Annotated in this window: 51 protein-coding genes (2 of these 51 only partly in view); 21 read left to right on the forward strand and 30 right to left on the reverse strand. The window is 64.3% G+C overall.

All coding sequences use genetic code 11. The features are described 5' to 3' along the window. Both AV929_RS09435 and AV929_RS09440 read left to right on the forward strand, forming a co-directional pair. On the forward strand, window positions 1-32 hold the 3' end of the coding sequence (locus AV929_RS09435) for a polysaccharide deacetylase family protein (protein ID WP_064288079.1). 826 nt of this gene lie to the left of the window's left edge; only the last 32 of its 858 coding nucleotides appear in the window; the start codon falls outside the window, past its left edge; it ends in the stop codon at window positions 30-32. Further along, complete coding sequence (locus AV929_RS09440; RefSeq protein WP_064288080.1) at window positions 29-1051, forward strand: lysylphosphatidylglycerol synthase transmembrane domain-containing protein; 1023 nt, start codon at window positions 29-31, stop codon at window positions 1049-1051. Before AV929_RS09435 ends, AV929_RS09440 begins: the two co-directional genes overlap by 4 nt. 36 nt (window positions 1052-1087) lie before the next feature. Here AV929_RS09440 and AV929_RS09445 read toward each other — a convergent pair whose 3' ends face one another. From AV929_RS09445 to AV929_RS09455, 3 genes are all read right to left on the reverse strand, one after another. Next, on the reverse strand, window positions 1088-2875 hold the full coding sequence (locus AV929_RS09445) for a glycosyltransferase family 39 protein (RefSeq protein WP_064288081.1): 1788 nt from the start codon (window positions 2873-2875) through the stop codon (window positions 1088-1090). Between the two features lie 42 nt (window positions 2876-2917). Continuing rightward, on the reverse strand, window positions 2918-3604 hold the full coding sequence (locus AV929_RS09450; RefSeq protein WP_050038087.1) for a glycosyltransferase: 687 nt from the start codon (window positions 3602-3604) through the stop codon (window positions 2918-2920). A 70-nt stretch (window positions 3605-3674) separates the two neighbouring features. Beyond that, a complete protein-coding gene (locus AV929_RS09455) occupies window positions 3675-5024 on the reverse strand; it encodes an MFS transporter (RefSeq protein WP_050038088.1) in 1350 nt (449 codons plus the stop codon). Window positions 5025-5098: 74 nt separating this feature from the next. Between AV929_RS09455 and AV929_RS09460 the strand changes: the two genes are divergently transcribed. After that, window positions 5099-5326, forward strand: coding sequence for a ribbon-helix-helix domain-containing protein (locus tag AV929_RS09460; RefSeq protein ID WP_004518043.1), 228 nt, complete (start codon window positions 5099-5101; stop codon window positions 5324-5326). Here AV929_RS09460 and AV929_RS09465 read toward each other — a convergent pair. Continuing rightward, the gene (locus AV929_RS09465; RefSeq protein WP_014040402.1) at window positions 5323-5658 is read right to left on the reverse strand and encodes a hypothetical protein; all 336 of its coding nucleotides are present in this window, start codon (window positions 5656-5658) and stop codon (window positions 5323-5325) included. The genes AV929_RS09460 and AV929_RS09465 overlap by 4 nt on opposite strands. 40 nt (window positions 5659-5698) lie before the next feature. Continuing rightward, window positions 5699-6244 carry a hypothetical protein gene (locus AV929_RS09470; protein WP_014040403.1) on the reverse strand — a complete coding sequence of 182 codons (546 nt, stop codon included), beginning with the start codon at window positions 6242-6244 and terminating at the stop codon, window positions 5699-5701. Between the two features lie 216 nt (window positions 6245-6460). On the opposite strand from AV929_RS09470, the gene AV929_RS09475 reads away from it, so the two are divergent. The 7 genes from AV929_RS09475 to AV929_RS09505 all read left to right on the forward strand — a co-directional run bounded on the left by AV929_RS09475 (window position 6461) and on the right by AV929_RS09505 (window position 16916). Next, window positions 6461-8701: a DUF4129 domain-containing protein gene (locus AV929_RS09475; RefSeq protein WP_064288082.1), complete on the forward strand. Its 2241-nt coding sequence runs from the start codon at window positions 6461-6463 to the stop codon at window positions 8699-8701. Then, window positions 8698-9636, forward strand: coding sequence for a hypothetical protein (locus AV929_RS09480; RefSeq protein WP_064288083.1), 939 nt, complete (start codon window positions 8698-8700; stop codon window positions 9634-9636). Before AV929_RS09475 ends, AV929_RS09480 begins: the two co-directional genes overlap by 4 nt. Continuing rightward, window positions 9636-10967: a DUF58 domain-containing protein gene (locus AV929_RS09485; protein ID WP_044951839.1), complete on the forward strand. Its 1332-nt coding sequence runs from the start codon at window positions 9636-9638 to the stop codon at window positions 10965-10967. The genes AV929_RS09480 and AV929_RS09485 overlap by 1 nt, the downstream gene beginning before the upstream one ends. Beyond that, the gene (locus AV929_RS09490) at window positions 10968-12395 is read left to right on the forward strand and encodes a hypothetical protein (RefSeq protein WP_014040407.1); all 1428 of its coding nucleotides are present in this window, start codon (window positions 10968-10970) and stop codon (window positions 12393-12395) included. A 108-nt stretch (window positions 12396-12503) separates the two neighbouring features. After that, entirely contained in the window at window positions 12504-13712 is a 1209-nt protein-coding gene (locus tag AV929_RS09495; protein ID WP_064288084.1) for a MoxR family ATPase, read from the forward strand. Window positions 13713-13763: 51 nt separating this feature from the next. After that, complete coding sequence (locus tag AV929_RS09500; protein WP_014040409.1) at window positions 13764-14159, forward strand: DUF2237 family protein; 396 nt, start codon at window positions 13764-13766, stop codon at window positions 14157-14159. 69 nt (window positions 14160-14228) lie between these two features. Beyond that, window positions 14229-16916, forward strand: a complete 2688-nt coding sequence (locus AV929_RS09505; RefSeq protein WP_064288085.1) for an AAA domain-containing protein — start codon at window positions 14229-14231, stop codon at window positions 16914-16916. On the opposite strand, the gene AV929_RS09510 is transcribed toward AV929_RS09505, so the two are convergent. Then, window positions 16917-18602, reverse strand: coding sequence for a PH domain-containing protein (locus AV929_RS09510; protein WP_064288086.1), 1686 nt, complete (start codon window positions 18600-18602; stop codon window positions 16917-16919). Then, window positions 18599-19060, reverse strand: coding sequence for a PH domain-containing protein (locus AV929_RS09515; RefSeq protein ID WP_004961231.1), 462 nt, complete (start codon window positions 19058-19060; stop codon window positions 18599-18601). Before AV929_RS09515 ends, AV929_RS09510 begins: the two co-directional genes overlap by 4 nt. 149 nt (window positions 19061-19209) lie before the next feature. On the opposite strand from AV929_RS09515, the gene AV929_RS09520 reads away from it, so the two are divergent. Next, complete coding sequence (locus AV929_RS09520) at window positions 19210-19536, forward strand: hypothetical protein (RefSeq protein WP_064288087.1); 327 nt, start codon at window positions 19210-19212, stop codon at window positions 19534-19536. Between the two features lie 63 nt (window positions 19537-19599). Here the strand turns inward: AV929_RS09520 and AV929_RS09525 are convergent, their stop codons facing one another. Then, a complete protein-coding gene (locus AV929_RS09525; RefSeq protein ID WP_064288088.1) occupies window positions 19600-22350 on the reverse strand; it encodes an ATP-dependent helicase in 2751 nt (916 codons plus the stop codon). Window positions 22351-22447: 97 nt separating this feature from the next. Between AV929_RS09525 and AV929_RS09530 the strand changes: the two genes are divergently transcribed. Continuing rightward, window positions 22448-23320: a dihydrodipicolinate synthase family protein gene (locus AV929_RS09530; RefSeq protein WP_064288089.1), complete on the forward strand. Its 873-nt coding sequence runs from the start codon at window positions 22448-22450 to the stop codon at window positions 23318-23320. Window positions 23321-23466: 146 nt separating this feature from the next. Then, window positions 23467-24291: a winged helix-turn-helix domain-containing protein gene (locus AV929_RS09535; protein WP_064288090.1), complete on the forward strand. Its 825-nt coding sequence runs from the start codon at window positions 23467-23469 to the stop codon at window positions 24289-24291. Window positions 24292-24314: 23 nt separating this feature from the next. Here AV929_RS09535 and AV929_RS09540 read toward each other — a convergent pair whose 3' ends face one another. Continuing rightward, entirely contained in the window at window positions 24315-24929 is a 615-nt protein-coding gene (locus tag AV929_RS09540; RefSeq protein WP_050038100.1) for a class I SAM-dependent methyltransferase, read from the reverse strand. A gap of 273 nt (window positions 24930-25202) precedes the next feature. Here AV929_RS09540 and AV929_RS09545 point away from each other — a divergent pair, with 273 nt between their 5' ends. After that, on the forward strand, window positions 25203-25961 hold the full coding sequence (locus tag AV929_RS09545; RefSeq protein ID WP_023843268.1) for an MBL fold metallo-hydrolase: 759 nt from the start codon (window positions 25203-25205) through the stop codon (window positions 25959-25961). Here AV929_RS09545 and AV929_RS09550 read toward each other — a convergent pair. The 9 genes from AV929_RS09550 to AV929_RS09590 all read right to left on the reverse strand — a co-directional run bounded on the left by AV929_RS09550 (window position 25958) and on the right by AV929_RS09590 (window position 40677). After that, the gene (locus tag AV929_RS09550) at window positions 25958-27115 is read right to left on the reverse strand and encodes an ATP-binding protein (RefSeq protein WP_064288091.1); all 1158 of its coding nucleotides are present in this window, start codon (window positions 27113-27115) and stop codon (window positions 25958-25960) included. The two genes, AV929_RS09545 and AV929_RS09550, sit on opposite strands and share 4 nt — an antisense overlap. Window positions 27116-27234: 119 nt before the next feature. Continuing rightward, window positions 27235-28302: an mRNA surveillance protein pelota gene (locus AV929_RS09555; protein WP_014040421.1), complete on the reverse strand. Its 1068-nt coding sequence runs from the start codon at window positions 28300-28302 to the stop codon at window positions 27235-27237. A 76-nt stretch (window positions 28303-28378) separates the two neighbouring features. After that, entirely contained in the window at window positions 28379-29077 is a 699-nt protein-coding gene (locus AV929_RS09560; RefSeq protein ID WP_064288092.1) for a DUF4013 domain-containing protein, read from the reverse strand. Between the two features lie 149 nt (window positions 29078-29226). Further along, window positions 29227-30258: an AIR synthase family protein gene (locus tag AV929_RS09565; RefSeq protein ID WP_064288093.1), complete on the reverse strand. Its 1032-nt coding sequence runs from the start codon at window positions 30256-30258 to the stop codon at window positions 29227-29229. Between the two features lie 45 nt (window positions 30259-30303). Beyond that, entirely contained in the window at window positions 30304-32451 is a 2148-nt protein-coding gene (gene rqcH, locus AV929_RS09570; RefSeq protein ID WP_064288094.1) for a ribosome rescue protein RqcH, read from the reverse strand. A gap of 36 nt (window positions 32452-32487) precedes the next feature. After that, the gene (locus AV929_RS09575) at window positions 32488-33522 is read right to left on the reverse strand and encodes an NAD(P)/FAD-dependent oxidoreductase (protein ID WP_064288095.1); all 1035 of its coding nucleotides are present in this window, start codon (window positions 33520-33522) and stop codon (window positions 32488-32490) included. Between the two features lie 71 nt (window positions 33523-33593). Continuing rightward, the gene (locus AV929_RS09580; RefSeq protein ID WP_064288096.1) at window positions 33594-35036 is read right to left on the reverse strand and encodes a hypothetical protein; all 1443 of its coding nucleotides are present in this window, start codon (window positions 35034-35036) and stop codon (window positions 33594-33596) included. A 114-nt stretch (window positions 35037-35150) separates the two neighbouring features. Further along, window positions 35151-38675, reverse strand: coding sequence for a CARDB domain-containing protein (locus tag AV929_RS09585; RefSeq protein ID WP_230458871.1), 3525 nt, complete (start codon window positions 38673-38675; stop codon window positions 35151-35153). Between the two features lie 346 nt (window positions 38676-39021). After that, window positions 39022-40677 carry a tRNA uridine(34) 5-carboxymethylaminomethyl modification radical SAM/GNAT enzyme Elp3 gene (locus AV929_RS09590; RefSeq protein ID WP_014040428.1) on the reverse strand — a complete coding sequence of 552 codons (1656 nt, stop codon included), beginning with the start codon at window positions 40675-40677 and terminating at the stop codon, window positions 39022-39024. A 107-nt stretch (window positions 40678-40784) separates the two neighbouring features. On the opposite strand from AV929_RS09590, the gene AV929_RS22795 reads away from it, so the two are divergent. Next, window positions 40785-40919, forward strand: coding sequence for a hypothetical protein (locus AV929_RS22795; RefSeq protein ID WP_014040429.1), 135 nt, complete (start codon window positions 40785-40787; stop codon window positions 40917-40919). A gap of 148 nt (window positions 40920-41067) precedes the next feature. Then, window positions 41068-42960, forward strand: a complete 1893-nt coding sequence (locus AV929_RS09595; RefSeq protein WP_064288098.1) for a methyl-accepting chemotaxis protein — start codon at window positions 41068-41070, stop codon at window positions 42958-42960. A 4-nt stretch (window positions 42961-42964) separates the two neighbouring features. Here the strand turns inward: AV929_RS09595 and AV929_RS09600 are convergent, their stop codons facing one another. The 7 genes from AV929_RS09600 to glmS form a co-directional block, all read right to left on the reverse strand. Beyond that, the gene (locus tag AV929_RS09600) at window positions 42965-43453 is read right to left on the reverse strand and encodes a cupin domain-containing protein (RefSeq protein ID WP_064288100.1); all 489 of its coding nucleotides are present in this window, start codon (window positions 43451-43453) and stop codon (window positions 42965-42967) included. A gap of 40 nt (window positions 43454-43493) precedes the next feature. Beyond that, complete coding sequence (locus AV929_RS09605; RefSeq protein WP_064288101.1) at window positions 43494-45692, reverse strand: DHH family phosphoesterase; 2199 nt, start codon at window positions 45690-45692, stop codon at window positions 43494-43496. A gap of 64 nt (window positions 45693-45756) precedes the next feature. Beyond that, entirely contained in the window at window positions 45757-46020 is a 264-nt protein-coding gene (locus tag AV929_RS09610) for a hypothetical protein (RefSeq protein ID WP_004592637.1), read from the reverse strand. 26 nt (window positions 46021-46046) lie between these two features. After that, window positions 46047-46694 carry a YIP1 family protein gene (locus AV929_RS09615; RefSeq protein ID WP_050038110.1) on the reverse strand — a complete coding sequence of 216 codons (648 nt, stop codon included), beginning with the start codon at window positions 46692-46694 and terminating at the stop codon, window positions 46047-46049. A gap of 149 nt (window positions 46695-46843) precedes the next feature. Continuing rightward, a complete protein-coding gene (locus tag AV929_RS09620) occupies window positions 46844-47422 on the reverse strand; it encodes an NADPH-dependent FMN reductase (RefSeq protein ID WP_050038111.1) in 579 nt (192 codons plus the stop codon). 109 nt (window positions 47423-47531) lie between these two features. Beyond that, window positions 47532-47693, reverse strand: a complete 162-nt coding sequence (locus tag AV929_RS22310; protein WP_162470422.1) for a hypothetical protein — start codon at window positions 47691-47693, stop codon at window positions 47532-47534. A 134-nt stretch (window positions 47694-47827) separates the two neighbouring features. Continuing rightward, a complete protein-coding gene (glmS, locus tag AV929_RS09625; protein ID WP_014040435.1) occupies window positions 47828-48274 on the reverse strand; it encodes a methylaspartate mutase subunit S in 447 nt (148 codons plus the stop codon). 248 nt (window positions 48275-48522) lie between these two features. Between glmS and AV929_RS09630 the strand changes: the two genes are divergently transcribed. Then, complete coding sequence (locus tag AV929_RS09630; protein WP_064288103.1) at window positions 48523-49062, forward strand: GNAT family N-acetyltransferase; 540 nt, start codon at window positions 48523-48525, stop codon at window positions 49060-49062. Between the two features lie 73 nt (window positions 49063-49135). Here the strand turns inward: AV929_RS09630 and AV929_RS09635 are convergent, their stop codons facing one another. The 3 genes from AV929_RS09635 to AV929_RS09645 all read right to left on the reverse strand — a co-directional run bounded on the left by AV929_RS09635 (window position 49136) and on the right by AV929_RS09645 (window position 53118). Continuing rightward, window positions 49136-50143: a sodium:calcium antiporter gene (locus AV929_RS09635; protein WP_050007614.1), complete on the reverse strand. Its 1008-nt coding sequence runs from the start codon at window positions 50141-50143 to the stop codon at window positions 49136-49138. A 47-nt stretch (window positions 50144-50190) separates the two neighbouring features. Next, on the reverse strand, window positions 50191-51126 hold the full coding sequence (locus AV929_RS09640) for an A/G-specific adenine glycosylase (protein ID WP_064288204.1): 936 nt from the start codon (window positions 51124-51126) through the stop codon (window positions 50191-50193). A 126-nt stretch (window positions 51127-51252) separates the two neighbouring features. After that, complete coding sequence (locus tag AV929_RS09645) at window positions 51253-53118, reverse strand: ATP-binding protein (protein WP_064288105.1); 1866 nt, start codon at window positions 53116-53118, stop codon at window positions 51253-51255. Window positions 53119-53276: 158 nt separating this feature from the next. Between AV929_RS09645 and AV929_RS09650 the strand changes: the two genes are divergently transcribed. Both AV929_RS09650 and AV929_RS09655 read left to right on the forward strand, forming a co-directional pair. Continuing rightward, entirely contained in the window at window positions 53277-53603 is a 327-nt protein-coding gene (locus AV929_RS09650; RefSeq protein ID WP_050007613.1) for a hypothetical protein, read from the forward strand. A 570-nt stretch (window positions 53604-54173) separates the two neighbouring features. Continuing rightward, window positions 54174-56228, forward strand: coding sequence for a histidine kinase N-terminal 7TM domain-containing protein (locus AV929_RS09655; RefSeq protein ID WP_064288107.1), 2055 nt, complete (start codon window positions 54174-54176; stop codon window positions 56226-56228). Between the two features lie 119 nt (window positions 56229-56347). On the opposite strand, the gene AV929_RS09660 is transcribed toward AV929_RS09655, so the two are convergent. Beyond that, window positions 56348-56623, reverse strand: a complete 276-nt coding sequence (locus tag AV929_RS09660; protein WP_004518082.1) for a PadR family transcriptional regulator — start codon at window positions 56621-56623, stop codon at window positions 56348-56350. A 209-nt stretch (window positions 56624-56832) separates the two neighbouring features. Here AV929_RS09660 and AV929_RS21395 point away from each other — a divergent pair, with 209 nt between their 5' ends. Then, complete coding sequence (locus AV929_RS21395) at window positions 56833-57036, forward strand: amphi-Trp domain-containing protein (RefSeq protein WP_080510071.1); 204 nt, start codon at window positions 56833-56835, stop codon at window positions 57034-57036. Between the two features lie 314 nt (window positions 57037-57350). Here the strand turns inward: AV929_RS21395 and AV929_RS22315 are convergent, their stop codons facing one another. Continuing rightward, window positions 57351-57497 carry a hypothetical protein gene (locus AV929_RS22315; protein WP_004961170.1) on the reverse strand — a complete coding sequence of 49 codons (147 nt, stop codon included), beginning with the start codon at window positions 57495-57497 and terminating at the stop codon, window positions 57351-57353. A gap of 59 nt (window positions 57498-57556) precedes the next feature. Here AV929_RS22315 and AV929_RS09665 point away from each other — a divergent pair, with 59 nt between their 5' ends. Beyond that, a protein-coding gene (locus AV929_RS09665; protein WP_064288109.1) for a hypothetical protein crosses the window boundary here: on the forward strand, window positions 57557-57671 show its 5' portion. The gene runs 605 nt beyond the window's last position; only the first 115 of its 720 coding nucleotides appear in the window; it begins with the start codon at window positions 57557-57559; its stop codon lies beyond the right edge, outside the window.

Consider the following 57671-nt stretch of genomic DNA (forward strand, 5'->3'; position numbering starts at 1 on the left):
CGACACGGCTACACAGGGGCGAGACGCCGTGACGAGCCGGGCTCGTGATCTGGGGATCACGGTCGCCCAGTACGGTCTCGCCGTCGTTGCGCTGGCATGGCTACTCACGCAGTTCGACATCGCCAGCGCTGTCGACCTGCTCGCCGGCGTCAAGATTCAGACGGTGCTCGCTATCGTCGCCGTCAGCACGCTCGGCATCTGTGGCCGGGTCTACTCGTGGTACGCGGTAATCACCCCGCTCGCACCGGTCCAGTTCCGGACCGCCGCCGGGACGACGCTCATCGTGAACTTCGTCAATCAGTTGCTCCCCTCGCGGCTCTCGGGACGGCTGGCCGCGCCGTTCGTCCTCCGGAGTCAGACCGGGATGGCTTACAGCGACGCCGCGGCCGCGTCAGCGCTTCACACCGGTATCTTCGCGCTATACTACGGCGTGGCGGCGACTGCAGGGCTCGTTCTGGCGATCCCACTGCTCCGGCTCGAACTTATTCTGCTGCTAGCGCTCGCGACGAGCCTGTACTTCGCGGCCGGACTCGCCATCCTGTTTGGAGGCCTCAATCTCTCGTATCTGGACCGGCTCATCGGCTGGCTGTCCGGGGTCGCGGTCCGGGTTCCACGCTTCGGTGAGGGACTCGCGGCACGGCTCGACGGCCTGCTTGAGTTCACCGACAGTTCGACAACGACGTTTCGGTCGCTCGCGAGCGAGCCGGCAGTGTGGCTCCGCTACGCGGTCGGCTGGGCCGTCGACCTCGTGCTCGCACCCGGTGTCCGCGTCGGCCTGCTGCTGGGGAGTTTCGGCGTCGCGTTCGAACCACTGGTCGCGTTGCCGCTGTATCTCTTGGTCGCGTACACCGTGACGCTTCTGCCGCTGACGCCCGGCGGCATCGGCATCACCGAGGCCACGGCGACGGCGGTGTTCGTCGCGCTGGGTATCCCAGCGGAGGTCATCATCCCTATCATCTTCGTCGACCGGTTCCTCAGTATTTACCTGCCCTCGCTCGCGGGCTGGTATCCCTCCGTTCGGCTCGACGTCACGTCATTGACGACGGAGTAGTCGGCGGAAAACGGAGCGGGAAGTCGAGAAAACGGCTCAGAACGGCGGATGCCGGCTCGTGTCGCACTCGCCGTCCCGTTCCAGAATGAGGGTGTACTGGTTCGCCGCGAGTTCTTGCTCGTCGGCGAACTGGTCCGTGTGCGGGACGACACCGAGCCGCAGCAGGTCGGTGAACGACCCGGGGGTCGGTCGCTGGGGAACGAAGTTCGGCGGCCGCTCCCCGAACTCGGCGACGATTCTGTAGTTGTACTCCTCGTTCAGGAGATTCCGGAGGTAGGTCGCCTGTGCATCGCCGTTCCGGTAGTAGGTGTCCTCCTTGAGATACAGCAGATCCCGATACCCGACCTGGATGTACCGCGGGCAGGCCATCGCCTCCTCCGCCTCCGAGTCCTGACCGGCGACGTGTCGGGCAGTCATCGAATGCGGGACGGCGGTGTCCTGGATGTGGACGCGGTAGGTCTCCACCACGTCGCCCTCGTCGCTGTTGTCTTCGAGCCAGGCCGTCGCCTCGTCTCGGGGCATGGATGCGAACTGTGCCGTCCCGATACCGGCGTAGACCGCCGTCGTCACCAGCAGAACGGCCAACACCGGGCGAGCGAGACTGGTCGAGCGCTCGCGGAGCTGCACCAGTCGGCCCCCGACGAGTAAGGCGATGAGCGGGAAGGTCGGCAGGAGGTGGTGTACGCGGAAGTCGTGCCACTGGGAGAACATCGCTATGTAGGCCACCAGTCCCGTCAGAACGAGGACGGTGCCGTGGAAGGCAGAGCCGCGGTCACGGATGGTTGCGACGGTCGCCACGACGCTCGCTGCGGCCGCGGCAAACAGCGGTAGCCCCAGCGCGCTGAAGTAGCCCCGGAGGAACCACCACCACATCGGGGCGTCGGGGCCCGTCGGATGGCTCATCCGCGAGGTCGAGCCGCCGAAGACCCGCTCGATGAACGGTTCGGCTCCCGCCACGAGCGCGGTTGGGAACCCGAGGACAATCATGACGAACCCGAGCAGTGCGCCACTCAGCAGTAGTCTCGGCCGGTACAGCGTCTCCGTCAGCGGCGCGTCAGCGGCATGGGCACGCAGCAGGAAGGCGACGCCGATGAGGAGGACGACCGGCGCGGCCGTCAGTTTGAACGCGATTGCGACACCGCCGGCGGCGCTCGCCGCCAGAAACAGCGTTCCGTCGTCCGTCTGGACGTACCTGACCAGCAGGTACAGCGCGAGGAGGACGAACACCAGCGCCGGCATATCTTCGCCGGCCTCCTTCGAGATGGTGAGGAAGCCGAAGGTCAGCGAGAGCACGACGGCCGACAGCCGGCCGGCGTTGCGGCCCTCGATGGCGACGCCGAGGCGGTAGGTGAGGTAGACGGCACAGATTGCAGCAACGACGTTGGTTAGCCGGATGAAGACCAGGCTCCAGGTCCAGATCCACTCTGGCGTGGCGGCCCAGACTTCGTAGTGGCCGAACTCCCAGCTAGGGAAGGCAATCGTGGTGAATGCGCCCAGGTCGCCGGTGATGGCGGCGACGAGCACGACGGGGAGGATAGCCAGCGCATAGAGGTACAGCGTCGCGCCGAAGGGGGCCCGGCCCCACTCGACGCCGGCCTTGAGCCCCTCGAAACTCGGTTCTTCGAGGACCGACCCGTAGACGACCATCGCGTCAAGGAGACGACTGTACTCGTCACGGGTCGCGAAGTTCGGGATGCGGTGCCAGAACCAGAACCCGACCATAACAGTCGACAGCAGGAGCACGTAGCGGAGATAGGGGTCGTCCCGGAAATCCGACCGTACCTGTTCGACAGCACGTCGGGACAGTGACCGCCAGCTACTCATCGTGTCACTGCTCCGGGGTGTGTGTTGAAAAGGCTGCCCTTCTCAGAAATAGTCGGCATCGAACTCCCGGCGGAGGATGTAGTGGTTCGCGTACCCGCGGACGTACTTCGCAAACAGCGAGAGATATCCCTCGTCGGCCTCACGGCGGGCCGACGTAGCGACGCAGGAGTCGGCGTCGTAGACGATTCGGCCGTACTCTTTCATCCGCAAGGAGAGCTCCGTGTCCTCCATGAACGGGATGTCCTCGTCGAAGCCGCCCGCGGCCTCGAAGGCGTCGGCCCGGAAGCTACAGTTGAAGCCCGGTTGCTGGACGAAGCCCAGCGGCCAGGACACCCGATACCAGTAGTCCGACAGCAGTTTGAACAGCACGCGGTGTTTGAGGCTGTCTTCGAGCGGGCGTGCGGGGCCGCCGACCCCCACCACATCGTCGTCGGTGTAGTGCCTGAGATGCAGGCGGACCCAGTCCTCGGGGACGACCGTATCGGCGTCGGTAAACAGCAGTATCGGGGCTTTTGCGGCCGCTGCTCCGTGGTTTCGGGCGATTCCCGCCCCGCCCTCGTCGCACCGGACAACCGTATCGACGAAGGGCGTGTCACGGGCCACCTGTTCCGTACCGTCGTCGCCGCCGACCACGACGACCAGTTCGACGGGCTGTGACTCGAAGGGAGCCAGGCAGCGGGCCAGCGACTCCGCCTCGTTGTAGGCCGGGACGATGACTGCGGCGTCCATCTGAGAGGCAGGTACATCGTACAGACAGAAATAGCAAGCGATGCGACGGCCTGTCCCCGGTCTCAGGCAGTCACGAACGCCGCGCGAGGGCGGTTCCCGCGAGAACGGCGACGAGTGCAATTCCGGCGAGCGTCCCGAACAGCGCCGTCGCGTTCGCAAAGGCCAGAATCGACCCGGCCAGCCCGCCGCCGAGCGCGCCGACGCCGAACACGCCCAGATACGTGTAGCCGTACGAGAGTCCGCGCGTGCCGGCGGGCGTGTACTCCGCAACTGCGGCCTGATACATCGGCTGGACGACGAAGAGGGTGACCCCTAGCAGCGCACCAAGCACCGCTAACGGACCGAAGCCCATCGCCGACACCGGAACGAACAGCACTGCAAGGACGGCAAGCACCAGAAACGAGCCGGCGATACCGTACTCGACGGGAATTCGGTCGCTCAGTTTCCCGCCGGCGTACTGGCCGAAAACGCCGATGAGCAACAGTCCGGCGTAGAAGTAGTCCTGTGGCTTGAGCGTCTGGCCCGTCCCGGCCTCGATACCGAGCGCCGACAGGACGCTGGGAGGCAACAACGTCTCTATCGGGATGGGCTCGAAGCCCGGCAGGTCCCGCAGGAGTTCCGGGAGGAAGGTGAGGACGCCGCGGTAGTACAATCCCGAGCACATGACGACGACGAACACGAGCAGGAAGCTCCCTGTCAGCAGGTGCTTGCTCTCCGTGAGGAACTCCCCGAGCGAGTCGATACCGCTGCTGGCCTTCGACCCGCCGTCGGTTGCAGTCGTCACGGCTGCCGTCTCGTCGAAACTCGCCCGCGAGGCGTAGACGGCGGCGAGCAACGCGGGAACGCCGAGGACGAGCGCGACCGTCCGCCACTCGGCGACCAGCAGGAGAATTGCGGCGACGAGTGGGCCGAGGCCGATACCGAGGTTCCCGGCGACACCGTGGTAGGCCAGCCCGGTTCCGCGCTGTTCGACGCCTTTGCTGATGAGCGAGAGCCCGGCCGGGTGGTAGACGCTGGCCGAGAGTCCCCAGAGGACGAGCGCCAGCGCGATGACGACCATGCTCGGAGCCAGTCCCAGCAGGATGTACGAGCCGCCCATCCCCAGCAGACAGCCGGTGATGAGTCGGCGGGAGCCGATACGGTCGACGACGATACCGCCCGGGAGCGCACCAGCCCCGAACAGGCCGTAGCCCAGCGTCACGATGACGCCGACGGTGGCCGTCGTCACGTCGAACTGGGCGATACCGAGGTTGATGAGGTCAAACTCGGTGAGCCAGATGACGACGAATATCGGGACCGCCATCTCGTAGGTGTGGACCAGCCCGTGTGCGAGCATGACCAGCGCGGTAATCGCTCGGTCGTTCGCGTTCACACTCTGGTTCGTGTCGGCCGCCGGCAAGTGTGTGACGGTTCCGCGGATCTGCGCGTGCGCCTTTTTCACCCCTCCCAAAACCAGGGGTGGGTTTTTATGTCCGAACAGTATAGGCGGCAAGTGTGAGCAAGATCAAGGTGTCACTTCCGGACCAGGTGGACTCGGACATCCAGCGACTCGTCGAACAGGGCGAGTTCCTCAACCGCGACCAGGCCGTCGAAGACCTCCTGAAGCGAGGGATTTCGGCCTACAACACTACGACGGAAGAGACCGAGACACTCGACGAAGAGATTTTCGACCAGACGGCATCCGAACAGCAGGACCCCGCGATGCAGGACGATTTCCTCTAGTCGCGGTTCTGTGAGAGTCGGCCGTCGTCCTCGGATGCCCGCTGTCCGGAGCCGTCGTTTTCCTGCCGCTGTTGTTTCATTTTTGCGCCGGGTTTCGGACCTCTGTCGACTGACTCGTACGGCGTTTCCGCGATGCTCTCCGGGATGATGTACCACGCGAGGCCACCGCCAACGACGGTTCCGCCAACAAACATTCCGGCGACAACCAGCAGTTCCGCACCGCCGTACAACGTCACCAGCCCCATCGAGACGCCGATGAGAAGCGCGAACCCGACCTGCGTGTATCTGAGAAAGCGTCGCCGGTCGGCGTCCGTCATCGAGGGGCCGACCATTAGCGACCCCCGAAACCGGTGGCGCGCGTCGGTTCGGCCATCAGTAGAAGCCCCGCGCTACGTCTTCCTCGATGACGTCCTCGAACTCCGCGTCGAGTAGTTCCTCCGCTTCCTCGAACGTCTCCGTGAGTTCGGTCATCTGGTCGGGCCGGTCGTGGTGGTCGAACTCCATCGGGCCGTAGGCCGGGGAGTCCATCGCGTCCATCATGTCCTCAAGCAGCGCTTGCGGCGACGTGGGTGCGTCCGCGTGGGTTTCGAGTACCGTTTCGAGGTTCTTGGCCTTCTCCTTGGCGTCGTCCTCGTCTTCCGGTCCCTGCTGGACGCCGAAGATGCCCGACCCGTCGTTCGGAAACAGCGGGTCGATGTCGTCGTCGATACGGCGGGCCACCTGTGACCCGACGCCCTGTACCTCGAAGGGGTTCTTCGCGTAGGTCTTGAGCTGGTAGACACCGGCGTCGGGGTGACCGAAGTAGATGTCCTCGCCGATACCGTTCGCGCGGTCGCCCCCGACGGCACGCCAGTCCCCCGGATTGGCATTGCTCTCCATCACGTCTTCGAGAATGTCCTGCCAGTCGCGAACGCGCATTGTCAGTTTCCCGTTCGGCCTGGGCCAGAATGAACCCATCGGTCCTGACCGTCGCCGGGCGGAAGCAGGGAGGTCGTGGATACGGACTGGCCAGCGTGCCCACACGACTGTCGCTGCTGTCGGCGACCATACCGGGGATTGATTATCTTTCACGCAGATATCCATGATAACAGCGTTGGGTGTCGCGGTACGGGCGTAAGTTACGAGGGGCGACAAGTGGGTACAGCATCCGAGACCGGCCATGGCGGCGTCGACTGGCGGCAGCTGGCACTGGTAAGTCTCTGCCTCGTCGGGCTGATCGTCGCCGCGTTTCTGGCCCCGCCACCGATCACTGAGAGCGGGATCAGCAGCGGGGGCGGTGACGGGAGTCACGGCACCGAGCCAGTCACGCAGACGCCAGCCGATACGCGGGAACAACGCCGCGACGGTGGCGGGGGCGGCAGCGTCACCGACACCCAGACACCTGCAGGCACACGGGAACACCGTCGCGACGGAGGTGGGAGCGGCGGCGTCACGGGAGGAACAGAGCCGATTCCGATTCCCGGCGATACCGCCCCGCCCACTGCGGACGGCTGTGGCGTCCTCGTCGAGTCAGAGCCGAAAGCCGGGCATCCCCTCACCGTTCTGGTGTATCAGGACCTCGAACCGGCGGCCGCGACCCGTGTCTGGTTCAACGACCGATACGTCGGCCGGACTGACCAGAACGGCCAGGTGACCGCACAGGTTCCGTACCAGCGCGAGCTGAACGTAACGGTCGAATCGCCGGGAACAGAGCCCTGTCAGTTCTACCGTCGACCGTACGAGGAATCGGATACTGAAACAGCAAGCCTCCTCGTGGAAGGAGATGTGTTGTCGCTTGGCGGGACTACCTCGGTCTCAAACGGGGACGGGTACGCACGAAGTACCCTTGGCGCATTTGGGACGGTTCCTGGCGCATCTGGGATGGTCGATTCGACGGCCCCACGCCAGCAGACCGCGGCCGACAACGACACCGGTCAGTACCGTGTCGGCGGGAGCGTCAACGTGACACTGCTCGGCGAGCCGTACCCCGGGTCGACCGTCCCGCTCGTCGCAACGGTCGACGGCGTGCCAGTCCGAAACGCGACCGTGACCCGCAACGGCGACATCGTCGGTCGAACTGACACCGCCGGCCGGTATCAACTGACAGTCCCCGACAGCGATACCGCCGCAGTAACGGTGTCCCGCGGCGAGTTCGAGGGGTCCGCGCGCGTCGACGTGCTGAACTTACACGTCCGCGTCGTGCCTGCGAAGGCCCTCCCGGTACCAGGTGACAGGGCCGCTGTCAACGCTACGATAAACGGAGACCCGGTCGAGAACGCGACTGTCACGCTCGGCGACCAGCGCCGGGGAAAGACTGGCGCTGACGGCGCTGTTGCCGTCTCGCTCCCAGCAAACCCCTCGCTTCCCGTCACAGCGGCAACAGACAGACAGACAGCGAGAACGACGCTCTGGGGCGCGTACACCGGGACCATCGTGGTAAGTTCGATACTGCTGGTGGCAACCGTCGTGACCGTCGCTATCGCCGCAGTGATGTACTCCCCCAAGGTCGCACGCGGCGTCGGTATTCTCTGGACAATCTTCGATTCGCTGTTTGTCATCGGCGTGCTCTGGGAACGGGACGGGCTGGTCGTCGCGCTCGCAGTCGTGGGCGTCGTCGCGCTGTACCACTATCGGACGGCTGCTTTCTCGGGCGGACAGGCGGTCGCATACGCGGCCAAGAACGGCGGTGAAACGGCGGCTGGCTTCGTCGCCCGCGTCGTTCAGTGGACCCGGCGAACGGCACTCTGGCTCGTCGGCCGTATCGAAGCCACGCTGAACATGGGCCGCCGACTGGCCGCCCGTCTGGCGACGTGGCTCTCATCGCTTCCGCTAACGCTGTCAGGGCTGTGGCGTCGCTTCCAGCGGTGGCTCCGGTCGGCCGGGTATCGAGCGGTCACTGTGGCCAGGGCTGAAAGCACGCCACGCAGGATTGCAACGCTCGGCGGCTCGTGTGTCATCGTGACAGTGAGCTATGTTCGCTGGGGCACGGCCGGTACCGTCGTGGCTGGGGCCGGGGTGGCACTGGGTGCGGTCGGTGTCTACATCGCTGGCCAGGTCGGCGATACGGACCGCCCGACTACGGCGTCTAACCCCGGACCGAGCGGGTCGGTCACTGACTCGTCGGGCGGCGGCGAATCGGCTCTCCCATCGATTCGCGACCTCTGGCGTGCGTTCGCCAAGCATGTCGTCCCCGGGCGCTGGCGGACGCGGACGCCCGGCGAGGTGTCCCGGGCCGCAATCGACAGCGGCCTCCCGAGGGCACCCGTCGAAGCACTGACAGAGGCGTTCCGGGACGTCGAATACGGCGGCCATTCGAGCGACAGCCGGCGCGAGCAGGCCCGTAGCGCGTACGATGCGCTGGTGGGTGCGAGCGACGAGCAGGAGGACGAAGGGTGAATCGCCGTCGCGTCGGGCTGGGAATCGCCGTGTTGTGTGGCCTGCTACTCGTGGCTGCCGGCGCGGTCCTCGGGCTGACAGGGACGCCAGAGCCGGCGGATTCCGGGCCGAGTGCGGCGGGTGTCCTCGTCCTCTTCGTCTGCGTGCTCGTGGCCTCCTGGAAGCTCTTCCGGACGCCCGACGACCCCTCGGTATCACCGTCGCCGTGGACTGCTGACGACAAGTTCACCGAGGGGTTTCTGGAGACGACACCGACAGACGACGCCGTCTCCGGAACCGAACTCGCGGAACGCGTCGAAGCGGCGGCTGCACAGGCCCGCGACGACGGGTCGGTCGCCGAGAGCGTCGGCCCCGTTCGGGAACCACTTCGGGCGGCGCTCACGGAGGCACTGGTCCAGGGCGGCCACGACCCCGACTCGGTGAAAGCACAGTTAGCCGCGGGGACCTGGACGGACGACCCGGTTGCCGCCGCGGTACTGGACGAATCCGTCACGCCACCGGACCGACCGTTTCGCACGCGCCTGTGGGCCTGGCTGTTTCCCGAAAAAGCCGTCCGAAAGCGGTGCGCACGGGCGATGACGGCAGTCAGCGTCGCGGCCGACGACGCGTTGCCGACAGTGGTCGGCCAGCAGGCGCCGCGTCCGGTGCCAGTCGTCGCCCCAGCGGTCGCCGACCTGCAGCGGGCGGCTGACGGGAGCCTCCAGCGGGCCGTCGACGGGTCGATTCCCGAGCGGGAAGCCGTCGGGACCAGCGCAGACGGCGCGTCTGACGGTGCCCACGTCGACGGAGCCGCCACCGAGGACGCAACTGCCGCGGACCGCCCGGCTGACTCCGAGTCTGAAGCTGGCGGGACAACGCCGGTTGACGAGGACGGAACGGATACCACAGCGACCGACGGGGCCGACTGGGGCGATGTGACGGAGGTGCAGGACTGATGGGCCGACGAGCCATGCGGTGGCGCGGCGCAATCGTCGCCGCACTGACACTCGCCGGAGCGGGCATCTGGGAGGGGAGCGGGACACTCCTGCTGGCCGCCACACTCCCGCTCTCGTATCTGGCCTACGGAATCCTGTCGACTGCTGCTGTCCCGGCAGAGCTCGTCGTGTCGCGGGCGGTCGACCCGACTCCAGCGCCGCCGGGGCACCCGGTTGCAGTCCAGTTGACGGTGACAAACAGCGGCCAGCAGACGCTGTCGGACATCCGGGTCGTCGACGGCGTTCCGACTGACCTCACAGTGCTGGAAGGGACGCCACGCGGCGGCGAGACGCTTGCGGCCGGCGAATCAGTCACGCTCGAGTACATGCTCATCGCCCGCCGAGGCGAACACGACTTCGGCGAGCCGCGGCTCCGCGTCCGGGGTACGGGAGCCGGCGAGGTCGCGACTGCGAGACAACAGGCGGAGGGCGATGACAGGCTGGTGTGTCAGCTTGACGCCCAGGCACCGCCGCTGTCCGACCAGGGGACCGACCGCGTGGGCCAACTCACAACCGACGACCCCGGCGATGGCTTCACCTTCCACTCGACGCGGGAGTATCAGCGCGGGGACCCGGCCGGCCGCATCGACTGGCGCGGGTACGCGAAGCGGGGAGCGCTGTCGACGGTCAACTACGAGCAGTGGGTGTCGACGACGGTCGTGTTCGTCGTCGACGCCCGCTCGCCGGCGCGGGTGACCGCCGGCCCCGGTCGCCCGACGGCAGTCGAACTCGGCGCGTACGCGACGACGCACGCAGTGACCTCGCTGCTGGATGCCGGTCACGAAGTCGGGCTGGCAATCGTCGGCATCGACGGCGACGGTCCAGCGGGACTGACGTGGCTCCAGCCGGGCGACGGACCCAACCAGCGGTCGCTGGCTGTCGAACGGCTACGGGCCGCTGCTGATGCTGCCGAGAGCGACCCGGCTGGTGGTCCAGAAGACGAGGGCGACACACAGCGGCAGTTCCGGAAAGTGATGGAGGTAGCCGGACCGCGCTGCCAGCTGGTGCTCGTGTCGCCGTTGCTCGACGACGCGCCGGTCGCCGCGATGGAGTCCTGGGCGGCGTTCGATTGCCAGCGAACCATGCTCTCGACGGACGTAACCGCGGCGAGCACCGTCAGCGGACAGTACGAGCACGTCCGCCGTCGGACCCGTCTGGCGCGGTGTCAGGCGTCTGGGGCCCGGACAATCGACTGGCGGCGTGGGACACCGCTGCCGCTCATCCTCGATTACGCCTTCGCCGTTGCGGCGCACCAGCCGCGTGGCAGTGTGCAGCCGGGAGGCGGAGCGTAAATGATCGGCGGGCCGCGACTCGATACACCATCGGCCGTCGGCGACGAGGGGCGGCCGCGGGCGACCAGCCTAACTATCGTCGCGCTTATCGTCGCTGCGTTCGCCCTGGCGACAGGGGTTCTGTCCGGCGACCCGCGACTGTTCAGCGGTATCGCACTCCTCGCCGGCATTGCCGTGGCGGGGTTGACGCTACTGGACCGGGACGGACTGGGACCGACGGTCATTGGCCACCTCTGTTTCCTGCCGGCAGCGACTGGCGTCGTTGCCTCGGTCGGGCAGGTGTCAGTCGCCCCGCTCATCGCGTTCGGTGTCGCCGTCGCAATGGTCGGCGTCGCGACCGCCTGGACCGACGTGCTCGACAGAGAGACCGTTTCGGAAGCGACAGTGAGCAGCGTCGTTTCGTATCTGTTCGCCGTGGTGGGCCTCGTCGTGGGTACGGTCGTCGTCGCGCTCGCGTGGCTTTGCTGGAAGGTGGTAAGCGCTGTCGCCGGTGGAGCGTCGCCGATAGCCACCACGGTCTGCCTCGGTGTACTCGGCGTCGCCGCGTCGGGCTGCCTGTATTTTGCTGTGACACAGCTCCCGCTCTTGCAGTTGACAGCTCGGAGCCGCCGCGACGCGATGGCGAACAGACTGAAACGGGGTACCCAGTCGCTCAAACTGGTCGCACTCGGTTCGGCAGCGTTCAGTGTAGTCGTTCCGCTGGCGCTTCTGGTAACGCCGTTTGGCCAGCTTGTGGCGTCCCCCCCGTTCAGTCTCGGTATCCGGCTGCTGTCGTCGTGGGTCGTTCTCGCGCCGCTTCTGGCAGTCACAGCCGGCGCGTTGCTTGCTGGTAGCGGTGCGATTGTCATCCGAAAGTTCACGACTGAGTTCGACGCCGCTTCGGTGCGGACTGTCGGGGCCGCCATCGCGGCCGCTGGCTACGTCGTGTTGCTAGCCCCGTTCCTCCTGCGAATCGGTATCTTCGGGTTCGCCTCGCTCCCGGCGGTGTTCTTCGGTGCCCTCCTGCTCCCACTGGTGGTGTATCTGCTTCTCGTTCTCGTCATCGGGGGACTCACGTTTGGCCTGTTGCCGGCGCGTGCCGGCCCCGCGGCACTGACCGCTTCGGGACTCATCTGTGCGAGCACCGGTGCGGCACAGGCCGACCTGTCATCGTTACTGGTGTTTGCTGGCGTCGTCGGCGGCCTCGTTGTCTGGGACGTTGGCACGTTCGGCCTGGGGCTGACAGCGGAACTGGGGCATCGGCCGGAAACGCGCCGGCTGGAGCTGTATCACAGCGTGTTCGCCGTCGGCGTCGGCCTTCTCGGTATCGCCGCCGTCGGTCTCGTCGATACAGCGCGTCACGCCGTCGGTGCCGCCATCGGATCGCCGGAGACAATGGCACTCGCCGCGATCGGTGTGTTACTGCTGCTCGCCCCGCTTCGTGGCTGAGGGACTGCTTCGCTGCTGGCCCGTCCAGAATGTGTCAGTAGCCACTGTGGCTCGACAAACGAGGGCTAATGGTACACATTGATACTTCCCCAGTGTAACGCATGGGGCATGGCCGGGTTAACGGGGGATTTGAGCGTCGAGGCTGCGTCAAACCACTGCCTCGACATTGTGGATCGAGTTGAGGAGGCTGTCGTCGTCGAACGCCGGGTGCTGTTCGAGACACTGGCTGGCGTCATCGCCAGAGGCCACGTTCTGGTTGAGGACGTGCCGGGAACGGGGAAAACAGTTCTGGCGCGGGTGTTGGCGGAGTCACTTGGACTCGAATTCAACCGGGTACAGTTCACGCCGGACCTGCTGCCGGCGGACGTGACCGGGTCGAACGTGTACAACGAACACGAGCGGGAGTTCGAGTTCGCACAGGGGCCGGTGTTCTCGAACGTCGTGCTCGCGGACGAGATCAACCGCGCGCCGCCGAAGACCCAATCTGCGCTGCTGGAATCAATGGAAGAGCGGCAGGTCAGTGTCGACGGGACGACGCATCCGCTCCCGACACCGTTCGTCGTTATCGCGACCCAGAACCCCGTCGAGCAGGAAGGCACATTCCAGCTTCCCGAGGCCCAGCGGGACCGCTTCAGCGTGAAAACGTCGATGGAGTATCCCGATGTCGAAGGGGAGATGGGGCTGCTCGACCGGCGGGCCAACCGGCGAACAATCGCGCCGTCAGTCGAGCCGGTAATGGGCCCAGAGACGGTGCGCGCCCTGCAGGAGTGTGCGGAAGACGTCCGCGTCGACACCAAGGTTCGTCGCTACATCGTCGATCTGGCGCGGGCGACACGCGAAGACGACCGGACAGAAATCGGCGTCTCGCCGCGGGGCGTCCAGCGTGTCTTCGAGGCAGTCCGAGCCAGCGCAGTCATCGCCGGTCGGCGGTATTCCACCCCGGACGACGTGAAGCGGCTGGCGAACGCGACGATGAGTCACCGACTGGTCCTGACGACGGAGGCGACTATCGAAGGGACGGAGAAGGCCGACGTGATTCAGGCCGCTCTGGACGCCGTCGACGTGCCCGCAGTCTCACCGAATGCGCCGGATACGGACGACACGCCCAAACAGACGACAACAGGCGGGTCCGAACGCGCTGACTCACCATCGGAGGCGACACCAGACGGCGATTCTCGCGGGCAGCGCCCCGAACGGAGTGCTGGTGAAGCAGCTGAGAACGAAGCTACGCAACTGGACGGAGATGACGGTCAGCCCACCGACTCGTCAGGTGACAGTCGGGACCGGAGTGATGATGACAGCGGACACGGACAGTGAGCGCAGGCGGGTAGCCGAACGGCTTTACTCCACGGAACAGCCAGACGTGGTATGGAAAGCGAACGCAACGTCCTCGGCGGGGAGCTGGCCCCCTGCTCGATGGACCCGGAGACCGGATTCATGCGCGACGGCTACTGCTACCCGCTCCAGCGCGACCCGGGTCGGCACGAAATCTGTGCCGTGATGACGGCCGAGTTTCTAGAGTACAGCAAGGCCCAGGGCAACGACCTCGTGACGCCGCGGCCGGAGCTGAATTTTCCGGGTCTCGACCCCGGTGACAACTGGTGTGTCTGCGTCCCGCGCTGGATAGAGGCCCACGAGGCCGGGCGCGCACCGCCGGTGAACCTCGACGCGACGAGCGAGGACGTACTCGAAGACGTGTCACTGGAGACGCTGCAGGAGTTCGCTGCCGATGGTGACTCGAATGCTGATGCGACGACTGAATGAGCCGCGGCGCGAACGACTTTTGAGGGGGCGTCCCGTCGCTTGGGTCGTGCAACAGGGGAGGGCCAAACGATGAGCGTCGACCGCGTTCGTGGCGTCGTCGTCGACATCGAGGAGCCGAAGACGGTGAACACCCAGTACGGCGAGAGCGACCTCTGTGAGGTGACTATCCGGCCGGACCGCGGGGCCGGCGAGCCGACGACGGTGACGCTCTGGGGGAAGTGGACCGAGAACGCCGCCGTCATCGAGACGGGGATGGAGGTCGCCGTCTACAACCCCGACGAGCGGGAGTATCAGGGCGAGCAGCAGTACTCCGTCGGCGGCGACGCCACCCTCGTCGTCCAGCCTGATTTTCTCGTCGACGTGACCGACATCCGGGCGTGGGTACAGTGCCCGCGGATGTACTACCTCCGGAAACTCGACGGCGCAGAGCACGCCTACCCGCTGGTGAAAGGGACCGTCGTCCACGAGGTCTTTGGCGACTTACTTCGGGGCCGGGACCTCGATACCGCTATCGAGGAACAGGTCGACGCCGCCGGCCTCGACATCGGACTGCTCGGCCGGGAGGCCGACGAGGTGGCCGGGGACGTGCGCGACCACGCGTCGGCCATCCAGGGGTGGCTCCAGCAGGGGACGCTTACTGAAACTGATGAGTGGCGCTCCGAGATGACGCTCATCTCCGAGCGGTTCGGGATGAAAGGGCGGGCCGACGCCGTCCGGCGGGGGATGCCCGTCGAACTCAAGACCGGCAAGAACACCAAGCGGGAGCCCCGCTTCCAGGACAAGATTCAGGCGACAGCGTACGCGCTGATGCTGGGCGAACGCGCTGCCGGCGCGGGCAGCGCCGTCGACGCCGCGCCGGACACAGGCACGCTTCTCTACACGAAAAACGCCGCCGTCGACCGCAACGAGGAGAGCGGCGACCTCTCGCCGGCCAAGGAGTTCTCTATCGGGAGCGGCCTGCTGAACTACGTCGTCCGGACCCGCAACGCGATTGCGGCGATGGAGTACGATTCGGGCGTGCCGACGGGCTACGAGGCAAACGCGAAGTGCGAGTACTGCTTCGAGCAGGACACCTGTATGGCCGTCTCCGGCCGGCTCGATCAAGAATCCAAGGCCGGAACGGTCGGTCGAGCGGTGCCGGAGGAGGAACTGGACTACTTCGAGCGGTTCTACACGGCAATCGAGGCCGAGCGCCGTGCTGTCCACCGGGAGTACGCAAAGCTCTGGGAGCAAACGCCCGAAGAGCGCGCCGACAACGACCGGGCGCTCATCGGTCTCGAACCGACCGGCCGCCGGGAACTCGACGGCGGCCGCTGGGAACTCCGCGCGACAGGGACCGGTGCCGTCTCGAAGATCCGCGAAGGCAATCTCGTGCTCGCCAGCGACGGCGACCCGGTGACCGGCAACGCCGAACTGGCCCGCGTGGAACGTCTCGGCGAAGAAATCGTCGTCACGGCCGACGAGCCGCTGGACCTCCGCCGACTGGACGTGTATCCCTCCGAACTGACGACCGACCGGCTCCAGAACGCGCTCCACGACGCCGTGCTCCTCCAGTCGCCCGAGCAGAAAGACGTGCTGTTCGGGCGGCGCGAGCCGGATTTCAATCCGGTCGAGGAGACGTTCATCGACAACAACGACGCGCAGAACGAGGCCGTCCAGCTAGCCGTCGGCGCGGCGGACTTCGCGCTCGTCCACGGCCCGCCTGGCACGGGCAAAACGTACACGCTGGCGCGGATGGTTCGGGCCCTCGTTGCTCGCGGTGACCGAGTGCTGCTCTCGGCGTTCACCAACCGCGCCGTCGACAATCTGCTGGAGGCGCTGGAAGAACAGGGCTACACCGATATCGTCCGAGTCGGCACGGAGAGCGGCGTCCGCGATGACATGCAGAAATACCGACTGGAGACCAGCGGCGACCCCGGCGAATGTGCGAGTCGGCTCCAGGGCGCGCAGGTCGTCGCGGCGACGACGGCCACCTGCGGCGGGAGCACGCTCCAGACCCAGGAGTTCGACGTCGCGGTCGTCGACGAGGCCGGCCAGCTGACCGAACCGGGGACGCTCGCGGCGACGACGCTCGCCGACCGATTCGTGCTCGTCGGCGACCACCAGCAGCTCCCGCCAGTGGTCCAGTCCGAGGACGAGACGCTGTCGACCTCGCTGTTCGAGCGGCTCATCGACGCCCACCCGGAAGCCGGCGTAATGTTGGACCGCCAGTACCGGATGGCACAGCACATCCAGGCCTTCGCCTCGCGGGAGTTCTACGACGGGCAGTTGCGGCCGGCGACCGGCGAGGTAGCCGCCCAGCGGCTCGACGACCTCGGCGGCGTCTCAATGGCTGACTTGCCAGAGATACTTCAGGACCGCGTGGCGTTCGTCGCCCCCGACGGAAGCCAGGTCGGCAACACCAACCCGGCTGAGGCCGACCGCATCGCCGAAATCGTCGCGTCGTACCGATCCGCAGGAGTTCCGGCCAACGATATCGGTGTCATCGCGCCGTACCGCGCCCAGGTCGCGGAGATTTCCAAGCGCCTGCCGGACGTGACCGTCGACACGGTCGACCGGTTCCAGGGGTCGAGCAAGGAGGTTATCGTCATCTCCTTCGTCGCCACGGGCACGCTCGACAGCCCCATCTTCGAGGATTACCGGCGCATCAACGTCGCGCTCACGCGAGCGAAGAAGGCGCTCGTCCTCGTCGGCGACGGCGACGCACTGGCGACCGACGAGGTGTACGGCCGAATGGTCGAGTGGGCGCGGGGCTGACTACGCGTCCGCGTCGCTAGCCCTGTCGCCCGTCCGCAGCCCTGCGACGTGTGCGGTGAGGCGCTCCCGAAGCGTGTCTCTGAGTTCTTTTGCGATGTCCTCGTCGATGTCGTACACCCGGGCGATACCACCGAGAAGGCTCGACGAACTCGCCGTGTCGGCCCCCACAGTCGCCAGGTCGCGACGGCGCTGGAACGGGGACCGCGTGACGAACACCGTCTGAAGCCGGTAGTACGGGACGATTCGCGTCGTCCGCCGCCAGAACCCGCTCCGGGTCGCCAGCACGGACTCGTCCAGGTCGTACCCACGGTGTCGCCAGCGAAGGTGGGCTGCCGGCACAACTGTGAGGAAGAGGAGGGCGGCGACCCACCAGTAGCCCGTCTCCAGCACCAGCGAGTCCACGGCGTAGGCGACTGCAGTGAGCCCGGCCGCGGCCAGTGAAAAGCGCGCGAGATACCGTCTGCGGGCGCGCTTCGGCGACCGGTCGAAGTCGAGGTCACCGAACGGCTCTATGTCACGGGCCAGTTCGTACACCTCCTCGCGAGGTGCGAGTGGAACGGCGACGCCCTGACTGGACTGCTGGTTGCCACCGCTGTAGCCGGCCGTCTCGACGGCCAGCGTCGCGTAGCCGAACCGCCGCATCAGGACGTTCTCTCGAATAGTGACCGTCTGGACCTTCTCCAGCGGGATGTTGCCGCTGTAGCGGCGCAACAGCCCCCGCTCGTACCGGAGGTCGCCGTCAGCCTGCGTGAGCTGGAAGCCGTAGTACTCGATGACGGTCAGCGCCACGCTGACGACCAGTGCGAGTAGGAGGAACTGGACGACGGAGAGTACGGCAAAGACGGCGAGCCGCGTGGTTTCCGGTGAGCCGGTCAGCCAGCGAACTACCGGCCCGCTCAGCGATGCGCCAGCAAGGGTCGCATTGAACCGCAGAACCGCCCAGACGACGTCCATCCCAAGCGGGAGTGACGCCAGCGTCAGGACCGGCGCGGCCGGCCGAACGGAGACGAGCGCGTACGTCAGGAGTTCGCGCTGGTCGAACGCGAACAGCAGCGACCCGTCCGGCTCGTCGCGTTCCGCCGTGTCCGATTCGGAAACCGGTTCCCCGAGGTCATTCCTCGCCTGAGTGTCGCCAGCGTGTGTCGGTTTGGGGCCGGTCACGCCGGGCAGATCAGCGTGGGCCGACCGGCCAGGTGTCGCAGCTTCGGACACCGCGTCGGCGGTGGCTGTCTCTGCCGCGGCGGCCTGGTCCCGGTCGTGGGTCCGCACGTAGTTCCGCAGGCGTTTGACCTCGGCCTCGTCGACTGCGTCCAGCGTGGCCTCCGTCGCGCTGCCACCGGCCGTCTCGAAGCGGACGATTGCGAGTCCGAGCAGGCGGTTAAGGATGTTCTGCTCGACGTCTAAGTTCTGGACGCGGCCCAGCGGAATCTGGCGGGACTGCCTGGCGAAGACGCCGGATTCGACAGTAAGCGTGTCGCCGTCGAGTTCGTACTGAAAACGGAAGTACCGTGCCAGCGCGTAGCCGCCAAACGTCAGCGCGCCGAGCAGGCCCAGCAGCGGAACCGCGAACGCTGGCAGTCCAAGCATTCCGGTCCCGACGGACCCGCCGAAGAAGCCGAAGAAGCCGCCTTGTAGCGCCGCTCGGGCGACGCTCAGAACCGCACTTCGCGGGTGGAGCCGGTTCATACCGCGTCCGTGGCCTCGCTCTCGTTCGCGAGGTCACGGAGTTGTTCTCGCAATTCGGTGGCTCGTTCGGGCCGCAGGCCTGGAATCGTGATGTCCGCGCCGCGGGTCCCGGCAGTGTAGACGACGACACTCGCCAGCCCGATAGCTCGCTCTACTGGGCCGCGCGTGGTGTCGACGTGCTGTACACGAACGTACGGGACCGACGTGTCGGTCCGGGTGACGACACCGCGAAGGAGAAAGAGCGCGTCGTCCTGTAGGTCAAAACGCCAAATCCGGTGGGCAGCGATGGCATGGGCAACACCCAGAAGCACCAGCACAACCCAGCCGCCGACGACCACCGTCTGTGGCAGTGAAACCGCGAACCGGTCGACAAGATACGCGATGACACCGAGCACCGACGCCTGGATAACTGTCGACAGAACCCACAGCAGTCTCACTCGCGGGTGAAGCGACTCCATGTCTCACCCGTGGGGCCGGCCGCGGATTAACGGTTTGGCTCAGGGGCGAAATTGGAAGAGTTCCGGTCCACGCACGGACCAAACTATGGGCGGAATCGTCCGAGACTTCGAAAAATCTCTTTGTATAGCCCCGACGCCGGACAAAGCGTATGTCACGAAGCCGACGGACGTTTCTGACGACGCTCGCCGCTGCAAGTGTCACGCTCCCGCTCGCTGGCTGTGCCGGCGGCGACGAGCGATCCGGAGACGAGGGGACGGATACAATGAACGACGAGGCGACTGGTTCGATGGAGGATGAAGGGATGACTGACTCCATGACGGGCGGCGAAGCGAGCGGCTCGGTGGAGCAGGTGAACGAAACGGAGTCGATGGGACCCGGCGCAATGACCGAGTCGATGACGGAGTCCACGGCTGGCGAGTCGATGGGTGACGACGTGACGAACGACACCATGGCCGAAAACGAGACGGCGTCGTGAGTCGCGCGGTGACGACCGCAACAGACTCCGCCGGCCTACACGCGCTCGTTGACCTGGTCGGCCTCAGTCGTCGGTCGCAACGGCGCTGTCTTCGGCGTCTCCATCTTCAATCTCGCTCAGCACCCGCTGGTGGAACTCCTGTAAGACGGCGGACTCGTCCTCGGCGAGGACCACGTCGCTGGCCATCAGCGTCGCGAGGCCGAAGGCGCGCGGTGACGGCGAGTCAACGCGAGTCCGGACCACGCCCACGTCGCCGTCCTGCATCGCACGCAGGACGGTTTCGATACCGTCGACGTTGAGTTTGTCCTCCAGAATCTCGCGGTAGGTCTCCTCGACGACGGCGAAGTCCCCGAGGTCCTCGGCGAACCCCAGCAGCATCTCCGAGGAGACCTGCTGTTCGCTCGCGGACTTCTCGTAGCCCTTGTAGCGTTTGAGTATCATCAGCGACCGTGTGGCGTTGATACGGAAGTACCGCTGGAGCAGGTCTGTCCCGTCGAGGCTAGCCCGAAGGTCCGCGCGGGCCGTGTCCGGGTCTAGGTCGCCCACGATTCGGGCGATATCGACTTTGCGGTTCAGCGGCATCGAGAGCGTGAAGCCGTTGTCGGCGACGGCGACCTGCACGTTCGCGCTGGCCGCCTGGGCGATGTGGTAGGCCAGCAGCCGCGAGAAGCCGTCGTTGAACCGTCGGCCGTAGTTCGAGTGGACGTGGTAGTGACGCTCGTACTCGTCGTGGTCCAGCGTCTCCTCGAGGACGAGTCGGTCGGTCGTGGCCACGCTGTCAGGTCCGGCGTAGGCCACCTGCTCACGGAACATCCGGGCGATAGCGCGAACGCTGTTCTCGTCGATGGGGAACCCCCGGAGCCAGTTGCGGACCTCCGACATCCCGCCGTCGGCCAGCCGGTCCAGTAGTTGGCCCTGGAAGTCCAGTATCTCGCGGCCGAGGTCGTAGGAGAGGGGGAGCCGCTCGGAGAACCACGACGGGACCGTCGGGCGGGCGGCGGTCCGGTCGACGTACACCTTCGACCCGCGGCGGTAGCGGTACTCGAAGTTGTTCCCACCCAGTACGAACACGTCGCCTTTCTCCAGGGTGTCCAGGTACGACTCGTCCAGTTGGCCGACCCAGCTGTCGTCGCTCCGGGTGACCACGTCACACGTAAAGGAGTCCGGAATCGTCCCGATGTTGGTCATGTAGATGACCCGCGCGAGCCGACCCCGTTTGCCGATGAGGTGCTCACCCACGTCGTACTCCTCGTAGTGGTGCTCCCCGTCGGGTGCGTCGTTCGTGTCCCGCCAGATCTTGGCGTAGACGTTCTTGTCTTCCATCCCCGGGTAGTCGGCGGTCATGTACCGCATCAGCTGCTCCCAGTTCTCGTCGTCGTAGTCCCGGTACGGGTAGGCCCGACGGAGGACGTTCTTAAACGTCGCCTCGGGACGGACGTCGTTGATAGCCATGCCGTAGACGTGCTGCGTGGCCACGTCCTGTGCGTTCTCAGGGATGAACACGCGGTCGACGAAGCCCCGCTCGGCCTTTTCGAGCATCACCGCACACTCCACGAGTTCGTCGCGGTCCAGCGCGATGACGCGGCCCTCCACTGTTTCGCCCAACTGGTGGCCCGCGCGGCCGATACGCTGGAGCAACGCGGCCACGGATTTTGGCGAGCCGACCTGCACGACGAGGTCGATATGAGGCATGTCGATGCCCAGTTCCAGGCTCGTCGAGGTCGTCACCACGTCCAGCGTCCCGGCTTTCAGCGATTCCTCGATGTCCCGGCGCTTCTCCTTCGAGAGCGAGCCGTGGTGGCAGCCGGAGTTGGACTCGTCGTAGTCGTCGAACTTCTCGCGGAGGTTGTGCAGGACCCGTTCGGCCCCCGAGCGCGTGTTCGTAAACACGAGCGTGTTGGTGTGGGACTGGACGTGGTCGTGGAGCTGGGTGTAGAACCGCTCGGTGACGATGTCCCGCGGCGTGTTGATGAGGTCGTCGGCCGGACAGGACAGCTCCATGTCGAAATCGCGGGCGAAGCGCGTGTCGACGATCTCGTAGTCCCGAGGGTCGCCGCCGGGTTCTGCGCGGCCGACCAGAAACTCCGCGACGGTGTCCAGCGGCTCGACGGTGGCCGAACAGCCGATTCGCGTGGGCGATTCCTCGACCATCTCCTCTAGCCGCTCCAGCGACACGGAGAGGTGGGTCCCGCGCTTGTTCTCGGCGAGGCTGTGGATCTCGTCGACGATGACGTACTCGATGGTTTCGAGCTTCTTCTTGAACTTCGGCGAGTTCAGCAGGATGGCCAGCGTCTCCGGCGTCGTATTGAGGATATGCGGCGTCGTTTCGAGCATCGCCTGGCGCTCGCTGTCGCTGGTGTCGCCGTGACGGATGGCGTGTCGGATTTCCACGTCTTCGCCGCGCTCCTCAAGCTTGGCCGTGATGCCGTCGAGGGGCTGTCCGAGGTTGCGGTGGATGTCGTTGGCCAGCGACTTCAGCGGCGAGACATAGAGGCAGTAGACGGAGTTCTCAAGCTCGTCTTCGCGGGCCTTCCCGAACAGTTCGTTGATGATACCGGTAAAGGATGCGAGGGTCTTGCCGCTCCCCGTCGGCGCACAGATGAGGGCGTTCTCGCCCTCGTGGATGAGCGGGATGGCCTCCTTCTGTGGCGGCGTGAAGAAGCCGCCGTTGCCGGGAACGAACTCGCTGAACTGCTCAACCCACCACTCCTGGACGACGGGCGCGAGGCGGGAAAGCACCTCGGCGTCGTCGATGTCGACCGCCTCCGGGTCGAAGTCCGGGTCCGTCGCTGCGAGACGCTCGCGTCCTCCCATTGTCGGCTCTTACCGACCAGTAGGACCGCCACGGCAAGTGGGTTCCGCCATATCGACGGGGAAAACGCCTAAGCGACCACCGTGTCTGGCCTGGGGCATGGCCGAATCCTTCGACGTACTGACGCCGCTGGTGACGCCGTTCGACGCCGACGGCGACCTCGATGTGGATGGCCTGAAATCACTGGTCCGGCACGTCGCCACGACCGGCGTCGACGGCATCGTCCCCTGCGGGACGACCGGCGAGTTCGAGACGCTCTCACCCGGGGAGTACCGGACCGTCGTCCGAACCACGACAGAGACAGTGCCCGAGGACTGCCGCGTCATCGTCGGGACAGCCGCCACCGACGTTGCGACCGTCCACGAGCGGATGGCGTTCGCCGCCGAGCAGGGCGCAGACAGCACGCTGGTCGTGCCGTCGTACTACGGCGGCCAGGCCAGCGGGGCAGGCAACGAGGCGTTCTTCGACGCGGTTCTGGCCGACGTGCCGCTGCCCGTCTACCTCTACAACATCCCCGGGGCTGTCGGACAGAAACTGTCCGTCGACACGGTCGCCGCGCTCGCTCAGTCCGACGCCGTCGCGGGGCTCAAGGACTCCTCTGGCGACCTCCCGTACGTCACTGCGGTCCTGAACCAGACGCCCGAGGACTTCACCGTCTATCAGGGCCACGACGGCCTGTTCGTCCCGTCGCTCCTGCTGGGCGGTGACGGCGGCGTCAGCGCGCTCTCCCATCTGCTGCACAGCGAGCTAGAACGATCGGGAACCGCCGTCGCCAACGGCGACGTGGCGGAAGCCAGAACGGTCCAGCGGAAGATCCTCTCACCACTCTCAGAAGCGTGTGCCGAGTTCGGTTTCGCGCCCACCGTGAAGGCGTTGCTTGCCGACCGCGGCATCATCGACCACGCGACGGTGCGGCCGCCCCGGGATTCACTCTCGCCGGACGCAGTAGCGTCCGTGACCGGGCTGTTGTAGTGGCAATCAGAACGCGCTGTCCTGTATATCGAGTCCCGCTGTCGCGGACGGGTGTGTCGTTGTCCATCGATAGCGAGCTCTGAGACTCAAATGGCCCTGTGAGGTTCCACGAGATTCATTACGCTGGGCGGCAGTGAACGCAATATATGTCGTTGCTGCCCTCCCGCGGTCCCGACACGAGCACCTCACAGGACGGGGAGCTACAGGTCGTCGGGGTCGACGAAGACGTCTCAGATGTCCTCGATGCCCTCTCCTCGGAAACGGCCAGAGAGATCCTCAACACCGTCTACGACGAGCCGGGAACACCCTCTGAACTGGCCGACCGGCTCGATATGTCGATACAGAAGGTCTCCTATCACCTAGAAAAGCTGGAAGACGAGGAGCTGATCACCGTCGCCGGGGTCCAGTACTCGGAAAAAGGCCAAGAGATGAAGGTGTACGAGCCCCCGGAGGACCCGCTGGTGTTGTTCGTCGGGACGCAGGAGCGCAAGCAGTCGCTCCGGTCGCTCGTCCGCCGCGTCCTGCCTGTCGTCGGTATCCTCACCGCCGCCAGCGTCATGCTGCAACTCCTGCTCGGGCAGTTCCCGATTCAGTTCGGAAGTTCGGGGGCCGGCGATTCGGGAGCCGCCGGTGACGGTGCCCAGGGCGGCGGGGACGCTGAGAGTCTAGACGCGGCGAACAAGACGGCCGCGACGGACGAACCCACGTCAGCCCCGACGGAGACAGACGACAGCGGGTTCCAGATAGCCGAGGCGACGGAGACGCCGGAAGCTACACCGGCCCCGGAAAGCACCCCGGTTCCGGAAGCCGATACCCCGGTCAGAGCGATGACCGAGGAAGCGCGGCAACTGACGACCGACGCCGCGGCCAGTGGTGGCATCGACCTCGAACCCGGCGTGGCCTTCTTCCTCGGTGGGCTGCTGGTCCTGACGCTGTACGTCTCGTTCTGGGCGTACAGGAACTACCGCTGAGCCGGTTTAGCGGTCCAGTCGCTTCAGTCCGAATCGATCCGTTCGGCGACCAGCACGCCAGCCTGCTCGGTGACCATCTCGACGGCCGTCAGCGCGTAGCCGGCGTCGGTGAAGGCGTCAGCCAGGACACCGACCGTCGCCGGGTCGTCGACTTCGGGGCTGTAAAACGGCGCATCGGGGTCGTCGTCGCCGAACAGCATCACGTCTCCGAGGACGATTCGTCGCGGCCCCAGATCGGCGATGGTGTCGATGGCGTCGCGCTTCTCGTCATCGCCGAGGTGATGCATCGCGAAGTTCGACGTGACGATGTCCACCGGGCCGTCGACGTTCGGAGCGCGGAAACGGCCATCGCCGAAGCTCACGTTCTCGACGCCTCGCTCGTCGGCTTTCTCCCGTGCTTTCTCCAGCATCCCGTCGCTGATGTCGCGGCCGATAACCTCGCCCGCGTCGGGCGCGAGTGCGAACGCAATCGCTCCGGTCCCCGTGCCGAGGTCGAGGACTACGTCGTCGCTTTCGGGGGCCGCGTGCTCGACAGCGAAGTCGACACAGGCGCGATACGCCGCCGAATCCTGGTCCTCGTCGTACGCGTCGGCGTGTTCGGAGAAGCGCTCGGCGTGTTCGTCGAGTGATTTCTTCATACTCGCTTCTCGTCGTGCTCGCACAAGTGTCTCCCGCTCCGTTTCGCGGTTTTGTCGCGGCTCGGGTTCGCTTAAAACGCGTTTTGAGCCACAGGTGGGCTTTTGCTATCCCCGTCCAAAGCATGAACTGCGCCGTCGACGGGTGACCTGCCCCCGAGCCGCCCTGACCCCGTCCCCGCCGACGGCCACCGCCCTCACTCCGCTGACGCTCCCTGGTAGTCTCCCCGCCCCCACACGCCAACGCCTTTGTCCGTTCGCTCGCTGTCGTCCGGTATGCGTCTCACGTTTCTCGGCACCGGAAGCGCCATGCCCACCGGCTCTCGAATGCAGTCCGGCTATCTGCTGGAACGCGACGGAAAACGGCTGCTCGTCGACTGTGGCAGCGGCGTGTTGCACTCGCTGGCCCGAACAGACGCGGGCTACGAAGGCGTCGACACCGTGTTGCTGACCCACCACCATCTAGACCACGTTTCCGACCTCGACGTGCTGATGAAGGCCCGCTGGCTGGCCGGCGAAACAGAGCTCACGATAGCGGGTCCACCGGGCACGTCCGACCTGGTTCGGGACCTCCTCGAAACACACGACTACATGCAGGACCGGCTGGACCTGACGCTCAGGGACCTCGATGGCGGACCGTTCGAACTGGCTGGGTTCAGCGGCGACACCTGCGAGACGCGCCACTCGATGCAGTGTTTCGCCTACCGACTCTCAGTCGATGACGGTCCGGCGATAACGCTTGGCGCAGACTCAGAGGCGTTCACGGACCTCGTCGAGTTCGCCGAAGGGTCGGCAGTGCTCGTCCACGACTGCTCGTTCCCGGATGACGTGGACGTGTCGAACCACCCGACGCCGACGACGCTCGGAGCGACGCTCCGCGATGCCGACGCCGAGGTCGGGCGTGTGTATCTCACCCACTTGTATCCACATACGGAGGGACGACACGAGGAGATGCTGGAGTCGATAGCGGACAGCTACGACGGCGACGTGCAGTTCGCCGAAGACGGCCTGACGATAACCGTCGACAGGACCTAAACGCGTTCGAGCGTGACGCGGAACTCGGCTCCACCGGCGTCGCTTTCTGCCACGCTGACCCTGCCGCCGTAGGACTCGGTCAGCGCCCGAACGAACCCGAGGCCGAAGCCGGTCCCCGAACTCTCCTGCCCCTTCACACCCATTTCGAAAATATTCTCGCGCAGGTCCGGCGAGATACCGTTCCCGTCGTCGTCGAAACAGACGGTGATCTCGTCGGAGCTGGTTTCCACCGGGGCCACTCGCATGTGTACCTCGCCCTCGTTGTGGACCGCCGCGTTGGACATGATGTTCGTGAACACCGAGTCGAGCAAATCGCCGCCGTACACCTGATACTCGAACGCTGACGGCTCGAAATCGACAGTCAGTGACCCGTAGTTGGCTCTGACATCCCGGACTGTGTCCCCGAGAACCGTCGCGAGGTCCTGTGGCTCCGGGTTGTCCTGCGATTCTAGCGTCGAGACGAGGTCGCCGACGCGCTGGATGAGGTCAGCGGCGCTCTCGGCCGCGCGCTGTATCTTGCCGGCGTACTCCTCGGTCTGGCCGTCGACCTGTCCCGCGACGACATCGGCGAACCCGGCGATGACCTGAAGGTCGTTGCCCAGGTCGTGGCGGAGAAGCCGGTCGTACATCTCGATCATCTCCTTTCGCCGTTCCAGGTCCCGGTGTGCCCGTTCTAGCCGTTCGCGGGAACGGATGTTGGAGATGGCCGTCGCGGCGTGGGTCGCGAGGATCTCCATCGGTCTGACGTACTCGTCCCCGAACTCCTCGACGGTTTGTGACCGTGTGACCAACACCGCTGTCACCTCGTCACCCATCCGGGCCGGGACAGCCAGCGCACCCGTCACGTCCGAGTCGGCCGTGACAGCGGCGTCAGCGCCCTGTTCAACGACCGTCTCGCCAGCCTCCTGCGCCCGTCGAGCCAGGTCACTGGGTGGCTCGCCCTGAACGAGATTCGGGTTCGTGCTGTGGACGACCCGGAGGTCGTCGTCACGAACTTCGACGAACGTAGAGTAGGAGAACTCGAACAGCAGCGACATCGCTTCGAGCGTGAGGGAAACGACCTCGTCGACGGACTCACAGCGATTGAGCGCCTGCCCGTACTTGTTCAGGTCGGCGACCTGTCTGGCAAAGTCCTGTTGTTCTTCGAACGACATATCACCCACTCCTCGCAGACATTGGAACTACGTAGCAATAGTGAGCGGGGCAAAAAACGGTTTCGGGAGACTCACCGGCGGAATGAAAGACGGCAGACACGTATCGTGGGTACGCGGTCTCAATCGAGTCGGTACCGAAGTAGCGCGGCGATGCCACCGAGGTTCGAGAGCTGCTGGCCGGGCGCGAACTCCGCGGAGAAGACGGTCACGTCGCCGCCTTTCTGCTCTGTCGTCTCGATGATCTGGTCGACGTCGATGTCCCAGTCGCCCTCGCCGGCCCGCTCCAGTCGGAGCCGCTCGTCGAGCACGAGCAGCGTCTCGATAGCGCCGTAGTCGGCCGCCTTGGCGACTTCCTCCGGGCCGTAGGCCACCTCCGAACCCGACCCGATGCGCTCCATCAGTTCGTCGATGTAATCCGCCTCCTCGGCGATGCGGGTCTGCTGTTGCACGTCCTCGACAGCGCCGCGTTTGAGTACTTCGTGGACGCCTCGGTCGCCGACAGCAGACGTGTCTACGACGGTAATCTGCTCGGCGATATCGGGAATCTCGTCCTGAAAGTGGTCTAGCGCGTCCTGTTTGGTGAAGCCGGGACCCGCGAGGATGTAGGCGTCCACGTCCTGGCGTTTGAGGACTGACGCCAGTTCGTCGAACAGTTCCTTGCGCGGGCGGGCATACTCGCCCTTGCCAGTCGTCGAGGTGATGGTCGCCCGCTCCTCTGTGCCGTACTGGGCGACGGTGTGGACGTGGGCCTCACCCTCTTCGACGGTCGCGATCGCCACATCGGGGTTCTCCGTGGCTTCGACGGCCTCCTCCAGGCGGTCGGCCTGGTCCGGTTTGAGATGCTTTTCGACGGTGAGTTCGGTGTGTTCCTCGACGTTGAGCGTGTGGTGAAAGCCCAGTTGGTCCTCCCGAGAGCAGTCGACGATTTCGCCGCCGACCCGGAGGCGGTTGGCGAACTTCGCGAACTCCACGTCGGTGACCTCGATCTGAATCCACATCGGCTCTCGCTCGCCGCCTTTGTCCCGGAGGTTGTCGTCGTTGCGCTGGATGCGACGGGTCGTGTCGCCGGAGACGAGGTCCCCCGGCTCGATGACGTACGAGAGATGCCAGAGGTCGTCCAGCGTCTCGGGGACCACCTCGATGCGCTCTGCCCCTTCGGCGGTGGTCTCCTGACTCTGTATTTGCATACTGAAGCGTCCGCTTCAGGGACACAAGTGTTCTGCCATTCGACGCGCTGGGACAGGAAAACCGTGACCGAACTAATCAGGCGACCGAGCCTGCAGCGGGCGTCGCGGGTTCAGAGGCGATTTCCGGCATCTCCCTGACAGCGGTCCCGATAGCGTAGGCCCCGGCCACGTAAGCGTAGAACACTACGAAGGGTGTCAGGACGGAACCCACGACGGTGGCGCTCAGGACGCTGACGACGACGCCGGCGAGGAGGCTGATACCGAACGCGACGACCCAGCCAGTAGCGTAGGTGCGGCTGAACAGGAGCGGGCGGAGGTCACTCGGCGAGAACGCCGCGGCGACGCTGTCGGTCCGAACGTAGGCGACGACGGCGGCCGGAACAATGTACACTGCGGCCAGGGAAATCGCGAGCATTCCGAGCGCGGCGACTGTGAGGAGCAATCCCGTGATTACGCCACTGAAGACGGTCTCGCTGGGTCCGAAGGTGGCAACAGTGAGAAACAGTGCTGTCCCTGTGATCACCGTCGGGACCAGCGAGTAAACGAATCCGATAGCGAACGCCTTCAGCCCGTCTATGCCCAGGTCGCCCCATTCGTCGAACTCCGGCGGCGTCGTCTCCCCGTTCATCACGGCCCGGAGTGACCGGACGACGTACCCGAACACGAAGAACAGCGGAACGACGAGGAAACTCAGGAACAGCAACGCACCCCCGATAGCGATGGTTTTCACTGCGCTGTCGCCGTCCTGCGGATACGATATGGCTTCTTTGAACATGATGACGCTCCGTGACAGTAGCCTGGCTGGCGTGGCCGCTGCCACGTCAGTCACGACGATGTGTCACATTGAATTATAATACGTCTTACAAGTACATATAGCAGTAGGTGTTACGTGCTGTCAGTTCGCGTCGGGAGAGTCTCCGTGTCTCACCGCTGGTCTGTGTCGCCCTCGGCAGCCGCCTGCAGGCGTCCAAAGGCCTCCCACGACGGGTCCGCCCCGGGGTGCGATTGTCGGGTACCGTCGACGTAGAGCCCTGAACCGTTGGTCACTTCGCCGACGACGGCGGCTGGCGTCCCGCGGTCCCTGAGCGCGTCGACGACGCTATCAGCGTCTGCAGGGTTGACGGCAGCCAGAAGCGTCCCGCAACTACTGACGTGCCAGGGGTCGATGTCGAGCGCGTCACAGAGCGCGCCGACGCCGTCAGCAACCGGCATCGCCTCGCTATCCACGTCGAATCGTGCCGACGCACCGTCGGCCATTTCGATGAACGCACCGGTGATACCGCCCTCTGTCGCGTCGTGCATCGCCGTCACGTTGCCGGCGTTTGTCGCGGCCATCGCGTCCTCGACGAGCGCGGTGTCGGCCAGTCGCTCCTGTGCGATGGCGGTTCGGTCGGGCGACAGCCCGATCTGTTCCGGAAAGAGATTGGCGAACAGGCCAGTGACTTCGGCCCCGGGGCCGGTGCCGACGACCAGTTTGTCGCCCGCCCGAGCGCCGTCCGGCCGGACGATGTCGTCGTGGGACCCGACGCCGAGCACCGTCGCACCACCGACCCAGGAGTAGTCGACGCCGGCGTAGCGGGCGGTGTGGCCGGTGACGACGCTCACGCCGACTTCCTCGGCCCGCCCGGCAAAGCCGTGCCACATCGCCGCCAGTTCGTCGTCGCTCATCGCCGGTGGGAGGGTGAACGTTACGGAGAGATGCGACGGCGGGAGACCGGAAACGGCAACGTCGGCCAGGACCACGTCAAGCGCGAACCGACCGGCCCGCTCGAACCCCAAATCGGGGAGGACCGACAATGGGTCGGTGGCCGTGACGAGGGCGTCGCCGCCGACGTCGATGACGCCGAAATCGATACCGTGGGTCGGCCCCAGCGTCACGTCCTCTCGGTCCGCGCCCAGTTCCGGGTAGATGACGGTATCGAACAGTTCGCGGTCGATTTTTCCGAGATCACTCATGCAGCCAGCTACCTCCGGCGCGGTGTTCTCTCTGCCCCGGCATCGTCACTCCTCGGTCATCCGACTGCCGCCGGGCGGCAGGAACTCCTGTATCTGGTCCGGGCTGGCGACCTTGCGGACGAACGTCTCGTCGGCGAACCGCTCCTTGAACTCGCGGTAGAGGCGCTTGGCGATATCGTTCTGGGCGTACTGGCCCGGTTCAACGGTGATGCTCGTCGCGGCCTGTCCCTCGATAGCCGCCGGCGGGCCACCGATGACCCGCGTCTCGTCGTCGCAGGTGATACCGACGGCGACGCCGGCCGGCGTGCCCTCGAAGTACGTCCGGTCGCCGCGGACGGCGAAGCCGCCCTTCTCCAGATACTCGCCGCTTTCCGGCGTTTTCGACACCTGGTCGGGGTCGACCATGTACACGTCGCCGGCGAACTTCCCGTCTTTCCAGACCGAGGAGTACGAGACCGCGAACTGGGCGGCCTGGTCCAGTGACGACTGCGGGAACTCAACCTCCTTGGACGGCTCACTGGGACCGGTGGCCTTGAGCACCGTGACCGGGCCGCCGTGGGCCTGCGCGTGGAAGAACTTGTCACCGCCCTCCAGATACTTCTGGACGAGTTCTTCGTTGTCGTCGGCGTCGCGGCCGCCGATGACGAGGAAGCCGTCCGAGGTGTGGAACCAGCGGAACTGCTCGTACCAGCGCTCGGTCGACCGGGTCGGAATGGACTGCATCGAGAGCCAGTCCGTCGGTTCGTCCTCGGCCTCGTCGTTATCGGCTTCGTCCTCGCCGTCGTCGGCCTCCCACTCCTCGCGCCGCTCTTTGACCGCTTCGAGGTCCTCGCGGGTGTTCTCGATGGCAGCGAGCGCGCCCTCCTTCTTCTCCTCGATGCGTTTGGCCTCCTTGTACAGTTCGTCGGCGTTCTTCTCGACGCCGGTGAAGGCGTCCACTGTGACCCGCGTCCCGTCGATGTCGAGGGTCACCGTCCCCTCGCTCCCATCAAGCGAGACAACTGCTTCGGCGGCCGCGATGCCGCGGTCGGCCCCCTCGTCGAACTTCGCCTCGATGTCGTCCCAGGACACGTCGTCCTCGCGGGCGGCCTGAACCGTCGAGAGCACGTCGTCGACGAGGTCGTAGTTCGCGTACAGCAGTTCGGCCTTCTCTCGTTCGACCTCGGCGTCAGCCTCGAAGTCCTCGATGGCCTGCTCCTGCTGCTGGATGATGCGCTGCTGTTTCTCTATCTCGGCCTCGAAGTCCGGGCGCTGTGTTTCGCCGCCCTCGACTTCCTCCTCCCGCTGGAAATTGAAGAAGTAGTCGTCCAGTGCGGGGTTGAACTCGGTGAAGGATTCGCTGTAGAGTTCTTCGTACTCCGCCAGCGGAATCGGCGTCACGTCGACGCGCCGGCGGTCCGGGTCATCGCCGGACCCTCCGTTGTCTGCACAGCCGTCGAGCGTCTCGTAGTACACCCGCGGGTCCACGTTCCCCTCACGTAGGCGCGTCCCCATCTGGTCGACGAGTTCGTACAGCCGCTCGAAATCGGAGTCGTCGAGTTCGTCGACGGCGATATTGTAGTCGATGCCGGCGCGGGTACACAGCTCCTCGCCGTAGAGGCCGCCGAAGTTGAGTTGCGTCGCCAGCGTCCGCACGAGGTCGGCGTCGGATTCCTTGATGCGAGCGACGAACCCGTCGTAATCGACGGTCATCGGGTTGAACCGCGCCGACGGGAACTCGTAGGGCGTCCCGGGTGCGACGGTCCGTGATTTGAGCCTGACCGTCTCCAGACAGTCGATAACCTCGCCGTATTCGTCCAGCACGGCAACGTTCCCGTCACCGAACAGTTCTGCAACAATAGTCGTCGAGGCGTCCTCACGGTCGAACTCCAGTTCGATGATGCGGTCGAACTCGAACTGCTCGACGCGGACGAGGTCAGCCCCGGACAGCCGATTCCGGAGCATCATCGCGAAGTCCGGCGGCCGACCCGGCGCGTCGGGGACGTGGCTCTGGTCGGCAACGTGGGCGCGCTTGACATCACCGACCTCAATGAGGAACTCGACGCGCCCGCGGTCGAAGTCCCGGAGCTTCAGTCTGACGAGGTCGTCCTCGGGGTAGAGGTACGCCTTGTCGAGCTTCGCACCCTCGTAGCCGGCGAGTTCGCCCTCCAGAGCGGCGAGGTCGACGCTCGTCAGTTCCCGCTTGTGGTCCATGTCGGTGGCTGTCGGCGGGCACCCAAAGGCGTTCCGTTACCTGCTGTCGGCGATTGCTTCGCCCGTCTCCAGTCCGTTCCGAAGCGCCGCGTGGAGTCGCCCCTCGCCGGCCACCCAGTCGCCAGCGAAGTGCAGGTCGTGCTCGGCCGCACACGACAGCAGATCGTGGTCGACTTCGCCCTCGGGCTGGGAGTACCGCCAGTGCTGGTGGTCGGTCCAGTCGGGGTCGGCCAGCCGGTCGTCGTCCAGCAATCGGGCCGTCCGCGCTGCGATGTCGTCAATGAGCGTGTCGGGGTGTTCGTCGTAGTTCGCAATCGACCACGGTTCGTTCATCTGCACCAGCAGCAGGGACTCGCCGTCGGGGACGTGGCCGTCCTTGCACTCCTCGCGGCCGACCCAGCCGATGTCGTGGTCCTTGTCGCTGTTGACCGCGGCATACCACGGCACGTCGATTTCGAAGGGATAGTGCAGCACCCCCGCGATGACCGTTCGATAGGGGACCGAAGCGATTTCCTGCCGAAGCGCCCGGCAGTCGTCGTGATCCCACCGCGACTGTCCCAGCAAATCTGCTGTCTGGGGGGCCGGCGGTGTCAGCAGCGCGGCGTCGAAGTGCCCCAGGTCCGCTCCGTCGTCGTCCTCGAGCCGCCAGCCGTCGCGCTGCCGCTCCAGTCGTTCGACCCGGACGCCGTTCTCTACTTCGGCGTCGGTCTCGTCGAACAGTCGCTTTGCAAGCTGTGTAATGCCCGCCTCGTACGTCCATTTGTGTTCGTCAGCGTCCCGTCCAGCGTCGATTTCCCCGGTCCTGTCGAACGCGTGCACCGGTTCCTCGATATCGACGAGTCCCTCGGTCGAGAGCGCCTCCGTGACCAGTTCCGTCACGCGCCCGTCGTCCGCCTTGAGATAGTTCGCCCCGTACTCGTACGTGCAGTCGCCGTGCCGCCGGGTCGCGGCGCGCCCGCAGACGCCGCGGCTCTTCTCGAACACTGTTACGTCGACTTCCGCGTCGTGGAGCGCGTACGTTGCCGCCGCACCGGCACCACCGGCACCGACGACTGCGAGGTTACGAGCCATACGTGCCAGTCGGACGGTGTGAGTAAAAATCCACCACACAACCAGTTCGGACCGCCCGCCAGTGGTCCGGTTCAGCGGTCCCGCTGGCGTCGGAGACCCCGACGCGTCCAGCCGACCACGGCGAGTATCGCGACACCGACGCCCACTTGGCGGAGTGAGAACCCGGGGCCCTGTGCCGCGGTCGTTGCCCTGTCATCGCTGTCAGTGGCCGGAATGGATTGGTTTTCGACTGTGAGTGGGCCCGCCGTCTCGCCGTTGACCCGAACGGGTCCGTTGACCGCCTCGAACTCTGTCTCGACGACCGTCTCCTCACCGGGCTCAAGCGCCACTTCGTCCGTCGTCACCGGTTCGCCGTCGACCGTCACCGTCAGTGTCTCGTTGACTGGCCGCGGACGGGCGTTCTTTACTGTCGTTCGCACGGTCGTATTGAACCCGGCCCGAACCCAGTCAGCCGACAGTGAGGCCTCCCTGATCTGCAAATCGGCGTTCCCCTGACCTTCGGGAGTGGGTTCCCCATCGGTACCCACTTCGGTTCCGAATCCGGCGGTTTCGTTTCCGTCGCCGGTCGTGTTGCCGGCAGGCGCGCCCCCGCCTGTTGTTCCGTTCCGCGCGGTTGCGTTCGTCCCATCGGTCGACGTCCCGTTTTCATTGCCATCCGACCCCGTGATCTCGTCATAGATTCCACCGTCAGACTGGGAGTCATCGTCGTTGTCCGAGCCGTCAGAGTCCTCGGAGCCGCTATTGTCGGAGTCGCCTGAGTCGTTCGAACCGTCTCCACTGGAGTCGGTATCGTCGTCGGAGTTGCCACCTGAGTCGTCAGTGTCGGCAGCGCCGACATCGCTATCCGCCTCAGTTTCCTCCTGTGTACCGTTCTCAGTTCTTTCACTGTCCGTCGGTGCCTCGGTCTCCTCACTGTCCGTTGGTTCTTCAGTTTCCTCACGGTCAGTGGGTTCCTCGGTCTCCTCACTGTCCGTTGGTTCTTCAGTTTCCTCACTGTCCGTTGGTTGCTCAGTCTCTCCATCGTCCGTCGGTTCCTCGGTCTCCTCACTGTCATTCGGCTCTTCAGTCTGGGTCTGTGTCTCGGTATGTTCTCTTTCTGTGGGGTTCTCGGTTTGCGTCGGCTCCTCCGTTTCTTCGTTTTCGGTCGATTCCTCCGTTTCCTCGCTCTCAGTCGGTGTCTCCGGGCTCTCCGTAGGTTCCTCCGTCTGGTCGGTCGGGTCTTCGGTTTCTTCGGAGTCTGTCTGTGGCTGTTCCGTCGGCGTCTGTTGGGCCTCCGCAGTCTGCTCGCCGTCGGTCGGTGCGTCCGTTTCGTTTACCTGCCCGAGCAGTCTCTCAGAGTCGGATTCGATAATAGATTCGACGGCGGCTCCGGGTGTGCTCACTGCGGCGTCCGATACACCGTTCTGGGGGCCGGCGCCGGAGGCACCCACGCTGCCGACAGCGAATACGGACGCGAGCGCAGCGGTGCCGAAAACGATAGTGACAGCAGCAAAGAGTTGTTTGACCTCGCTCATACAGGGAGGTACGCGAGTAAAGGATTAGTTACCCAGCAGCCAAACCCTCGGTAAGGTCGTCCTTCGTACACAGAACCGGTAGTGTGGCCGGAAAATCCGCCGTCCGTACGACCTCTACACCCTACGATGGACTCGGACGAGACCGCCGATTAACGCCAGCACAAGTGTGACTAACTGGACAGTAAATCCGGGCCCGGAGGCCGAGACCGTCTCGGAGGCTGGCTCCGCACCGCCGCCGCTTTCACCAGTCTCGGCAGTCCCGGACCCGCCCGTACTCGGGGCCGAGTTCGAGCCAACGCGGAGGTCACCGGCACTGACGCCGTTGACCGCGACTGCGCCGTCGACAGCCTCGAACTCCATCGTCACAGTAGTTTGTTCGCCGGCGTCGAGTCGAACGGTCCGAGAAGCGACCGGGTCGCCGTCGACAGTGACCGTCAGCGTCTGTTCGACGGTTTCGTTGGTCGGGTTCTCGACGGTCGCTCGCGCTGATGTGTTGAAGCCGGCCCGGACCCAGTCAGCCATCAGGGATGCATCGGCAACAGTGAGTTCTGCGGGCGTCGGCGTCGATGCATTCGTATTCGAGGAGCTGGCTGTCGTCGTCGGGGTGGACGTATTAGCGACCGGGGAGACGACAGCGATGGTCGCGAGGTTGGACGATGACGCCTGGATAGACGTATTCGTCGCGTTGGCGCTACTGGGTAGCTGACTCCAGGACCCGTTGTGGTACTGGAACACCCGGACGGCGTCCATCGATCCGTTGGTCGGCAGCGCCGATTCGTTGAGCCGCAGGGTGTACCTCACCCGGCTGATGGCAGACGCATTTGCGCCGGAAGTGACGGTCACGTACCCACGCACACCGTCTGCCTGAACTTCGGTCATGTTGTTCGGCGTGGCCTGCGGGCCGAGCATCGTCGCGTTGAACCCATCACTGTCGTTGGTCACGTCGAGCGAGAGTGCAGAGAGGGTGAACGCTGGCGCGGTCTCGGACGGCCCGGAGCGGTTCAGCGATTGGGTGACCGTCGAGTTCGCGGCGTCGGCAGTCACTCGGACAGTGACTCCGTTGTCGATCTGGGACTGCGAGATCGCGGGCGCCTCTGCGCCGCCGCCGTCGTCGGTCTCGTCCGACTCGTCGTCGAGATCGAAGCCGCCACCGCCACCGCCTCCGCCGCCTCCGCCGCCACCGCCTCCGCCGCCTCCGCCACCGCCGTCACTACTGCTTTCGGCTTCGACAGCAAGCGTTTCAGTGGCGGCGTTGCCAATAGCGAGCGAGCGGTTGCCCTCGTTGTCGAAGGAGATACTGAACGAGACAGTTACTGTTTCACCGCCGGCAATCGGGCCGATAGTTCTGGACTTGAGCGTCTGGTTGGTCTCTGTAAGCGCCGCGGTGTAGTTCCCACTCTCTGTCCCGACGTTTGCGACAGTCGCTGTCACGTCCACTGACTCGCCGGTTTCGGTGGACGAATTACTCAGTCGGGCGTCGCGAACCTCGAATGTCGCGGGTTGGGTCACTGAGATGTTTCCGCCGGAGTCACCGTTGACCGCCACGTCGTACTCTCCGCCGCTCTCGAAGACGTAGACGAAGGAGACCTCGGTCTGTTGACCGCCCGAGAGCGTGACGTTCGTCGTGTCCACGATGTCGTCGTTGGTCTGGAGGCGCACCGGGGAGGTCCCTGTCTCGTCGCCGTTGTTGACAACCGTGGCAGTCACCTCAATCGGTTCGCCTGTCCGAGCACTCGTCCGGTTCAGGTCGACGCTAGTGGTTTCGAACGTCGCCGCCTCGGAGACTCGAACTGTTCCGACCCGCTCGCCGTCGAGGTCAATAGGGTATGTGCCGACGGCGGTGAACGGCTCCGTGAACGAGACAGTCGTCGATTCTCCAGGGCCTAATTGCAGTTCCGTGGCGTTCACTCGCTCGTCAGCGACTGTAAGCGGGACCTCGTAGGTACCGGTCTGGTCGCCAGTGTTCGTAACCGTCGCGGTCACCGCGACGCTCTCGCCCTCGCCCACCCTCGTCGTGTTCAGCGCCCTTTCGGAGACTTCGAACGTCGCTGGCTGCTCCACCGTGACGGTCTGAGTCTCGCTACCGACCGTGAACTGGTACGTGCCGGGCTCCTCGAACGTGTGCACGTACGTGTCCGTATCGGATGCATCGGGTTCCAGATCGAACGAGACGGCGTCGACGGCTTCGTTCTCCGTTTCGACCCAGAACTCCTGCTTCGCGGTCACGGTCCCATCGTTTCTGGCCGTCACCGTCAGTTCTGCCGCGTCGCCCCGGGTGACCGTTGTTCTGTTCCACTTCGCGTCGGTGACCTGAATATCGGGCTGGCCGACAGTCAGGGTGCCGGCGATGACGCCGTCGACCGTGACCTCGTGGTCGCCCTCGTCAACAGCTCCTTCGAGTCGATAGAGGAGTGTCTCGTTGACTGTCTCTCCAGCCGGGACCGTTACCGACTCCTGGCCAACCTGTGTGCCGCCAACTTCGATAGGCAGCGTAATCGTTCCGGTCTGTCCGCCAGTGTTCTCCACCGTCACCCACAGCTCCGGCTCGCGGGTCCCGATGCCACCCGTGTCCGTGTCAGTATTGACCTGGGTGTCGATGAGCCCGGCGTCCTGAATCTGGAGCGAGCCCTCGTCCGCAACGTCGACAGTCCCGACCGATTCGCCGTTTATCGTCAGGTCGTAAGTACCCTCGCTGTCGAAGCTCGGTGAGAACTCCAGCGTCTCCGTATCGCCGTTTTCGATTTCGACGGTCCGGGTGGCGATTTCGGAGCTGTCAGTCTGCAGAACGACGTCCTCTGTCGCCGACCCGTCCCCGCCTCTGGGGTTTTGCATCCGGACCGTCAGGTCGACGGGCTCGCCGGTGATCGTCGAGTCGTCGCTTAGCTGCGAGTACTCGACGGTGAACTGCCTGGATTCCTCGATGGTGATGGTCGGGTTCGAGCCGGAACCGTCCCGCAGTTCGTACGCCCCGGCAGGCAACTCGTCGAGGGTCCCGGTGTCCAGCGTCCACGAGGTCGTCTCCGTGTCGCCGCCACCGACCTTGACGGCGAGTTCGTTGACCATCCGGGACGCTCCGGTGTCCGTGTTCTCAAGTTTCGGTATGATCGTCAGTTCGCCGGTTTGCCCGCCAGTGTTTTCGAGCGTATGAGTTACCTCGATGGTTTCGCCTCGCGTGACAGTAGCCCGGTCGACTGTCGTCTCGGTGACCGTGATGTTCGGCGGTTCGACGACGGTTACCGTCCCGGCCGGGACTCCATCGACGGCGAGGTCGTACTCGCCGGTGTCGTCGAGGGTGACGGGAACAGTCTCCGTCGTCTGCTGGCCGCCGCCAACCGCAACGTCGGCTTGCTCAATTTCCTCGCCGTCCGCCGTGACGGCTACTTGTTTCGTCCCATCGCTGTCTCCGGTGTTCTCAGCCGTGAGCTCCACCTGGAACTCCATCCCGGAGACGACAGAGAACGGCGCATCGTGTATACCGGAACTGTTGGTCTTTGTCGCAGAGGCGTCGGTCACCTCGATAGCCGCTGTCTCGTGATTGGACGCGGCTGCGACACCCGGCCCGAACACCGGGGCCGTCGACACCGCAACCACAGCCAGTAGCGTCATCGCTGATAGCCACAGGCCCGTAATCTTACCCATGGGAGGGGCGATGACAGTATGGTAATTAGTTAGCGGGAACGAATCGCAGAGTAAGGTACTATTATCGCGTATACCGTCCGCTACCGCCGGTTCTATCCTAATAAGGGCTGAAAGGTGGCATTACAAGTAATGGCTCACTCGGCGCACCCAGCCCACAGGGCTGGCACGTCGGTATACATATAGTACCTCAAACGGCGGCTGTTCTTTCGGTCAGCGCCCGTCACTCGTCGCGCGATGAAAGCATCTCTCGCTGGCGGGATCCACAACAGCGCGGCTGTAATCTATCGATGAGACGCTCAGGGACACACCTGAGGCCGGTAAGAATTAGACTGAGGCTGTGAGGCTATCAGAGACGCTTGCTCACGTATGGGCCGTCCTGCTTGTACCCCAGCTTCTCCCGGTAGTACTGCCGGACGCCGATACCGGAAATAACGGCCAATTTCGGGTAGCCGGCGTCCCGTGCCAGTGTTTCCGCTTTTTCCAGCAGTTTCTTGCCGTAGCCTTTGTGCTGGTGGTCCTCGTCGTCACCCTCTTGACCGACGCCGACGGCGTTGCCGTAGACGTGGAGTTCGCGGACGATTGCGGCGTCCTGTAGCTCCCGGCGTACCGGATCGTTGGGGAATCTGAGCCGACAGAACCCGACGAGCACGTCGTTGTCGAAGTCTTCGAAGGAGATGAAATGCTCCGTGCCGCCACAGGCCTCGTAGGTCATCACGTCGAGTTCGATGTTCTCGGCGGCATCGTCGCTGTGTCCGGCCTCCCGACAGCGGATACAGTCACACGTCCAGTCGTGCTCTTCCATCCGCTGCCAGGCGAGCTGGCGGAGGTTCGACTTCCAGACGCCGCCCTCGATGAAGTCCGCCGGGATGTCCCGCTGGACGCGCTGGAGGCGGGTGTAGCGGGGAATCATGTCCTTGATTTCGGCGACCAGTTCGGCGGCCTCGTCGTTGGAAAGCGGGTCGAACTCGTCGTTGCGCCACCAGTCGTATGTGACGGTTCCCTCGACAATCAGCGTCGGGTATATCTTGAGGTAGTCGGGCCGCCAGTCCGTCTGGTCGAAGATGCGCCGGAAGTCCTCCAGACACATCTCCTTGGACATCCCGGGCTGGCCTGGCATCATGTGAAAGCCCACCTTGAACCCGGAATCGCGCAGGCGGCGGTTCGCGTCGATGGAGGCCTGCACGCCGTGGCCGCGGTGCATCTCGCGGTTGATCCGCTCGAAGGTCGTCTGGACGCCGACCTCGACTTTCGTCCCGCCGAGGTCGAGCATCCGGTCGATCTGTTCCGGATCACACCAGTCCGGCTTCGTCTCGAACGTGGTGGCGACGTTGCGGACGTCAGCGGTCTCGTTTTCCGCGATGACATCTTCCAGATACCGGAACTCGTAGTCGTCCTCGGCGAAGCTCACGTCCTCCGCGGGCGTCGGCTCCGAATCCACGTCGAAGTCGTTCATCGCCTCCAGGGCCCGCTTGACGAACCACTCCTGGTAGTCGTGGCTCCGGGCCGTCATCGTCCCGCCCATCACGATGAGTTCGGCCTTGTCGACAGGATGGCCGATCTCCCGCAGTTGGTTGAGTCGGAGGGTCACCTGGCCGTAGGGGTCGTAGTCGTTCTGTTCGCCGCGTGCGGCCGCGGGCTCGTGGCCGGTGTAGGACTGCGCGGAGGAGAACTCCGAATCCGGGCCGCCCGGACAGTACAGGCACTTCCCGTGAGGACACCGCTCGGGTGAGGTCATGATAGCGATAGGGGAGACACCCGAGGCAGTCCGAACGGGCTTGCGCTGGAGGACCTCCTCCAGCACCTCGCGGTGCTCCTGTGGCGCGTAATCGAGCAGTTCGGAGTTTTTCGGCACTTTCGGCGCGGAATACTCTCGACAGACATCTATCTTGGCCGATTCGACGTCGTCGCGCTCGACCTCGCCTGCGAGAATCCGGTCGACCAGCTCCGCACACACCTGCTGGAAGGTCTCTGTCTCGTCTGGGTCCGGCGTCTCCGTGCTCATCGGCGTTGTGCGAAATCGGCGTCTCGGCCGAATAAGCGTGTCGCTCGGGTATCGTCAGCGACGGGGGTGGCCGTGGGGTTCATTGTGCTGTCACACCAAAGAGAGGTATGAGAAGCGAAACGGACGACACCAGGAGCCCCGACCGACCGACCTTCCGCGGCTGTGTGTTCTGTTACAGCGCGGAGTGGGCGTACTACGGTGCGAAGAAGGCAGCCAGGTCCGTCTCGGCGACTGATACGTAGCGGGACCCGGGTCGCAGTCGGCAGCGAATGAGCCGTCTGAAAACAACTCCAGAGTCGTTGAAGCCTCGTCTCAGGCGCTCTACCCCGTTATTTCGAATGATACTTCCAGGGGAGTCTTTTAGTCATTGCTCTCCTCGACTGTGTATATATGCCAGACACGACCAGTGGGTCTGCACAAACTCGCTCCCGGGAATTGACGCCGACGGAACGGTTCCAAGAGTTCATTGCATACATTCCGAGTGGCGATACAATCCCCGACGAGACATGGCGCGGCCGACACCGTAATATCCTCATTCTGCTGCTTGCGCATGTGCCGTTCCTGCTGGCACTCGGGCTGTATTCGGGAACTGAGTCGCTCGTCACGGGCGCGACGCTTCCCGAGATAGACACGCTCCACGTTCTCGCAGAGGTCGGGGTCGTCGTCGGCCTCGCCGTGTTAGCGAGGTTGCCCTGGTTCGGTCGGCGAACGCGAACCGCGCTGGCGACGATGGGACTCGTCACGACGTCCGGGTTCCTGGTCCACTTCTCCGGCGGGTACATCGAGGCTCACTTCCACTTTTTCGTCGTGATGGCTGTGGTTGCCGTCTACGAAGACTGGCTGCCGTTCTTCCTCGGCATCGGGTACGTCTCCGTCCAGCACGGGATTTTCGGCATGATCGACCCGAGTCGGGTGTACAACCACTCGGCGGCGATCAACAACCCGTGGGTGTGGGCGTTCATCCACGCGGGCTTCGTTCTGATGCTGGCCGCGGCGCTGATGGCGCACTGGTCGTCGACCGAGCGATCCCGTGAAGCGGCGGAACAACAACTCGAACAGGCCAGAGAGAAGACCCAAGAGGTCGAAAACCTGGAGGAGAAGAAAGCCGAGATGGAGCGGACCATCGCCGAGGCCGAAGAGGCGAAAGCCGAGGCCGAGGCCCGACAGCAAGAGGTCGAAGAGTTCAACGAGCACCTCGAAGCCACGGCCGACGCTTACAGCGCGGCGATGTCCCGGGCGGCCGACGGAGACCTCACGGTCCGGATTGACCCCGACAGCGAGAGTGACGCGATGGCACAGATCGCCGAGTCGTTCAACAAGATGATGACGGAGACGGAGTCGGCGATGGCCGAAATACAGACGTTCTCGCAAGAGGTCGCGTCGACGAGCGACCAGGCCACGGCCGGTGCCAACGAGGCAACAGGTGCCAGCGAAGACATGAGCGAATCGATTCAGGGCATCGCCAGCGGGGCGGTCGACCAGCGTGAGATGCTCGAAACCGTCTCAAGCGAGATGACCGACCTGTCAGCCACCGTCGAGGAGGTCGCCGCTTCGGCCGAAACCGTCGCGGAACGGTCCCGCGAGACAGCCAAGATCGCGGACGCCGGCGAGGAGACCGCACAGGAAGCGATAGCGGGCTCCCGAGAGGTCCAGACGGCCATCGATTCGACCGTCGAAAACGTGGAGCGGCTGGACGAGAAGATGGCAGAGATCGGTGAGATCGTCGATCTCATCGGCGACATCGCCGAGCAGACGAACATGCTGGCCCTGAATGCCAACATCGAGGCCGCACGGGCCGGAAACGGGTCGGGCGGCGATGGGTTCGCTGTCGTCGCAGACGAGGTCAAACAGCTGGCGGAGGAGACGCAGGCCTCTGCGACCGAAATCGAACAGCTCATCGCGGAGACCCAGGCCCAGACCGAAACCACGGTCACAGAGGCACGGGGGGCAAAGCAGGATATGCAGGAGAGTACAGAAGCCGTCGAAGAAGTCGTCGACACGTTCACGCAGGTGGCCGAGAACGCCGAGGCGACCGACGACGGGATTCAGGAGATCAGCGACACGACCGACGACCAGGCCGCCACGACCGAGGAAGCGGTGTCGATGGTCGAGGAGGCCGTGGACATCAGCGAGGCGACCGCCGCGGAGACCGAGACCGCCTCCGCGACCGCGCAGGAACAGGCCGCGTCCATGTCGCAGGTCAGTGCCAGCATCGAATCACTCGCCGAGCAGTCCGAACGGCTCCAGACGATGCTGTCGGAGTTCGAAGTCGACAGCCGATAGCGGCTCACTCCTCCCAGTACTCTTTTTCCGCGTTCCTGTCGAGATACGTCGACAACGTCCGGTCCGCCTTCTCGCCGCCCGGCGGTGACCCGGCGTACAGCCCGACCATCTCCCGGTCGGGGTAGACGGTGATATCCGGTTCCTCCATCGTCGAAACCATCAACAGTCGGAGTTCAGACTCGCCGGCTTCGATTTCGTGCGCACTCTCCTCGCCGGCCGGAAGCGCGACGAAATCGCCCGGCTTGAGTGCGTGTTCCTCAGCGTCGGGGCCGAGCCAGAGCGTGCCGGTCCCGGCCTGGACGAATATCGCTTCCTCGTTGCCCTCGTGGTAGTGGCGCACCCAGAGCCGCTTGCCCGGCGGGACGGCGTAGAGGCTCGTACCGAGTTTTTCGCCTCCGGCGGCGTCACCGATCTGCTTGTGCTTGAACGTCCGGTCGCCGTGGTCGTGGTCGGTCCAGTCGAGGTCGGCTTCGTTGACGGGGCTGTCGCTCATGCCCAGTTCAGACTGCCGGCAAGTAGAAAAATCTCCTGCGCTACAGTTCGTCGGCCAGCACGTCGAGCGTGGCGTCGAGGACGGCCGGTCGCTCGCCGGCCAGATAGCGGATAGTCCCCTCGCGGACGCTCCGGGTCGCGACACCGCCTTCAGGAACCCGCTCGCTGACTTCGCTGACTAGCTCGTGTAGGTCCAGGTCGCCGTTGGCACGGACGTACATCGTGTCCGTCGAGATGCCGAGCACGGCGTCGCTCTCGTCGCGAACGTCCCGATGGAGTTCATCGAGCAGGAGCGACTCCGGCGGGAACTCGTACTGGTGGGTAAAGGCGTCCGTATCGAGGACGGCGATGTCGACGTCGCCGACGGTCCGGTGGTCGAGGTTGGCCCGGGCGGTCGACACCTCTTCGTCGACCTTCTCGCGGAACTGCTCGGCGATGTGGCCGGCCAGGCCGCCCACGTCCTCCTCGTCGTCACCGAACACGAGGTCGGTGATGAGTTCGCGCTTGTCCTCGTAGGACTGGTAGTGGGCTTCGAGCGCGACGGCTTCGCGGAGTTCCGATACGGCGGTCTCGTCGTAGCCGGCCTCACTGGCTGCGTCAAGGTACGGTTCGGGGATGTCCTCCCAGAAGCTCACGGCCGGGAGGTGCTGCAGGTCGTCGCGGACGTCCTCGTTGACGTGTGCGGCGACGTTGGCCGCGAGCGCCGTCGAGGTGGTCTCCGAAACGGTGTCAGCCGAGGGGGAGACGACGGCGTCGACCGTATCGACGACCGCGCCGTCGACGTCGATGTCGTCGATGACGACGCTCGGGGCGCCGTAGACGTTCAGCAGGTCGAAGCCGTCGAGGCTCTCGCGCGTGCCGCCGGCGGCGACGAAGACGAACAGCGGGAGCTTCTCCTCGTGACGCTCCCGGTTGTCCAGCATCGTCGTCGTGTCCTTCGTTGCGTCGTCCATGTCGTAGACGCCGCCCTCGATTGGTCGCCGGTCGAAGTAGTGGTACTTCGCGTCGGCGCGGCGGTGCTGCTCGGTGACCAGCGGGAGTGCGGCGCGTTCGAGCGCGCTGCCGGCGAGATAGCCGTCCGCGGTGTTGGCGTGGCGGACGATGACCGGACGGTCCGTCAGCACTGCCTTCCGGATCTGGGTCGCCGCTTCGACCAGATCATCGGAGAGGGCCGCAACCGCCGTATCATCGGCGAGCGGTTCGGCCGTGTCAGGTCGGGCCTCGTCGTCGAGGGCGTCGGCGAGTCGCTGTTCGACTTCCTCGCGCTCCTCGGCTTCGAGGACATCGAGCTCCTCGGTCTCGACCTGCAGTTCACCGCGACGCTCGCGGACTTCGCCCGAGAGTCGGACGTAGTCGTCTTCCTCGACCTCGGGGTAGGCGCGGACGCCTGCCTCGACGAAGGCCGCGCAGTCGACAGTGCCGGTCTCGTCCTGCAGTTCGAACACCGTCGGCCCGGAGGTCTGTCGGATGCCGACGACTTCGCCTTCCAGTCGAACGTCCGCGCCGACATGGTCGTCGAGGTCGCCGATAGCCGCGGCGACCGGTTCGGCCGTGGTCGCCTCGTCCGTCTGCTCCTCGCTTTCGTCGCTCTCTGCGTCGGCTTCCTCGTCGGACTTGGTCATGACGGCGGTGTTCGACCCGCTGTCGTTGCCGCCGACGGCCGCAGTGCCCTCGACGCGGTCGGCGTCGCTGGCCCGGCTGACTGCGCCGGCGTTCGTGGCGCTGCTGTCGTCGGATTCGGTGCCTTCGTCCGCGTCCGATTCGTCGTCGCTTTGTCCCGCTGACTCGTCAGTTGAGGGTCGAGACGCCTCCTCGTCCGAATCGTCGGACTGTGTCTCGTCTTCGTCGTCTTCGTTCTCAAGCAGGACGGAGTGACCGATTTCCGGGTCGTCGACGAGGACGCCGCGGAACTCGCGTTCGGACTGGCGGATCGACCAGCCGAGGTCGACGTTGCCGTTGTCCCGTACGTTCTTGACCTGGACGTAGACGGTGTCGCCCGAGTCCCAGTCGAGGGAATCGAGCCGCTGGTCCAGTTCGCTCCGGTGGAGCAGCCCCGTTACGCTGTCGCCGATGTCGACGAACACGCCGAACTCGGCGAAGCCGTCAACACTGCCGCGGTAGTAGCGGTCGACCGATAGCTGGTCGGCACGCGAGCCACGGAACTCGAACAGGGCGTCCTCCTCGTGGAGGTCACAGATGCGTCCTTCGACAGATTTGCCGCAGATGATACACGAACCCATTACACGGTGCAAGCATGTCGGGCCTAAAACGGTTGTCGAATTCCGGACGAACGAAACAGGTCCGCTATTCGAACATCTCGCTCTCTTCTTCCAGTAGTTCGAGCCCTGAAGCGACCGCTTTCGCCTGTTCAGGGAACAGAGCGACCTCGATTTCGCTTCCCTGTTCGTCTTCGAAGGCAATTTTCACGCGCTTGTCGCCGTACTCGCGAACGTCGACACCCTCCACATCGTACATCTTGATCGTCGCTTCCTTGTTCGACGGGCCGACGCTCTTGAACGCTCCATCTTTGAGTTCCAGCATGAACTGGTCGATGTCGATACTGAGCATCGTGTGGAAACGCACGCCGGCGGACCCTAAAACCCGTAGTCAGCGGCCAGCACCGAGACGGCCTGAAAGCCCCGGAAGCCGTAGCCGAAAATAATTGCGGCGGGGACGGCTCCGACGATTGCGGCCACGGGGAGCCGGATATTGTGGACGACGGCAGTGCCGAGCAGGTACAGGCCCGCGCCCCAGGCGGTGACGAGCACCCGGACTTCTGCGCTGGGCAGCCCCGCCAGCAGACAGGGGGCCATCGCGTAGCACATCACCTGGACGGTTTCGCTCACGCCGCCGCGGTCCGACGCGACGGGGAGCAGTCCGAGGGGAAGCAACAGCAGCGTCTGTAGCGCCGCCGTCAGATGCACCGTCGCCGGCGTGACGAACACGAGAATAGCAAACAGCGCCAGTACCGCGACGCCGGGCGAGAAGCCACCGATAGCGGGGTAGTCGAACGGCCCCGTAGACAGCAGTCCCCGCTGGGCCAGCTTGACGACGGCGTAACGGCTCACCTCCTCGAAGAGGACTACTGTCGCCGCAAACACCAGCCCCGGAGCCTGGTCACCCGGCGCGACGCCGGTCCGGAAGAACCGACGCGGACGGCGGAGTATTTCCACCCACGCACGCACCAGCGCGGCTGGCCCGCGGTCCCGGCCACCGGTCGGATTCTCGACCCACTGAGTCACGCCTGAAACTTGGGCGCGAGCCGGTTTGACCGTTTCCTTCTATCCGTCAGCCCCCTTCGGCTCGGACACGCACAGCGGTCCTCGCGGTTAATCATCTGCTCCTGCGGACCGGACGCTCACGGCTCGGACACGCACAGCGGTCCTCACGGCTAATCGTCCGCTCCGACGTTCTCCGTACTCTCGAAACACGCCGAGTCCGGCTCGATGTTCGCGTACTTGACTGCTTCCTCACCGAGCGACGTCACGCGTTCCTCGATATCGGCGTCGACTATCTGACCGTCAGCGATGTGATTGTGTGCGTTCGGAACCGCGGCCTGATGCGGGATGACCCAGCAGTTCAGCGCCCGGCAGACCGAGCGGAGGTGTTCGAGCGCGGTGATGGGAAAGCCCCCGCCGGCGACCGCTAGCAATCCCACGGTTTTGTGTTCGAACTCGTCGAAGCCACAGTAGTCGAGTGCGTTCTTCAGCACGCCGGAATAGGACCCGTGATACACCGGCGTCCCCAGCAGAATTGAATCAGCCGCGTGAACTCTATCGGCGAACTCGACAGCGTCGCCGACCTCGCGATGGTCGGCATCGAACACCGGTAGGTCGAATTCCTGAAGATCCAGCAGTTCCGTGGTCGCCCCCAACTCCTCGGCGGCGACGAGCGCGCGCTCGATACCGACCCTGGTGTAGCTCTCCTCTCTGAGACTGCCGACGACACCGACGATGTGTGGTTCGGACATGTCGGGTCTATGGAGTGGGGCCGGTATATCGATGGGGGAGACGAGGCGCAGCGCTAGTCCCTTTCCGGCTGTCGGTTTGTCAGGCCATGAAGGTCGCTCTGGCCGACGCTCAGTTGTCGTGGTAGACGTAGAGGAGGTTCGGATACGGGATGTACGCGACACGTTCGAGCCCGCCACTGCCGACCTCCTTCTTCAGATGGACACCGTTCGACCCCTCGACCACGTCGTGAATGTTCTTGATTTCGGTGCCGTCACTCAGCTCAGCTGTCATGTGTGACATTATACTCCATAGGGACCCTGGTCGTAAAGCACCCCGGGCTGTGCGTGGTCGACGACAGCAGTCGATGAGTGGCTGGCGGATTACGCATGTTCGCTACGCTAACGGCTGCAAAAGGAGTCCGTGGCTCAGGAGCCGAGCTGAACCTTCTCGGACGACGCTTCCTCACGGGAGCGGTGGCCGAGGTCGGCTTTCAACGCCTCGATAGCCTCCTCAGGGTCGGTCTCCGAATCGAAGACCCGGTCGAAACCGAGCGCTTTGAACGTCTCGCGCGTCTCCTCGAAGGAGTCCTGCCCGACAGCGAGGTTGCCGCCGATGTAGGTCGTCACGTCCAGACCCGCCTCGTTGATCTGCTGCTGGAACCCCTGACAATCCTGCTCGGCGTGGCCGTACAGCGACGAAACGAGTATCGCTTCGGCGTCGTGTTCATCCGCGGCGTCGATGAACTCCGACTGGGACGACTGGACACCGAGGTTGACTACGTTGAACCCTGCCGCTTCGAACGCTCGTTCCAGAATGGTTATCCCAACGACGTGCGCGTCGGAGCCGATGACACCGAGGATGACTGTCCTCATACAAGACCACCAATGGGTGTCAACTACATAAACCTAATGATAAACCATGATAGATTATGGGAATGGTTCACACACCGGGGAGAGGATATTAGCCATGATAGCCCAAACGAACCGATAGACACAGCATCTATGGTACGCGACACGATTCAGCATCTGGCAGATCCCCGGGTACTGCGCCGCCTATCGCGTCAGTCCACCCACTGTGGCACCCGCTCGGAACAATCTGTCTGTCCGTCGTCGGGACACGCATGACGACCATCCGCCGAGCCTTCGACGCCGACGCCGACGGCATCCGCCGGGTCGCACGGGCGGCGTGGCACGACGCCTACGACTCGCTGGACTCCGACGTCATCGACGAGACGATATCCGACTGGTACGCCGACCCGCTGGGCAGCGCGCTCCACGGGTGGGCCGGCGGCGTCCCCGCCAACGACCTCGACGACATCGAGGCGACGTTACTGGTTGCCGAACAGGACGGCGAAATCATCGGCTTCACCCAGGGCATCACCATGCATACGATGGGGACGATGCTGCGGCTGTACGTCCACCCGGACTACCACGGGGAGGGTGTCGGGACGGCGCTGTACGACCGGCTCGAAGACATCTTTCTGGAACACGGCGTTGAGCAGTTCCGGGCGCTCGACCTGGCCTCGAACGACCGGAGCCGGGAGTTCTTCGAGAACCTCGGCTTCGAGCGGACCAAGACTCGGACACTCACTATCGGCGGCGATCCCTACGACGAGGCCGTGTATTTCCGCGAACTATCGCCCGGAGAAGGCGATGAGTAAGCCCAACAGGGCAGTTTCCCGAGAGCATCGAGGGCGGATGCTGGCTCACCAGTGACGGCACTGTGGACCCGCCTCAGATACCGCTAACCGTCTCAATAAGCCCGACCGATTCGAGGGCCATCCAGCAGACGAACACCACGTACAGCCCAAGCAGGGTGTACGCTTCGCGGTCGGTGAGCTCGAGATCGGTCCGGATAAACACGATGAACACCAGCGTTGCAGCCCCGAGAAAGCCCATCGTCGGGATCGCCACGAGGAAATCGATGGTCGCCCGGCCCGCGAGAAGAACACCGACTGGAATCGCCACTAGCAGATTGAACGTATTGCTTCCCAGGACGTTCGTCAGGCTCGTGACGCTGTCGTCGTCTTTCGCCGCGCGAACGCTGACGAAGGCATCGGGAAGGCTCGTGCCGGCGGCGATAACTGTCAGCCCCCAGAGAAACGTCGGCGTCTCGAAGATGACACCGAGAGAGAGCGCGCCCTGAACCATCCCCTCGACGCCGACCGTGATGACGACGAGTCCGACCCCCAGCATTCCCCACTCCCGTCCCGGACGGACGCTGTGGGTTTCGTCTGCGACGTGCTCGCTGGCGTCCTGCTGGTGCAAGAAGACGTAGATACCGTAGGCCATGAGCGGAACGGCGACGAGCGTCGGGGTCAGGATAGCCGCCCGATTGGTCCCGCCCGGAACGTACGTCGCCCCGAGCGCGAACACGATGAACAGGATGAGGACGCTGATGACGTAGAACTGGGCGTCTTTGTGGACGATGTCACGCGTCGACCGGAGTTCTTCGCTCGACAGCGCCGCGAGGGCCGGAATCACGAGCAGATTGAATATCGCGCTCCCGACGATTGCACCGACGCCCAGCGAGAACTCGTCGTGGACGACGGTGCTGATAACGACCGAACTTATCTCGGGAAAGCTCGACCCGACGGCGACGACGATTGCGCCGTGAACCGCCACCGGTAACCCGTAGTACTTGCTCAGCCGTTCTGCGGCCCGCTCGAAGTACGCGCTCCCTTTCCAGATGACAGCGGTTGCGACGACGATGAGAGCGACCGAACCCAGCAAGCCAGCCATTGTGGACGTATTGACCGCACGGGTTCAAGGGTGTATGCCACTGGCGGTCAGCGCTGGAGGCGCGCGACCGCCTCGCCGTCGCTGTTCTCGACATCGACTAGCCCGTCGTCGGCCAAATCCTCCAGAAGCCCTCGGAGCCATTCGCGGCCGTACTCCCCCTCGGGCGCGTAGTCCACGCGCACACGCGGCCCCAACTGGTCCAGTTGTAGCTCGTCGTACTCCTTGAGCGCCGAGATGACGCGGCCGCGCATCTGTCGACGGCTCCCCTCGAACTCGGGCTGGGTCGGGACGTCCGGCGCGGTGAAATCGCCCGTTTCGTAGGCCGAACACCACTCACGCCACGGGCACTGCGCGCCGTCACAATCCGGCGTCTTTTCGCAGGCAACCCCGCCCAGTTCCATGATGGCGTTGTTCCAGACTCGCGACTGGCCCCCGGGCATGAGTTTGCTTGCAGCCGCTTCAAACTCTGAATCGTCGTCCGGCACGTCGAAGGCGCGGTACAGGACACGCTTGACGTTCGTATCGACGACGGCGTTCCCGTTGTTGAACGCGAAGGAGGCGACGGCGTTGGCGGTGTAGGGACCGACACCCATCAGGTCGCTGAGGCCGTCCGGGTCGCGGGGCCACTCGCCGTCGTAGTCGTCGACCACTTGGCCGGCCGCCTCGTGGAGGTACTTCGCACGATTGTTGTAGCCCAGCGAGTGACTGGTCCAGAAGCCCACGACATCCGAACGGTCGGCCTCAGCCAGGGCCGCCGCAGTCGGCCAGCGGTCCAGAAAGTCTTCCCAAGCGTCGACGACCCGGTCCAGTTGGGTCTGCTGGCTCATCACTTCGGAAACGAGAATCTCGTAGGGGTCAGTCGTCTCCCGCCACGGGTACGAGCGGTGGTCCGCCTCGTACCACTCCACGAGCGCGTCCTGGACAGCCGACGGGTCCGCGGGCACGCCTCCCGGGCGGTCCGTCGCTGTCGACTGGTCAGTCATACCTCCGTTTAGCCCTGTCCCGATTTGTGCGTGGCGGTCGTTGTCGCCCATCCCGTCGGCTGTACGTCTGGAAAGAATCGCCGCCCTGAGATGGCGGATATCTTGCAGTAGTTGCAGCCAACAGTATCAGTCGTCGACTTCGGACCGTCCCCACTCGAACTCGGTCCCGTACCAGTCCGGCTCGTCCTCGCTGAACACGTCCGCGAACACGAACATCGCGCCGTCGGGGTAGGTCGTATCGATATACAGCCGCCAGCCGTGGGCCTCCGCGATGGTCTTGACGATAGAGAGGCCGAGCCCGGTTCCGTCCTCGCTCGTCGTGTGGCCGTACTCGAAGATGTTGTCGACCGCTTCGCTCGGAATCCCCGGACCGTCGTCGGCAACGTAGAACCCGTGGTCCGTCAGCCCGACCGTGACGGTCACCTCCGGGCCGACGTGGTCGATGGCGTTGCGAAACAGGTTTTCGAGGGCTCGCAAGAGCCGCGTCCGGTCGGCGTCGATGGTTCGACTGCCCGCGACCTCGATGCTGGCGTTTTTGTTGTCGATGTTGTCCCACGCGTCAGTGACGACGGCCTCCAGCGGAACCGGAGCGGTCTCCTCGACGCTTGCGCCCTTTCTCGTCAGCGTCAACACGTCGTCGATTATGGACTCGATACGGTCGTGTGCGTCTTCGAGTTTCTCGATGTGGGTCTGGAGGTCGTCCGAGTCCGTCTCCGGGTCCGACAGCCGCGTCGCAAGCAGTTCGACGTGCCCCCGGGCGACCGTGAGCGGGTTTCGAAGGTCGTGGCTCAGCGTCGACGCGAACTCGTCCAGCCGCTCGTTCTGGCGTTCGAGTTCGTGGCTCGACCGCTCGGCCTCCTCACGAGCTGCCTGGGCCTGGCGGATCTGACGCCGGAGCGTGTCCCGCATATTTCCGAAGGCGTCGTACAGCCGCCCGATCTCGTCCTGCCGGGCTGTCGAGATGTCAACGCCGAGGTCACCCTGTTCCATGGCCTGCGTCCGGTTACGGAGCTGTCTCAGGGGCCGAACCGTATGCCGTCCGAAAAGATATCCCGCGATGCCCAGCGAGGCGACTGCCGTCCCGATGACAGCGAGGAAGCCCCAGCGGACGAGCCGACTCGTTCCGTACAGTGTCTCTTGCGTCGCACTCGTCGTGACCACCCACGATGTACCGTTGACGGGCGTGTACGTCGCGACATGGGACCCCGTTTCGATAGTCGTCGTTCGGCCCGCTGTTGCGGCCCGGAGACCGTCCTGACTGATGGGCACGGAACCACCCTGGCCCCCGATAAGCGGGTCTCCGTCCCCAGTGAGCAGTTGCGTCTCGAACCCGTCGCGCCCGTCCTGAAACTGCTCGACCGGGACCCGGGCAACCAGCACTAGTGCTCCATCGCCATCGGAGACGGGAGTCACGAACGCCATCGAGTGGTTGTCACCGTCCGCGTATGCTGTCGAGTGGATCACTGTGCCAGTGTCGGTGGAGCCGTTCATCGTCGCCATCACAGGGGACTCCCACGCGGGTTCGACCGCCCGCGGTGGCCGGCCTTCTGTGTTCGTTCCGGTGCTCGCGACGACTATCTGAGAGTTGTCGACGGTGGAGACGTAGTGAAGCGAACGAATCTGTGACGACTCTGCCGTGGCTGCTGTCGTAAGGTACTGTCTGATATCTGCGGGCGTCCCAGTGACGTACACCCCTGCGGCTGCGATAGCGATGGCCTCCGTCTCGGTGGTCGTCCGCCACTGCCCGATACTGTCGGCGCGATGCGTGGCCGACGTTTCGAGGTCCGTCACCGCGTCGCTGACGACCCGGTCCTGTATCTGCAGGTAGCTGCCGAAGCCGACGGCTGCGAGTACGACGACGATTACCGCCAGCGCGACAGCGAACTTCGCCACGTAGTTACGCGTGTACACGTCCGGGAGGACTGCGTGAAGCCGCTCTAGCAGCCCGTCGGGCTGGCTGGACGCTGCTGTCTCGTCCCCACCACCTGTCATTATCTAATCTGAATCCTTCGGTAGTTGACCGCTACCAACCGTTATGTTCAGTCCATGATATAATTTATCATATGTTATAATCGTAGACATCCGTGTTTCGAGGGAGCGGTCCCAGACGAGTCGTAAGGGGTTTCCTCGCGCTCACCGTCCCCGTTCGTATGAGCCTCGACGATCTACAGGATGATATCGAAGCGGCGTACGGCGACTTCGACGACGAGTTCGAACTGTCCATCGACCGCGAGACGCGCAACGAACTCGCGATGCTGTCAGTCGCACTCGACCCGGACGACCCGGACGAACTCGTCAGGCGCGCGGTCCATATGCTGTTTCAGTCGACCGTCGACCGCGGGACGCTGGATTTCCACCTCCGGTCGAGCTACGACTGTACGTACGACGAGTACCTCTCGGGGATGACCTTCGACCAGATGACCGGGAACGACTTCCCTCAGCAACAGGACAAGGACGACCGGCGCTACCAGTTTTAAACGAAGAGCCCAAGCGCCGGCACCGTTACCGTACCGAGGACGACCGAACGAAACATCCCGAGCGCCCCGCAAGCAGAATACGAAACACGGTCGTCTGAATCGGCTCCAGGGATCGCTGCAAGAGGGCCGACATAGCTCCCATATACATGAAATTAGTTAACAGTTAGTGGTGCTATAGAGTCTTTCCTCGCTACTTGTACGGCGAAGATATCCGCGACACGGCAACTGCCTCACCCAGCTATCCGTCAGGACAGCGTCTCTGCCGGGAACCGCCCCTGGGTTGAGAGCCCCGCTGACACGAAATAGGCAGTGCGTCCCAACAATGATCGGGGTCGAATCGCGTACCCCACTCACCACCGCCCATAGCCAAGACAGACTACCATCTGTTTCCGATAGTCTTTGCCAAAATATCAATAAATGAAACAGATGTTCCGAGCTACTGTCTTTTATCTTCCGTTAAATACAGCACAAACGGCCGATTCTAACACAATATGTGAGGTGTCGAACAGACTTATTCAAGTTTGATAGTTGGAGGGGAATTATAAAACGACCCTAAATCAACGCTGACGTGTGGGATTATCGCCAGGCATACCGACGTGGGTTCTCCTCATCGCGTTCGGCATAAACCTGGGAATTGCCGGTATTGCCGTTCGTCGGCGGAGTGTACGCGGGGCAGTGCCGCTCGCCGCGATAATGATCTCTGTCGCACTTTATTCGCTCGGCAACGGCGTTCTGTCGGCAAGCACGACAATGCCGACGTACCGGACCGGTCTCGTTATCAAATACATCGGGGCGGTCGGGCTCGGGCCAACACAGTTCTGGTTCGGGCTGACATACAGCGGCCGGGAATCACTCCTGACCCGCCGACGCTGGGCGCTACTGCTCGCTCCCCCAGTCGTCGTTTTCGGGCTTGTCGTGACTGCACAGTCACACAACCTGCTGTGGACCCTCGACGGGTTCGTGCAGGGACCGCCGCTCGCGAGTCCGGAGCGCGTGAACGGCCCCGTCTTCTGGTTCAATCTCCTGTACCAGTACATTCTGATAGGGACGACGTACGTCATCGTCGGGCTCTTCGGACTCAAGCGAAGCGGTCGGTATCGAACACAGGCGACGTTGATGTTGCTTGGCGGCATTATTCCGCTGATTGCGAGTTTAGTGTTCGTCTTCGGCAGTGATCCGATGGGGTCCGCTGACCCGACAGCGTTCGCGTTCACGTTTACGGGGGTTGTCTTCGCTATCGCGCTCTTTCGCTTTGACCTCCTCGACCTGATGCCCGTCGCGAGACACACGCTCGTTGAAGAGATGTCTGATCCCGTCTTCGTCGTTGATAAAGACGGGCGGCTTGTCGATGTAAACGAGACTGGCACAGACCTCCTCGATGATGAAGGGACGGCGATTGGCCGGTCTGCGTCGGAAGTCATGCCGTCCTACGACTCGCTACCAGACGGCGACGCCAGTGCCGACGCCGATGTCGTCATCGAAGCTGACGGCGGACCACACTACTTTGATATCAACCGTTCAACGCTCACCGACCAAACCGGCTCAGTGATCGGACAGCTGCTCATCTACCGTGACGTGACTGAGCGCCGTATCGCGGAAGAGCGCTTCCAGCGCCTCATCGAACGGTCTTCGGACATGGTGACGGTTCTGGACGAAGACGGGGAGTTCACGTACGTCAGCCAGCCAGTTAAGAAGATACTCGGATACGAACCTCCCGAGTTGGTCGGTGAGAACGCCGTCGAATACATCCATCCCGACGACAGACAGCGCGTTGTTGAGGACCTGGCCAGATACGTCGACGATTACGGCTACTCCGGCACGTACGTCGTGCGGTTCCGCGACGCAGCGGGTAACTGGCGTTTCATCGAAGCGCACGCAACAAATCTGCTCGCCGACCCGTTCGTCGAGGGGATCGTCCTCAATTCCCGAGACGTGACCGAGCAACTACAGCGAAAGCGGAAACTGGAACGGCAGAACGAACGGCTCGACCAGTTTGCGAGCATCGTTGCGCACGACCTCCGGAACCCACTGAACGTCGCGAGTGGACGACTTAGCCTACTTGAGAGCGATGTCGCTAGCCACGACGCGTCGATCGGGACGATTCAGGAGCAACTCGAGCGCATGGAGTCGATCATCGACGACTCGCTCACGTTGGCTCGCTCAGGAGAAACGGTGACTGAGACCGACGAGGTAGACCTCGAACTGATCGCATACGATGCCTGGCAGAGCGTCGAGACTGGCGGGGCGACCCTCGTCGTCGAAACGACGCTCCAGATCGATGGCGACCGTAATCGGCTCCGGAATATGTTCGAAAACCTGTTCCGAAACAGCGTCGAGCACAACGAGTCGGCTGACCTGACCGTCAAAGCCGGGTCCTTACCCGACGCGGTCGGGTTCTACGTTGAAGACACTGGGGCAGGTATCCCCTGCGAAGAACGTGACGCAGTGTTCGAACAGGGATATACCACAAACGCGGAGGGGACAGGATTCGGCCTCGCTATCGTTAAAGACATCGTGCAGGCCCACGGGTGGGACATATCAGCCACTGAGGGCGAGAGCGGCGGAGCAAGGTTCGTGATCGAGTGCCACGAGTCACCTATGGTGAACCAACCCGACACCACATGACGCTGAACGACTCCAGCGACGAATGCCGTCATCGTAGCGTTACCCGCTCCCGTCACTGAAGACGGACCCACCGCTACCGGCGAAACGACGGCCTCAGCACAAGGGGCGGTGCGACACTCTTACAGGTCGACGTACTGGTCTTCCCATTCGCGGCGGGCGTCGATCTCACGACGCCCGCGGCGCGTAAGCGTATAGAAGTTGGTCCGGCGGTCGCGCTGGCCCTTCTCGACCAGTCCCTTGTCGACCAGAGTGTCGAGGTTCGGGTACAGACGACCGTGATGGATCTCCTTCTCGTAGTACGCTTCGAGCTCCTCCTTGATAGCTAAGCCGTGGGGCTCTTCCCTGCCAGCGATCACGTAGAGAAGGTCACGCTGGAATCCTGTCAAGTCGTGCATCGGTTTTCCTATGTAATGATTTAGTATCTATACTGTTAAATATATCGGCCCAGAGAACTTGATGTTGTTTCGGTAGTCCAGAGTGTCGAATTTTCTGTATTTAGGCCCTCAGTCATCGTTTTGTTCAAATGGTAAATACAGTCAGTATATCATCATTCTTCGGAAACTGATGGCGACAGTATTATTTGTCACTGGAGGGCACTGAGAGGTTGGTAGAAACAGTCCTGCTCGAAAGCGAGCAAGGACTCGACCACAGCGCCGTCGCAGCATATCTCAGAACGGTGGTCGACTCTCCGGGAGATAGATCTGAGATCACGCTCAGCGCAGGGAGGGGTCGGGGCCATGTCGCGCCGCCACCACAGGCGGAGTTCGAGGTGAACGCCGAGCGCGCGAGTCCGGAGGGGCGACGGTAACTCAGTATCGGAGTCGAACCGGAGTGGCCCGAGAACGCGACAGACACAAAGTGGTCTATCGAGTACGTCGTATCGTCCAGCGGTTCCTTTTCGGATGTACAGCAATCGCTCGTATCTGGTCGTTAGCAGCGAAGTAAGTGGAAAGCGGTCGCGAAAAACGCGACCGCTTGCCGCCCTGAATTGGTCCCCGCTGACGCTTCGGCCCTCCAAGCGAAGCGTCACTTGGTCGAATGGGGCAGAATAACTTAAAAGTACCGGCCCCGTCCAGCAGATGTTAGTTATCGAATTAGAAGCGAATGTAAGCTGTAACTAACCTAGATATGTTCCTCCTCGAGCACCCATCCAAGTGCCCGCTTGTAGTGGGTGAACATCATACGGACCCGCTCGTGATCCATCTCCTCGTCGTCTAGCTGTTCAGCAAGGAACTCGTACTGCTCGCGGATCTCGTCTTCCGAGCGCATACGTTGGCGTAGACAGCCCTCACGGAACAATCTTGAGGGCTGGCCTCTCAGCATCACGTATGAAAGTCCGCGGGGAGCGCGAGTGCCAGGACTGTGGCACGCGATGGCGGTACTACGAGACGGGGAGCATCGCCTGTCCGGACTGTGGCAGCATCCACAGCGTCGGCATCGACG

This window comes from Haloarcula sp. K1 (genome assembly GCF_001647155.1).
Classification (GTDB): domain Archaea; phylum Halobacteriota; class Halobacteria; order Halobacteriales; family Haloarculaceae; genus Haloarcula; species Haloarcula hispanica.

Bases quoted from the DNA above. Each gene is read 5' to 3' on its own strand.
- AV929_RS09645 (WP_064288105.1), bottom strand. From the start codon at position 53,118: ATGACAGGTGGTGGGGACGAGACAGCAGCGTCCAGCCAGCCCGACGGG.
- AV929_RS09445 (WP_064288081.1), bottom strand. From the start codon at position 2,875: ATGAGTAGCTGGCGGTCACTGTCCCGACGTGCTGTCGAACAGGTACGG.
- AV929_RS09565 (WP_064288093.1), bottom strand. From the start codon at position 30,258: ATGAGTGATCTCGGAAAAATCGACCGCGAACTGTTCGATACCGTCATC.
- glmS (WP_014040435.1), bottom strand. From the start codon at position 48,274: ATGAGGACAGTCATCCTCGGTGTCATCGGCTCCGACGCGCACGTCGTT.
- AV929_RS09630 (WP_064288103.1), top strand. From the start codon at position 48,523: ATGACGACCATCCGCCGAGCCTTCGACGCCGACGCCGACGGCATCCGC.
- AV929_RS09660 (WP_004518082.1), bottom strand. From the start codon at position 56,623: ATGCACGACTTGACAGGATTCCAGCGTGACCTTCTCTACGTGATCGCT.
- AV929_RS09605 (WP_064288101.1), bottom strand. From the start codon at position 45,692: ATGGGTTCGTGTATCATCTGCGGCAAATCTGTCGAAGGACGCATCTGT.
- AV929_RS09490 (WP_014040407.1), top strand. From the start codon at position 10,968: ATGATCGGCGGGCCGCGACTCGATACACCATCGGCCGTCGGCGACGAG.
- AV929_RS09495 (WP_064288084.1), top strand. From the start codon at position 12,504: ATGGCCGGGTTAACGGGGGATTTGAGCGTCGAGGCTGCGTCAAACCAC.
- AV929_RS09505 (WP_064288085.1), top strand. From the start codon at position 14,229: ATGAGCGTCGACCGCGTTCGTGGCGTCGTCGTCGACATCGAGGAGCCG.
- AV929_RS09485 (WP_044951839.1), top strand. From the start codon at position 9,636: ATGGGCCGACGAGCCATGCGGTGGCGCGGCGCAATCGTCGCCGCACTG.
- AV929_RS09560 (WP_064288092.1), bottom strand. From the start codon at position 29,077: ATGTTCAAAGAAGCCATATCGTATCCGCAGGACGGCGACAGCGCAGTG.
- AV929_RS09580 (WP_064288096.1), bottom strand. From the start codon at position 35,036: ATGAGCGAGGTCAAACAACTCTTTGCTGCTGTCACTATCGTTTTCGGC.
- AV929_RS09620 (WP_050038111.1), bottom strand. From the start codon at position 47,422: ATGTCCGAACCACACATCGTCGGTGTCGTCGGCAGTCTCAGAGAGGAG.
- AV929_RS09650 (WP_050007613.1), top strand. From the start codon at position 53,277: ATGAGCCTCGACGATCTACAGGATGATATCGAAGCGGCGTACGGCGAC.
- AV929_RS09575 (WP_064288095.1), bottom strand. From the start codon at position 33,522: ATGGCTCGTAACCTCGCAGTCGTCGGTGCCGGTGGTGCCGGTGCGGCG.
- AV929_RS22310 (WP_162470422.1), bottom strand. From the start codon at position 47,693: ATGACAGCTGAGCTGAGTGACGGCACCGAAATCAAGAACATTCACGAC.
- AV929_RS22795 (WP_014040429.1), top strand. From the start codon at position 40,785: ATGAGAAGCGAAACGGACGACACCAGGAGCCCCGACCGACCGACCTTC.
- AV929_RS09610 (WP_004592637.1), bottom strand. From the start codon at position 46,020: ATGCTCAGTATCGACATCGACCAGTTCATGCTGGAACTCAAAGATGGA.
- AV929_RS09545 (WP_023843268.1), top strand. From the start codon at position 25,203: ATGCGTCTCACGTTTCTCGGCACCGGAAGCGCCATGCCCACCGGCTCT.
- AV929_RS09555 (WP_014040421.1), bottom strand. From the start codon at position 28,302: ATGCAAATACAGAGTCAGGAGACCACCGCCGAAGGGGCAGAGCGCATC.
- AV929_RS09585 (WP_230458871.1), bottom strand. From the start codon at position 38,675: ATGGGTAAGATTACGGGCCTGTGGCTATCAGCGATGACGCTACTGGCT.
- rqcH (WP_064288094.1), bottom strand. From the start codon at position 32,451: ATGGACCACAAGCGGGAACTGACGAGCGTCGACCTCGCCGCTCTGGAG.
- AV929_RS09640 (WP_064288204.1), bottom strand. From the start codon at position 51,126: ATGACTGACCAGTCGACAGCGACGGACCGCCCGGGAGGCGTGCCCGCG.
- AV929_RS09450 (WP_050038087.1), bottom strand. From the start codon at position 3,604: ATGGACGCCGCAGTCATCGTCCCGGCCTACAACGAGGCGGAGTCGCTG.
- AV929_RS09635 (WP_050007614.1), bottom strand. From the start codon at position 50,143: ATGGCTGGCTTGCTGGGTTCGGTCGCTCTCATCGTCGTCGCAACCGCT.
- AV929_RS09540 (WP_050038100.1), bottom strand. From the start codon at position 24,929: ATGAAGAAATCACTCGACGAACACGCCGAGCGCTTCTCCGAACACGCC.
- AV929_RS09535 (WP_064288090.1), top strand. From the start codon at position 23,467: ATGTCGTTGCTGCCCTCCCGCGGTCCCGACACGAGCACCTCACAGGAC.
- AV929_RS09530 (WP_064288089.1), top strand. From the start codon at position 22,448: ATGGCCGAATCCTTCGACGTACTGACGCCGCTGGTGACGCCGTTCGAC.
- AV929_RS09515 (WP_004961231.1), bottom strand. From the start codon at position 19,060: ATGGAGTCGCTTCACCCGCGAGTGAGACTGCTGTGGGTTCTGTCGACA.
- AV929_RS09590 (WP_014040428.1), bottom strand. From the start codon at position 40,677: ATGAGCACGGAGACGCCGGACCCAGACGAGACAGAGACCTTCCAGCAG.
- AV929_RS09465 (WP_014040402.1), bottom strand. From the start codon at position 5,658: ATGGTCGGCCCCTCGATGACGGACGCCGACCGGCGACGCTTTCTCAGA.
- AV929_RS22315 (WP_004961170.1), bottom strand. From the start codon at position 57,497: ATGCGCTCGGAAGACGAGATCCGCGAGCAGTACGAGTTCCTTGCTGAA.
- AV929_RS09510 (WP_064288086.1), bottom strand. From the start codon at position 18,602: ATGAACCGGCTCCACCCGCGAAGTGCGGTTCTGAGCGTCGCCCGAGCG.
- AV929_RS09525 (WP_064288088.1), bottom strand. From the start codon at position 22,350: ATGGGAGGACGCGAGCGTCTCGCAGCGACGGACCCGGACTTCGACCCG.
- AV929_RS09470 (WP_014040403.1), bottom strand. From the start codon at position 6,244: ATGCGCGTTCGCGACTGGCAGGACATTCTCGAAGACGTGATGGAGAGC.
- AV929_RS09500 (WP_014040409.1), top strand. From the start codon at position 13,764: ATGGAAAGCGAACGCAACGTCCTCGGCGGGGAGCTGGCCCCCTGCTCG.
- AV929_RS09595 (WP_064288098.1), top strand. From the start codon at position 41,068: ATGCCAGACACGACCAGTGGGTCTGCACAAACTCGCTCCCGGGAATTG.
- AV929_RS09550 (WP_064288091.1), bottom strand. From the start codon at position 27,115: ATGTCGTTCGAAGAACAACAGGACTTTGCCAGACAGGTCGCCGACCTG.
- AV929_RS09600 (WP_064288100.1), bottom strand. From the start codon at position 43,453: ATGAGCGACAGCCCCGTCAACGAAGCCGACCTCGACTGGACCGACCAC.
- AV929_RS09520 (WP_064288087.1), top strand. From the start codon at position 19,210: ATGTCACGAAGCCGACGGACGTTTCTGACGACGCTCGCCGCTGCAAGT.